At 71.6% G+C, this 55335-nt stretch carries 56 protein-coding genes (1 of these 56 only partly in view); 39 read left to right on the forward strand and 17 right to left on the reverse strand.

From position 1 onward, the window contains the following. The first annotated feature begins 121 nt into the window (after positions 1 to 121). The 5 genes from pcaH to pcaC all read left to right on the forward strand — a co-directional run bounded on the left by pcaH (position 122) and on the right by pcaC (position 4352). Positions 122 to 937 (forward strand): protocatechuate 3,4-dioxygenase subunit beta, encoded by an 816-nt coding sequence (gene pcaH / locus Q9S36_RS15685; RefSeq protein ID WP_311285902.1) that lies wholly within the window; start codon positions 122 to 124, stop codon positions 935 to 937. Then, complete coding sequence (pcaG, locus tag Q9S36_RS15690) at positions 934 to 1494, forward strand: protocatechuate 3,4-dioxygenase subunit alpha (RefSeq protein WP_311285903.1); 561 nt, start codon at positions 934 to 936, stop codon at positions 1492 to 1494. Before pcaH ends, pcaG begins: the two co-directional genes overlap by 4 nt. Before the next feature lie 205 nt (positions 1495 to 1699). Next, the gene (locus Q9S36_RS15695; protein ID WP_311285904.1) at positions 1700 to 3169 is read left to right on the forward strand and encodes a lyase family protein; all 1470 of its coding nucleotides are present in this window, start codon (positions 1700 to 1702) and stop codon (positions 3167 to 3169) included. Then, positions 3166 to 3939, forward strand: coding sequence for an alpha/beta fold hydrolase (locus Q9S36_RS15700; RefSeq protein WP_311285905.1), 774 nt, complete (start codon positions 3166 to 3168; stop codon positions 3937 to 3939). The genes Q9S36_RS15695 and Q9S36_RS15700 overlap by 4 nt, the downstream gene beginning before the upstream one ends. Before the next feature lie 2 nt (positions 3940 to 3941). After that, positions 3942 to 4352, forward strand: coding sequence for a 4-carboxymuconolactone decarboxylase (pcaC, locus tag Q9S36_RS15705; protein WP_396653783.1), 411 nt, complete (start codon positions 3942 to 3944; stop codon positions 4350 to 4352). A gap of 33 nt (positions 4353 to 4385) precedes the next feature. Here the strand turns inward: pcaC and Q9S36_RS15710 are convergent, their stop codons facing one another. Beyond that, positions 4386 to 5642 (reverse strand): family 1 glycosylhydrolase, encoded by a 1257-nt coding sequence (locus tag Q9S36_RS15710; RefSeq protein WP_311285906.1) that lies wholly within the window; start codon positions 5640 to 5642, stop codon positions 4386 to 4388. 244 nt (positions 5643 to 5886) lie between these two features. On the opposite strand from Q9S36_RS15710, the gene Q9S36_RS15715 reads away from it, so the two are divergent. Genes Q9S36_RS15715 through Q9S36_RS15730 form a run of 4 tightly spaced genes read left to right on the forward strand, consistent with a single transcriptional unit; the run spans position 5887 to position 11317 of the window. Next, positions 5887 to 7461, forward strand: coding sequence for an ABC transporter substrate-binding protein (locus tag Q9S36_RS15715; protein ID WP_311285907.1), 1575 nt, complete (start codon positions 5887 to 5889; stop codon positions 7459 to 7461). Positions 7462 to 7515: 54 nt separating this feature from the next. Next, on the forward strand, positions 7516 to 8457 hold the full coding sequence (locus Q9S36_RS15720) for an ABC transporter permease (RefSeq protein WP_311285908.1): 942 nt from the start codon (positions 7516 to 7518) through the stop codon (positions 8455 to 8457). Then, positions 8454 to 10457 carry a dipeptide/oligopeptide/nickel ABC transporter permease/ATP-binding protein gene (locus Q9S36_RS15725; RefSeq protein WP_311285909.1) on the forward strand — a complete coding sequence of 668 codons (2004 nt, stop codon included), beginning with the start codon at positions 8454 to 8456 and terminating at the stop codon, positions 10455 to 10457. The genes Q9S36_RS15720 and Q9S36_RS15725 overlap by 4 nt, the downstream gene beginning before the upstream one ends. Next, entirely contained in the window at positions 10454 to 11317 is an 864-nt protein-coding gene (locus tag Q9S36_RS15730; RefSeq protein ID WP_311285910.1) for an ATP-binding cassette domain-containing protein, read from the forward strand. The genes Q9S36_RS15725 and Q9S36_RS15730 overlap by 4 nt, the downstream gene beginning before the upstream one ends. A 37-nt stretch (positions 11318 to 11354) precedes the next feature. Here Q9S36_RS15730 and Q9S36_RS15735 read toward each other — a convergent pair whose 3' ends face one another. Beyond that, positions 11355 to 12266, reverse strand: a complete 912-nt coding sequence (locus Q9S36_RS15735) for a LysR family transcriptional regulator (RefSeq protein WP_311285911.1) — start codon at positions 12264 to 12266, stop codon at positions 11355 to 11357. A 154-nt stretch (positions 12267 to 12420) separates the two neighbouring features. On the opposite strand from Q9S36_RS15735, the gene Q9S36_RS15740 reads away from it, so the two are divergent. From Q9S36_RS15740 to Q9S36_RS15760, 5 genes are read left to right on the forward strand one after another with little or no spacing between them, the layout of a single operon-like run. Beyond that, complete coding sequence (locus Q9S36_RS15740; RefSeq protein WP_311285912.1) at positions 12421 to 12966, forward strand: quercetin 2,3-dioxygenase; 546 nt, start codon at positions 12421 to 12423, stop codon at positions 12964 to 12966. Between the two features lie 8 nt (positions 12967 to 12974). Further along, positions 12975 to 13763, forward strand: coding sequence for an alpha/beta hydrolase (locus Q9S36_RS15745; protein ID WP_311285913.1), 789 nt, complete (start codon positions 12975 to 12977; stop codon positions 13761 to 13763). A 21-nt stretch (positions 13764 to 13784) separates the two neighbouring features. Further along, positions 13785 to 14735 carry a glycoside hydrolase family 43 protein gene (locus tag Q9S36_RS15750; protein WP_311285914.1) on the forward strand — a complete coding sequence of 317 codons (951 nt, stop codon included), beginning with the start codon at positions 13785 to 13787 and terminating at the stop codon, positions 14733 to 14735. Next, positions 14732 to 16999: a family 78 glycoside hydrolase catalytic domain gene (locus Q9S36_RS15755; protein WP_311285915.1), complete on the forward strand. Its 2268-nt coding sequence runs from the start codon at positions 14732 to 14734 to the stop codon at positions 16997 to 16999. Before Q9S36_RS15750 ends, Q9S36_RS15755 begins: the two co-directional genes overlap by 4 nt. Further along, positions 16996 to 17883, forward strand: coding sequence for an alpha/beta hydrolase fold domain-containing protein (locus Q9S36_RS15760; protein WP_311285916.1), 888 nt, complete (start codon positions 16996 to 16998; stop codon positions 17881 to 17883). Before Q9S36_RS15755 ends, Q9S36_RS15760 begins: the two co-directional genes overlap by 4 nt. Positions 17884 to 17887: 4 nt before the next feature. Here the strand turns inward: Q9S36_RS15760 and Q9S36_RS15765 are convergent, their stop codons facing one another. Next, on the reverse strand, positions 17888 to 18703 hold the full coding sequence (locus tag Q9S36_RS15765; RefSeq protein ID WP_311285917.1) for an IclR family transcriptional regulator: 816 nt from the start codon (positions 18701 to 18703) through the stop codon (positions 17888 to 17890). A gap of 39 nt (positions 18704 to 18742) precedes the next feature. Then, positions 18743 to 19297 carry a carboxymuconolactone decarboxylase family protein gene (locus Q9S36_RS15770; RefSeq protein WP_311285918.1) on the reverse strand — a complete coding sequence of 185 codons (555 nt, stop codon included), beginning with the start codon at positions 19295 to 19297 and terminating at the stop codon, positions 18743 to 18745. A 116-nt stretch (positions 19298 to 19413) separates the two neighbouring features. Between Q9S36_RS15770 and Q9S36_RS15775 the strand changes: the two genes are divergently transcribed. The 10 genes from Q9S36_RS15775 (at position 19414) to Q9S36_RS15820 (ending at position 30143) form a co-directional block, all read left to right on the forward strand. Then, complete coding sequence (locus tag Q9S36_RS15775) at positions 19414 to 20217, forward strand: SDR family NAD(P)-dependent oxidoreductase (RefSeq protein WP_311285919.1); 804 nt, start codon at positions 19414 to 19416, stop codon at positions 20215 to 20217. A 27-nt stretch (positions 20218 to 20244) separates the two neighbouring features. Next, entirely contained in the window at positions 20245 to 21036 is a 792-nt protein-coding gene (locus tag Q9S36_RS15780) for an SDR family oxidoreductase (RefSeq protein ID WP_311285920.1), read from the forward strand. A gap of 26 nt (positions 21037 to 21062) precedes the next feature. Continuing rightward, entirely contained in the window at positions 21063 to 21938 is an 876-nt protein-coding gene (locus Q9S36_RS15785; RefSeq protein WP_311285921.1) for a fumarylacetoacetate hydrolase family protein, read from the forward strand. Further along, positions 21935 to 22807, forward strand: coding sequence for a fumarylacetoacetate hydrolase family protein (locus Q9S36_RS15790; RefSeq protein WP_311285922.1), 873 nt, complete (start codon positions 21935 to 21937; stop codon positions 22805 to 22807). Before Q9S36_RS15785 ends, Q9S36_RS15790 begins: the two co-directional genes overlap by 4 nt. 22 nt (positions 22808 to 22829) lie before the next feature. After that, a complete protein-coding gene (locus tag Q9S36_RS15795; RefSeq protein WP_311285923.1) occupies positions 22830 to 25544 on the forward strand; it encodes a family 78 glycoside hydrolase catalytic domain in 2715 nt (904 codons plus the stop codon). 176 nt (positions 25545 to 25720) lie between these two features. Continuing rightward, the gene (locus Q9S36_RS15800) at positions 25721 to 26464 is read left to right on the forward strand and encodes a 3-oxoacid CoA-transferase subunit A (RefSeq protein WP_311285924.1); all 744 of its coding nucleotides are present in this window, start codon (positions 25721 to 25723) and stop codon (positions 26462 to 26464) included. After that, on the forward strand, positions 26461 to 27099 hold the full coding sequence (locus tag Q9S36_RS15805) for a 3-oxoacid CoA-transferase subunit B (protein ID WP_311285925.1): 639 nt from the start codon (positions 26461 to 26463) through the stop codon (positions 27097 to 27099). Before Q9S36_RS15800 ends, Q9S36_RS15805 begins: the two co-directional genes overlap by 4 nt. A gap of 3 nt (positions 27100 to 27102) precedes the next feature. After that, complete coding sequence (locus tag Q9S36_RS15810; RefSeq protein ID WP_311285926.1) at positions 27103 to 28278, forward strand: thiolase family protein; 1176 nt, start codon at positions 27103 to 27105, stop codon at positions 28276 to 28278. A gap of 34 nt (positions 28279 to 28312) precedes the next feature. Then, the gene (locus tag Q9S36_RS15815; protein WP_311285927.1) at positions 28313 to 29083 is read left to right on the forward strand and encodes an IclR family transcriptional regulator C-terminal domain-containing protein; all 771 of its coding nucleotides are present in this window, start codon (positions 28313 to 28315) and stop codon (positions 29081 to 29083) included. Between the two features lie 58 nt (positions 29084 to 29141). Beyond that, positions 29142 to 30143, forward strand: coding sequence for a sugar phosphate isomerase/epimerase (locus Q9S36_RS15820; RefSeq protein ID WP_311285928.1), 1002 nt, complete (start codon positions 29142 to 29144; stop codon positions 30141 to 30143). Positions 30144 to 30170: 27 nt separating this feature from the next. On the opposite strand, the gene Q9S36_RS15825 is transcribed toward Q9S36_RS15820, so the two are convergent. Next, positions 30171 to 30416, reverse strand: coding sequence for a hypothetical protein (locus Q9S36_RS15825; protein ID WP_311285929.1), 246 nt, complete (start codon positions 30414 to 30416; stop codon positions 30171 to 30173). Positions 30417 to 30455: 39 nt separating this feature from the next. Between Q9S36_RS15825 and Q9S36_RS15830 the strand changes: the two genes are divergently transcribed. Next, a complete protein-coding gene (locus Q9S36_RS15830) occupies positions 30456 to 30899 on the forward strand; it encodes a MarR family transcriptional regulator (RefSeq protein ID WP_311285930.1) in 444 nt (147 codons plus the stop codon). A gap of 462 nt (positions 30900 to 31361) precedes the next feature. Here the strand turns inward: Q9S36_RS15830 and Q9S36_RS15835 are convergent, their stop codons facing one another. The 3 genes from Q9S36_RS15835 to Q9S36_RS15845 all read right to left on the reverse strand — a co-directional run bounded on the left by Q9S36_RS15835 (position 31362) and on the right by Q9S36_RS15845 (position 34243). Beyond that, positions 31362 to 32120, reverse strand: coding sequence for an SDR family NAD(P)-dependent oxidoreductase (locus tag Q9S36_RS15835; RefSeq protein ID WP_311285932.1), 759 nt, complete (start codon positions 32118 to 32120; stop codon positions 31362 to 31364). Between the two features lie 278 nt (positions 32121 to 32398). Then, entirely contained in the window at positions 32399 to 33799 is a 1401-nt protein-coding gene (locus Q9S36_RS15840) for an MFS transporter (protein ID WP_311286174.1), read from the reverse strand. A 111-nt stretch (positions 33800 to 33910) separates the two neighbouring features. Then, positions 33911 to 34243, reverse strand: a complete 333-nt coding sequence (locus Q9S36_RS15845; RefSeq protein ID WP_311285933.1) for a hypothetical protein — start codon at positions 34241 to 34243, stop codon at positions 33911 to 33913. Between the two features lie 40 nt (positions 34244 to 34283). Here Q9S36_RS15845 and Q9S36_RS15850 point away from each other — a divergent pair, with 40 nt between their 5' ends. Both Q9S36_RS15850 and Q9S36_RS15855 read left to right on the forward strand, forming a co-directional pair. Next, positions 34284 to 34967 carry an alpha/beta hydrolase gene (locus Q9S36_RS15850; RefSeq protein WP_311285934.1) on the forward strand — a complete coding sequence of 228 codons (684 nt, stop codon included), beginning with the start codon at positions 34284 to 34286 and terminating at the stop codon, positions 34965 to 34967. A gap of 27 nt (positions 34968 to 34994) precedes the next feature. Continuing rightward, positions 34995 to 35714 (forward strand): GNAT family N-acetyltransferase, encoded by a 720-nt coding sequence (locus Q9S36_RS15855; protein ID WP_311285935.1) that lies wholly within the window; start codon positions 34995 to 34997, stop codon positions 35712 to 35714. A 48-nt stretch (positions 35715 to 35762) separates the two neighbouring features. On the opposite strand, the gene Q9S36_RS15860 is transcribed toward Q9S36_RS15855, so the two are convergent. Next, positions 35763 to 36575, reverse strand: coding sequence for an SDR family oxidoreductase (locus Q9S36_RS15860; protein WP_311285936.1), 813 nt, complete (start codon positions 36573 to 36575; stop codon positions 35763 to 35765). Between the two features lie 120 nt (positions 36576 to 36695). On the opposite strand from Q9S36_RS15860, the gene Q9S36_RS15865 reads away from it, so the two are divergent. The 4 genes from Q9S36_RS15865 to Q9S36_RS15880 all read left to right on the forward strand — a co-directional run bounded on the left by Q9S36_RS15865 (position 36696) and on the right by Q9S36_RS15880 (position 40426). Beyond that, entirely contained in the window at positions 36696 to 36845 is a 150-nt protein-coding gene (locus tag Q9S36_RS15865; RefSeq protein ID WP_311285937.1) for a hypothetical protein, read from the forward strand. 33 nt (positions 36846 to 36878) lie between these two features. After that, positions 36879 to 38012 (forward strand): o-succinylbenzoate synthase, encoded by a 1134-nt coding sequence (gene menC / locus Q9S36_RS15870; RefSeq protein WP_311285938.1) that lies wholly within the window; start codon positions 36879 to 36881, stop codon positions 38010 to 38012. Positions 38013 to 38014: 2 nt separating this feature from the next. Further along, the gene (locus Q9S36_RS15875; protein ID WP_311285939.1) at positions 38015 to 38914 is read left to right on the forward strand and encodes a hypothetical protein; all 900 of its coding nucleotides are present in this window, start codon (positions 38015 to 38017) and stop codon (positions 38912 to 38914) included. 126 nt (positions 38915 to 39040) lie between these two features. Next, entirely contained in the window at positions 39041 to 40426 is a 1386-nt protein-coding gene (locus Q9S36_RS15880; RefSeq protein WP_311285940.1) for a glycine--tRNA ligase, read from the forward strand. 54 nt (positions 40427 to 40480) lie between these two features. Here the strand turns inward: Q9S36_RS15880 and Q9S36_RS15885 are convergent, their stop codons facing one another. Next, positions 40481 to 40912, reverse strand: coding sequence for a DUF1801 domain-containing protein (locus tag Q9S36_RS15885; RefSeq protein ID WP_251452450.1), 432 nt, complete (start codon positions 40910 to 40912; stop codon positions 40481 to 40483). Beyond that, positions 40912 to 41508, reverse strand: a complete 597-nt coding sequence (locus Q9S36_RS15890) for an HhH-GPD-type base excision DNA repair protein (RefSeq protein WP_311285941.1) — start codon at positions 41506 to 41508, stop codon at positions 40912 to 40914. Before Q9S36_RS15890 ends, Q9S36_RS15885 begins: the two co-directional genes overlap by 1 nt. A gap of 94 nt (positions 41509 to 41602) precedes the next feature. Here Q9S36_RS15890 and Q9S36_RS15895 point away from each other — a divergent pair, with 94 nt between their 5' ends. The 7 genes from Q9S36_RS15895 (at position 41603) to Q9S36_RS15925 (ending at position 47168) form a co-directional block, all read left to right on the forward strand. Next, on the forward strand, positions 41603 to 43156 hold the full coding sequence (locus Q9S36_RS15895; protein WP_311285942.1) for an FAD-dependent oxidoreductase: 1554 nt from the start codon (positions 41603 to 41605) through the stop codon (positions 43154 to 43156). A gap of 101 nt (positions 43157 to 43257) precedes the next feature. After that, positions 43258 to 43650 (forward strand): hypothetical protein, encoded by a 393-nt coding sequence (locus Q9S36_RS15900; protein ID WP_311285943.1) that lies wholly within the window; start codon positions 43258 to 43260, stop codon positions 43648 to 43650. A gap of 1 nt (position 43651) precedes the next feature. After that, complete coding sequence (locus Q9S36_RS15905) at positions 43652 to 44053, forward strand: phage holin family protein (protein ID WP_311285944.1); 402 nt, start codon at positions 43652 to 43654, stop codon at positions 44051 to 44053. Beyond that, the gene (locus Q9S36_RS15910; RefSeq protein WP_251452441.1) at positions 44043 to 44321 is read left to right on the forward strand and encodes a hypothetical protein; all 279 of its coding nucleotides are present in this window, start codon (positions 44043 to 44045) and stop codon (positions 44319 to 44321) included. Before Q9S36_RS15905 ends, Q9S36_RS15910 begins: the two co-directional genes overlap by 11 nt. A 203-nt stretch (positions 44322 to 44524) precedes the next feature. Then, on the forward strand, positions 44525 to 45328 hold the full coding sequence (locus Q9S36_RS15915) for a uroporphyrinogen-III synthase (protein WP_311285945.1): 804 nt from the start codon (positions 44525 to 44527) through the stop codon (positions 45326 to 45328). Then, positions 45325 to 46335, forward strand: coding sequence for a 2-phospho-L-lactate transferase (cofD, locus tag Q9S36_RS15920; RefSeq protein ID WP_311285946.1), 1011 nt, complete (start codon positions 45325 to 45327; stop codon positions 46333 to 46335). The genes Q9S36_RS15915 and cofD overlap by 4 nt, the downstream gene beginning before the upstream one ends. Positions 46336 to 46412: 77 nt before the next feature. After that, complete coding sequence (locus Q9S36_RS15925; RefSeq protein WP_311285947.1) at positions 46413 to 47168, forward strand: sulfite exporter TauE/SafE family protein; 756 nt, start codon at positions 46413 to 46415, stop codon at positions 47166 to 47168. Here the strand turns inward: Q9S36_RS15925 and cofC are convergent. The 4 genes from cofC to cofG are packed head-to-tail and all read right to left on the reverse strand — an operon-like array spanning position 47153 to position 52861. Next, entirely contained in the window at positions 47153 to 47803 is a 651-nt protein-coding gene (gene cofC, locus Q9S36_RS15930) for a 2-phospho-L-lactate guanylyltransferase (protein ID WP_311285948.1), read from the reverse strand. The two genes, Q9S36_RS15925 and cofC, sit on opposite strands and share 16 nt — an antisense overlap. Then, a complete protein-coding gene (gene fgd / locus Q9S36_RS15935) occupies positions 47800 to 48834 on the reverse strand; it encodes a glucose-6-phosphate dehydrogenase (coenzyme-F420) (protein WP_251452429.1) in 1035 nt (344 codons plus the stop codon). Before fgd ends, cofC begins: the two co-directional genes overlap by 4 nt. After that, positions 48831 to 50354 carry an NAD(P)/FAD-dependent oxidoreductase gene (locus Q9S36_RS15940; RefSeq protein WP_311285949.1) on the reverse strand — a complete coding sequence of 508 codons (1524 nt, stop codon included), beginning with the start codon at positions 50352 to 50354 and terminating at the stop codon, positions 48831 to 48833. Before Q9S36_RS15940 ends, fgd begins: the two co-directional genes overlap by 4 nt. After that, a complete protein-coding gene (gene cofG, locus Q9S36_RS15945) occupies positions 50351 to 52861 on the reverse strand; it encodes a 7,8-didemethyl-8-hydroxy-5-deazariboflavin synthase CofG (RefSeq protein WP_311285950.1) in 2511 nt (836 codons plus the stop codon). Before cofG ends, Q9S36_RS15940 begins: the two co-directional genes overlap by 4 nt. 103 nt (positions 52862 to 52964) lie before the next feature. On the opposite strand from cofG, the gene Q9S36_RS15950 reads away from it, so the two are divergent. Beyond that, positions 52965 to 53369 (forward strand): hypothetical protein, encoded by a 405-nt coding sequence (locus Q9S36_RS15950; protein WP_311285951.1) that lies wholly within the window; start codon positions 52965 to 52967, stop codon positions 53367 to 53369. A gap of 40 nt (positions 53370 to 53409) precedes the next feature. On the opposite strand, the gene Q9S36_RS15955 is transcribed toward Q9S36_RS15950, so the two are convergent. Both Q9S36_RS15955 and Q9S36_RS15960 read right to left on the reverse strand, forming a co-directional pair. After that, on the reverse strand, positions 53410 to 54225 hold the full coding sequence (locus Q9S36_RS15955) for an ABC transporter permease subunit (RefSeq protein ID WP_251452412.1): 816 nt from the start codon (positions 54223 to 54225) through the stop codon (positions 53410 to 53412). Next, on the reverse strand, positions 54222 to 55335 hold the 3' portion of the coding sequence (locus tag Q9S36_RS15960) for an ATP-binding cassette domain-containing protein (RefSeq protein WP_311285952.1). 401 nt of this gene lie beyond the right edge of the window; 1114 of the gene's 1515 nt are visible here — the last part of the coding sequence; its start codon lies beyond the right edge, outside the window; the stop codon is at positions 54222 to 54224. Before Q9S36_RS15960 ends, Q9S36_RS15955 begins: the two co-directional genes overlap by 4 nt.

Below are 55335 nucleotides of genomic sequence, written 5' to 3' on the forward strand. Positions count from 1 at the left end.
GGGGGGGCGCGGGGGGGGGGCCCCCCCCCCCCCCCCGGTGGGTTAAAAACCCCCCCGGGGGGGGGGCGGGGCCCCCCGCGGCCCCGGGAGGGTTCACGACACCGCGTCGAAGGAGACCGATATGGACATGCCGACTGCGGCGGCGCCCGAAACCCTGCTCGCCTCACCCGACCAGGTTTCGCAGGAGGAGATCACCGCCGAGATCGTCGCGGTGCACGCCGACGCCGAGCGCCGCCTCGCCGCCGGGGAGCCGGTGCCGGCGACGCTGTACGACTTCCCGCCGTACCGCTCCAGCATCCTTCGCCACCCCACGAAGAACCCCAAACTCGTCGACCCCGAGACGATCGAGCTGTTCTCGCCCGCGTTCGGGCAGCGGGACGTGGCCGCGATCGAGTCCGACCTCACCCTGCAGCACTCCGGTGAACCGCAGGGCGAGCGCATCACGGTCAGCGGCACCCTGCGCGACTCGTGGGGCCGCCCCCTTCGCAACCAGCTCATCGAGCTGTGGCAGGCCAACGCCGCCGGCCGCTACATCCACCAGCGTGACCAGCATCCGGCCCCGCTCGACCCCAACTTCACCGGCGCCGGTCGCGCGATCACCGACGACCACGGGCACTACTCGTTCACCACGATCAAGCCCGGCGCCTACCCGTGGAAGAACCACGTCAACGCGTGGCGCCCCGCCCACATCCACTTCTCGGTCTTCGGATCATCCTTCACCCAGCGACTCGTCACCCAGATGTACTTCCCCGGCGACCCGCTGTTCCCCCTCGATCCCATCTACAACACCATCCGCAGCCAGAAGGACCGCGATCGCCTCATCGGCGTCTACGACCACGACCTGACCGTGCCCGAGTTCTCTATGGGCTACCGGTTCGACATCGTGGTCGACGGACCCGACGCGACCTGGTTCGAGCAGGAGGACGACCACGCATGAGCGTTCCCCCCAAGACCCATGCACCCACCCCGGGCCAGACCGTCGGCCCGTTCTTCGCCTACGGGGTCGAGTATCCGAAGATGCACGAGGTCGCCTTCCCGCATTCGCCGGGCGCGATCATCCTCGAAGGTCGCGTCTTCGACGGCAACGGGCACCCGATCCCCGACGCGTTCATCGAGATCTGGACTCCGGACGCGGACGGCTCGGTACCGCGCGGACGCGGGTCGTTCCGCCGGGACGATCACACGTTCACCGGTTTCGGTCGCGCCTTCACGAACGACGAAGGGCACTGGGAGTTCTGGACGCGCAACCCCGGCGCGCACCCGGGGTCGGCTGCCTTCATCGCCGCCATCGTCTACGCGCGCGGACTGCCGAACAAGCTGCACACCCGCATCTACCTCCCCGACGACTCTGCGGCGCTCGCCGCCGACCCGTTCCTCTCGTCGCTGACGCCCGACGAACGCGATAGCCTCATCGCATCGCGCACCCCCGACGGCGGACTCCGCTTCGACATCCGACTGCAGGGCGAGAAGGAGACTGTGTTCCTTGCCTTCTGACGCCTCGTCCCGCTCCGCCGGCTCAGCGCCCGGTGGTGCCCGGATGCCGGACGCAGCGCCCGGTGCCGTCGCGAACGCAGCGCCCGGTGGCGCCCGAATGCCGGACCCGGCGCCCGGTGCCGTGGCGGCCGCTGCGCGAGGAAGCTCCGAGACGAGGCGAGACGTCGGCCTGCTGTCGCCGGTCGAGGTGGGACACGACGAGGCAGTGAGCGACACCGCCGTCCTCGACGCGCTCGTGACGGCGGAGGTCGCGCTGGTCCGCGCGTGGGCCGAGACCGGCGCCGCGCCCGCCGAGGCGGCCGTCGCGGTGACCGAGGCCTGCCGTGCGCACGGCATCGACCCCGCTGAGCTCGCCGCCGCCGCGGTCGCGGGCGGGAACCCCGTGATCCCGCTCGTCCCGAGGCTGCGCGCCCTCGTCGACACTCGCGCCCGCGCGTGGGTGCACCGGGGAGCGACGAGCCAGGACATCCTCGACTCCGCCCTCATGCTGGTCGCACGCGAGGCCGGCGCGCGCATCGCGGCATCGCTGAGCGAGGCCGAGAGTCATCTCGCCGCGCTCGCGCGCGCCCAGCGCGACACGGTGGCCGCCGCCCGCACCCTCGGGCAGCACGCCGTGCCGACGACAGTCGGACTCCGCGCGGCGACGTGGGTCGCCGGCATCCGTCGTGCGCGCCATCGCCTCGACGGCGCCGTCGCAGGTCTTCCCGCTCAGCTCGGCGGAGCCGCGGGAACGCTGGCCGCCTTCGTCCACACCGCCGACCACGAGCTCGGTGCCGCGGTGGCCGGACAGGTCGCGTCGCGGCTTCCGGGTCTGTTCGCCGCCGAACTCGGGCTCGCCGCGCCCGAGGCGCCGTGGCACACCACGAGATGGCCGGTCACCGAGCTGGGCGACGCGCTCGTGCAGGCGACCGACGCGCTCGGCGTGCTCGCTGCCGACGTCGCCACCCTCTCGCGCACCGAGATCGGCGAACTCGCCGAGGGGTCCGCCGGCGGGTCGTCGGCGATGCCGCAGAAGCAGAACCCCGCGGCATCCGTGCTCGTCCGCTCCGCCGCGATCCGCGCACCCCATCTGGGTGCCACCCTGCACACCGCCGCCGCGCTCGCCGTCGACGAAAGGCCCGACGGCGCCTGGCACGCCGAGTGGCCGGCGCTGCGGGAGCTGCTTCGACTCGCGCTCGGGGCGTCCGCCACCGCCGCGCGCATCGCGGCGGGCCTGCGTATCGACACGGATGCCGTCGCACGGAACCTCGCCGCCACCGGCGGGCTCATCGTCGCCGAGCGGCTGGCGGCCGTGCTCGCCCCGCGGATCGGCCTCGACCGGCTCGCAGCGATCCTGGGGGCAGCCGCCGACGGCGGGAGCCTCGCCGATCTGCTTCGCGCCGAGCCGGGGCTGGATGACCTCGACCTGGCCGACCTGCTCGATCCCACCTCGTACACGGGGCTCGCCGGCGTGCTCGTCGACCGCATCGTGCCGGACACCGGCCCTCCCGCGCCGGACGCCGACGCCCTCTCGCCCGACGCACCGCCCTCGCCCGACGCCGCGCCGCCCTCGTCCGACGCTGCGCTGCCCTCGCCGGACGCCGCGCTGCCCTCGCCGGACGCCGCGCTGCCCTCGCCCGACGCCGCGCCGCCCTCGCCCGACGCCGCGCCGCCCTCGCCGGAGCAGACGGCATGATCCGCCTCACCCTCACCGATCCGGTCGGACCCGACGGGGCGCCGCTCCTCGTCCTCGGGCCGTCCCTCGGCACGTCGACGATCCTGTGGCAGAACGCCACGCCGCTGCTCGCCGAGCGCTGCCGTGTGACCGCGTGGGACCTGCCCGGGCACGGCGCGTCAGCACCGGCATCCGAGCCCTTCGGTGTCGCCGACCTCGCCGACGCCGTCGCCCTCGCGGTGCGCGACCTCGGCGAGACATCCGTGCTCTACGCGGGTGTGTCGCTCGGCGGCGCCACCGGACTCGAGCTCGCGCTGCGGCACCCGGACCTCGTCCGCGCGGCGGTCATCGTGGCCTCCGGCGCGCAGCTGGGCGAGCCGTCGGCCTGGCATGACCGCGCGACGCTCGTGCGCGAGCAGTCGACGTCGGCGCTCATCGTGCCGTCGGCGACGCGGTGGTTCGCACCCGGGTCGATCGAGCGCGAGCCCGAGCTGTCGGGGCGACTGCTGCACGCTCTGCGCGACGCCGACGCCGAGAGCTACGCCCGCTGCTGCGAAGCGCTCGCGGACTACGACGTGCGTGGTCGGCTGGGCGAGATCCGGATGCCGCTCCTGGCGCTGTGGGGCGAGCACGACGCCGTCGCGCCGCAGGCCAAGGCCGACGAGATCGCCGCGGGCGTCGCGAACGGCCGCTCCGAGATGCTCGCGGGAGTCGCGCATCTCCCGCCGGCCGAGGACCCCGCCGCGACCGTCGCCGCGGTCCGGCGCTTTCTGGATGACCTGGAGGACTGACGATGCCGGAATCCACCGCCCGCCCACACGGCGAGGGCCTCACCGACGGGGAGCGCTACACGCAGGGGATGGGTGTCCGCCGCGAGGTGCTGGGCGACGCCCACGTCGACCGCGCCGGCGCCGGGACGACCGAGCTCACCGCCGACTTCCAGGACCTCATCACGCGCTACGCGTGGGGCGACATCTGGTCGCGTCCCGGGCTCGCCCGGCGCGAGCGCTCGGTCGCCGTGCTGACGGCGCTCATCGCCCTGGGCCACCATGAGGAGCTGGCGATGCACCTGCGCGCGGCCCTGCGCAACGGCCTCACCGTCGACGAGGTGCGCGAGGTCATCCTGCAGTCCGCGGTCTACTGCGGCGTGCCCGCGGCCAACACCGCCTTCCGCATCGCGAACGACGTCTACGGCGAGGCCTGACCCGCCCCCGCGCGAGCGGGGCGGTCGGGGCGGTCAAGCCCCGCGAGCGTGGAGGGGCCGCGTGCGCACGTACTCGGCGTACACCCCGGCGCTCGGCTTCGGCGTGCGTGCGAAGGTCTCGCGGTCGACCTCGTGCAGCCCGAGCTTCGGCCCGTAGCCGAAGATCCACTCGAAGTTGTCCATCAGCGTCCAGTGGCAGTACCCGATCACGGGGACCCCGGCGGCGATCGCCTCGGCGAGCGCGTCCAGGGACGGTTCGATGAAGGCGGCGCGGATGCTGTCATCCGGCGTGCTGACCCCGTGCTCGCTCACGAGGATCGGAACCCCGCTGACCTGGTGGGCGTACACGACGGCGCCGCGCAGCGAATCCGGGTCGACGGGCGTGCCCATGCCGTTGAGGACCGCGCCCGCGGGAGCGTCGACCAGGCCGTCGGGGCCGTAGGTGAGGCGCTCGTAGTTCTGGACGCCGACGAAGTCGTCGTCGGCGGCGAGGCGAAGCCAGTAGTCGTAGACCTCGGCGCGCTTGCGATCGCGGAGCTCCTCGCCGCCGTCGATCGCCACGTCATCGCACATCGCCAGCGACAGTCCGACGGGCAGCTCGGGGCGGCGTTGCTTGATCGCGGTCTTCCCTGCCACGTGCGCTGCGGTCATGCCCGCCCGCATGCCGGCGAAGTCCTCGCGCAGCATCACGTTGCCGGCCCGATACCGCTCGACCCCCGCCGCTGCGCTCGCAGCCTGCAGCGTGCGACGCTCCAGCTCCACGACGAACTCGGGCAGGTGGGCCCACGTGAGCATCTCGGGAAGGTCGGGCTCGTTGAAGGTGACCGCGAGTCGGATGCGGTCGCCGAAGCGATCCATGACCGCGCCGCAGTAGCGGGCGAACAACTCGGGGGCGGCGTCGTGCAGCCATGCGCCCTTCGCTGCGAACCAGTGGGGCGAGGTGAAGTGGTTGAAGGTCACGATCGGCGCGAGCCCGCGCGCGAGGCATCCGTCGATCACGGCTTCGTAGTGCGCGAGCGCCTCGTCCGAGAACTCGCCTTCCGACGGCTCGATGCGCGCCCACTCGACCGAGAAGCGGTAGGCGGTGAGGTTCATGCCGGCCACGAGGTCGAGGTCGGACTCCCACAGCTCCCAGCCGTTGGCGGCCCTCCCCGAGCGCTCCTGGAAGACGGTCGGCGTGACGTTCTCGAGGAACCAGGTGTCGCTGTCGACGTTGTCGCCCTCGTTCTGGTGCCCGGCGGTGGCCACACCCCACAGGAAGTCGGCGGGGAAATCGGGGGAAGCGGTCATGACGGTCCTCTCTGATCCTCGGCGTCGAGACCATTACATCCTGACGTACTTGTTCATTAAATGAAAGTCTGTTTCACTAGGGAAAGTCCGCACGGGCTTCTCCGTTAGGCGTTCGTTAACGATGGGCCCCGTGAATCCGAATGGCCAAACCGGCCGCTGCGGGTCACTCTGGACCGGAGGATCGCTCCCGACGACGATCCGCGACACCGCAGTCCGCACAGCACACCGATCACAGGAGATCAGGATGTCTCGTACAACCACAGCACGAAGCGCCGCCGCCGTGGCGGCGGTCGCCGCATCGGCGCTCGCTCTCAGCGCATGCACCGGATCCGCCGGCGAAGGCGGCAGCACCGGCGAGGCCGCCGACACCTCGGTCCTCGTCATCGGCGTCGACTCCGATCAGGCCGCTCTCGGCTACGACCCGCTGCGCTACGGCTCGGGCCAGCGCATGTTCTTCGAGGGTGTCTACGACTCCCTCTTCCTGCTCGACGCGGAAGGCCAGGTCGTCCCCGACCTCGTGACGAACTTCGAGTACAACGAGGATCAGACCGAACTCACCCTCGACCTCGACACCTCCGCAACGTTCGCCGACGGATCGACGGTCACCGCCGATCTGGTCAAGCAGAACCTCGACTTCCGCGGCGACCCCGACCTCTCGGCCTACAGCGGCTTCGCAGAGGGCGGCGAGCAGGAGATCTCCGAGGTGACGGTCGTCGACGAGGACACCGTGACCCTGGCGTTCGGCGCTCCCCAGCCCGGCTTCGAGGCGAATCTCGTCCTGCCCGCCGGCGCCATCGTCGGCCCCGCGGGTGTCGCCGACCGCGGCAGCCTGGATGCGACCGCCGACGGCTCCGGCCCGCTCGAGGTCGACGGCGAGGCCTCCATCAAGGGGAACTCGTACCTGCTGGTGAAGAAGGACGACCACCCCGACGCCGGCGACTACCCGTTCGAGTCGTACGAATTCCGGCCGATCCTCGACCCGCAGGCGCGGGTGAACGCCGCCATCTCGGGCGAGGTCGACCTCGCCTTCATCACCAGCGCGACGCAGCAGCAGGTCGAATCAGCCGGCATCGGACTCGTCGCGAACGGCGGGGTCGTTCAGAACCTCCTGCCGTTCGACAAGAACGGCTCGCTCGCGCCGCAGTGGGAGGACCCGCGGGTATGGAAGGCGCTGTCGATCGCGATCGACCGCGAGGCCTACGTCAACGCCGTCCACCCCGGCGACATCCCCACAGCCAACGCCCTCCCCTCCGACAGCCCCGGCTACGTCGAGGAGTTCGAGGACGAGTACGCGTACGACCCCGAGGCCGCCAAGGCGCTGCTGGAGGAGGCCGGTTACGGAGACGGCTTCTCGTTCGACTTCACGATCAGCCAGCAGAGTCAGCGCGATCTCGAGGCCATCCAGCCGTACTGGGCCGAGATCGGCGTCGACGTCACGCTGAAGAACGCGTCCTCGACCGAGGAGATCTTCGCGGCGGTGCAGACAACGCCCCTCGGCGGTCCGATCGCTCTCACCTGGACGAACCCTCCGGGCAACGTCTTCGGCGTGATGTTCGGCTTCGCCAACTTCCACAAGGCCGAGAACCCCGCGATCCAGGCTGCAGCGGGAGCGTACGGTCAGGCAGCCGGCTCGGGCGACACCGACGCGCAGGAGGCTGCGCTGATTGACCTCAACACCTCTATCGTCGAGTCGGGATGGCTGATCCCCCTGTTCGAGCAGCTGTCACCGTGGGCCTACAACGAGTCGGCCGTGCAGGAGCCGTCCTTCCCCGGAACGGACTCGTTCCCGATCCTCTCGACGCTCCAGCCGGCGTCCTGACCCGCCTCCGGTGCGGCGGCCTCCGGGTCGCCGCACCGGACACCAGGAGTGATGATGCTCACCTTCGCGCTCAAACGGATCGCCTTCGCGATCCTCACCCTCGTCGTCGCGACCGTGCTCGCCTTCGTCCTCGTCCACCTGTCGGGCTCGACCCCCGGCGGCGTCGCCCTCGGTATGGCGGGCACCCCGGAGCAGGTGGAGGCCTACAACATCGAGGTGGGGTGGTACGACCCGTGGGTCGTCCAGTACCTCGGCTGGGTCGGGCAGGTGCTCCAGGGCGACCTGGGCGTGTCGCTGATCGACGGTCGCGACATCGGGGACGATATCGCCAAGCGGCTGCCGGTGACCGCGGCGCTGGCGGTGTTGGGCACGCTCTTCAGCGCAGTGATCGGCATCACGATGGGTGTCGTCGCCGCTGTCCGCGGTGGCGCGGTGGATCGCGCGATCACCGCGCTCTCCGGCATCCTGCTCTCGCTCCCGGCCTTCTGGGTGGGTGTGCTGCTGGTCTTCATGTTCGCGGTGCAGATGCGACTGCTGCCGGCGACGGGCTTCGTGCCGCTGGCGACGAACCCCGAGGCGTGGGCGCGGTCGCTGGTGCTGCCGGTGCTGACCATCGCCATCACCTCGGCGGCGGGCCTGGCCCGGCAGACGCGGGCGTCGATGGGCGAGGCCCTCACGCAGGAGCACATGCGCACGCTGCGGGCGGTGGGCACGCCGACGTGGCGGATCGTGTACGTCCACGCCCTCCGCAGCGCGAGCCTGCCGATCCTGGCCAGCGTCGCGATCCAGTTCATCATCCTGTTCGGCGGCTCGGTCATCATCGAGGTGCTGTTCGCCCTGCCGGGCATCGGGCAGGCCATGCAGGCCGCGGTGGGCTCCGCCGACCTTCCCTTCGTGCAGGCGCTCGTGCTCGTGGCCACCCTCGTGGTGGTCGTGGTCAACCTGGCTCTGGAGTTCCTCAACCGCGCCCTCGATCCGAAACTGCGTGCATCATGACCGTCGACACCACTTCGATCCTGCGCCTGCGGCGTCCTCAGCGCCGCATCGGCGGGCGCGTGCTGCGCTCGCCGGCTGCCGTGCTGTCCATCGTCTGGCTGGTGGGGCTGATCCTCGCCTCGCTCACGTCGCCGTGGTGGCTTCCGTACGGTCCGCTCGAGCAGGATCTCTCGGCGGTGCTGCAGGGCCCGTCGTGGGCGCACCTGCTCGGCACCGACGAGCTCGGACGTGATCTGCTGTCGCGGATCGTCACCGCTGCGGCTCCGACCCTGCTGATCGCGGTGATCACTCCGATCGTCGCGGTGCTGGTGACGGTCCCGGTGACGCTGTGGGCGGCGCGGTATGCGCGAGCCGAGGGCGTGGTCAACCGGATCAGCGAGATCGTGCTGTCGCTGCCGGGCACGGTGATCATCCTGGCGTTCATCGCCGCGGTCGGCACGAACATGCCGCTGGTGATGGTCGCGTTCGGTCTGCTGCTGTTCGGAGCGCTGTACCGGGTGTTCTTCGGTCAGGCGAAGTCGCTGCATCAGCAGCTGTATGTCGAGGCGGCGGCGGTGGACGGGGTGAGGCCGATGACCGCGAGCCTGCGCCACGTCCTGCCGAACATGTCGACCACCGTCATCGTGCAGTTCGTGCTGCTCTTCGGCGCGGCCATCGGGCTGCAGGCGGGGCTGGCCTTCATCGGCCTCGGCCCGCAGCCGCCCGAGCCCACGTGGGGTGGGATGGTGCAGACCGCGTCGCAGTTCATCTTCCAGCAGCCGTGGATGATGATCCCCACCGGTGGGGTCCTGGCGCTGACCATCATCGCCGCGAATTCTCTCGCCGACATCCTCGCCGGCGGCACGGCGATGCCGCCGTCGCTGGTGTCGCTGCGACGCAAGAAGCTGCCCGCCGACGACACCCTGCCCGCCGACGACACCCTGCCCGCCGGCGCCGCGGCGCCCGCCGACCACGCGGCGCCCGCCTCTGCGTCCGTGGACGCCGACGCATCGCTGGTCGTGCAGGACCTGGTCATCGGGGTGGACGACGGCCCGGTGCTGGTCTCGGGCGTCACACTGCGAGTGGGCCGCGGAAAGGTGCTGGGCCTGGTGGGGGAGTCGGGCTGCGGCAAGAGCGTCACCTCGTATGCCATGCTCGGGCTGCTCGCCCCGGGCCTGTCGGTGCGGTCCGGGCGCATCCGGTGGAACGGCGCCGACCTGGTCCGGGCGGACGAGAAGGCGCTGCAGCGCGTGCGCGGGCACGAGATCGCGTTCATCTCGCAGGAGCCCACTCGCGCGCTGGACCCCATGTTCACCGTGGGCTGGCAGCTGAGCGCTTCGGTCAAGCGGCTGCGGGGTGTGGGCGGCGGCGAGGCCAAGCGCATCGCATTGCAGTTGCTCACCGATGTCGGCATCGTCGACCCGCCCCGCGTGCTGCGCAGCTACCCGCACCAGATCTCGGGTGGCATGGCGCAGCGCGTGGCGATCGCGCTGGCCCTGTCGGGCAAGCCGAAGCTGCTCATCGCCGATGAACCCACCACGGCGCTGGATGTCACGGTGCAGGCCGAGATCCTCGCACTGCTGCGGGGGCTCGTCGCCGAGCGCGACATGTCGGTGATCCTGGTCACCCACGACCTGGGTGTCGTCGCGGATCTGTGCGACGACGTGGCCGTGATGTACGCGGGCCAGATCGTCGAGTCCGGCGCGGTCCGCGACGTGCTGATGCGTCCCGAGCATCCGTACACGATGGCGCTGCTGGCCGCTGACCCCCACGCGATCATCGATCTGGAGGGCACCACCCGTCTGGCCTCCATCCCCGGGCAGGTGCCGTTGCCGGGCTCGTGGACGACGGGGTGCCGCTTCGCGGCCCGCTGCAGATTCGCCACGGACGAGTGTCGCACCGAGATCCCCCTGCTGCCGCGCGCGCAGGGCGAGGGCGGGGTGCGATGCGTCCGCCGAGACGAGGTGCGGGGACGGCAGGAGGAATGGCGCAGGCCCGTTCCCGTCGGAGGAGAGCTATGAACACCGCAACGCCCGCACGTGCGACCCCGGATGCCGCGACCGCACCGCTGCTGCAGGTCGAGAACCTGTCCATCCGCTACGGACGAAAAGGACCCCTCGCCGTCGAGGACGTCTCGTTCACGATCGGACGAGGCGAGACCCTCGGCCTGATCGGCGAGTCCGGATCGGGGAAGACGACCATCGGCCGCGCGATCCTCGGGCTGGTCCCGGTCACCAGCGGCCGCATCGTCTTCGAAGGCCGCGACATCACCCACCTCAGCGCCGCGCAGCGCCGCACGCTGCAGGGCGACCTGCGGGCGGTGTTCCAGGACCCGTTCTCGTCGCTGGACCCCCGGCGCCCGATCGGCGACGCGCTCACCGCCCCGCTGCGCGTTGCCGGCGTCCCCGCGCGGGAACGCTCCGCGCGCGTGCAGGCGGCGCTGGACTCGGTCGGCCTGGCGCCCGGCTCCGAGGAACGCTATCCACGCCAGTTCTCCGGCGGCCAACGTCAGCGCATCGCGATCGCCCGCGCCCTGGTCACCGACCCCCGCCTGGTCGTCTGCGACGAAGCCGTCAGCGCACTGGACCTGTCCACCCAGGCGCAGGTGCTGAACCTCCTGTCGGACCTGCGAGCAGGCGCCGACCTCGGCTACCTGTTCATCGCCCACGACATGGCCGTCGTGGAGTTCCTCGCCCAACGGGTCGTGGTCCTCAACCGCGGCCGCATCGTCGAGCAGGGCGACACCCTCGAAGTCATGCGGGACCCCCAGCATCACTACACGCGCGTCCTCATGGCCGCCTCCCCCGTTCCCGACCCCGACGAGCAGGCCCGCCGGCGCGAGGCATGGCGCGAGCTGAAAGCGTCTGCCCCCGCAGCCTGAGCCCCCGCGCCGCCGCGGCCGCCCCGGCGCCGCGACGTCAGTGGAATGTCGCGTCGACCAGAGGCGACAGTTCCATGGCGGTCTCGCGGAATGCCGTGACCATCGGGTTGGGGCTGTCGCTCAGGCTGCACAGCACGATGGTCGCCGGTTCGATATCGGTGATCGGGATGAACGACAGCTCCTCGCGGCGGTAGTGCTGGCTCGCCGACTGGCCGGCGATGTTCACGCCCGCCCCCGCGGCCACCAGTTCGAGGAGCCCCTCGACGCTGTCGGCCGTCGGGCCGCGCTGGGGCCGCGAACCGTCCGGACGCGGATCGACGAGCCACCAGTCGACGACGTCGGACGGGCCGTTGGCGACCGAGACGAACTTCTCGTCGCCGGTGTCGAGGATCGAGATGCCCGCGCGCCCGGCGAAGCGGTGGTCGGCGCGGACGACCAGCACCCGAGGTTCGCGCCACAGCGGCTCCGCGCGCACGCGGGGTGGCAGCCGCATCGGCCACGGGGCGAACACCACGTCCACCTGACCCGTCTCGAGCTCTTCGGCGACGTCGAAGAATCCGAGCCGACGCATCTCGATGCGCGCCTGCGGCACCGACTGCATCGTGGCCGCGATCGCCGCCGTCGTGAGCGTCCCCGCGCCGGCGGCCACGACGCCCACCCGCAGGACGGGCGCGTCACGGTCACGACGGATCGAGCGGCCCCAGCTCAGCAGCTGATCGTGGTCGTCCTGCACCCTGCGAGCCAGCGGGAGCAGCTCGCGGCCACGAGCGGTGAGCTCCACTTTGCGGGGGTTGCGATCGAAGAGCTTGACGTCGAGCTGATGCTCGAGGCGACTGATCTGCTGGCTCAGCGACGGTGGGGTGATGCTCAGACGCTCCGCCGCGCGACCGAAGTGCAGCTCTTCGGCGAGCACGCAGAAGTAACGGATCACATGGATGGGCACGTCCATGGCCAGATCTTAGCCTGAGGCTAACGCCGGGTAGGAAGCTCGAACTTCCTGTCCGCCCGTCCTCTCGCGAGAATCGACGAGTCTGGAGCGCAGAACCGGAATGATCCGAGCGCCCTCTGCCTAACGGCATCCGTGAACTTACAAGGAGGTAAGCATGACCACTTTCCCTGCCGCCGACCCCGACAAGGTGCCTTTCGCCGGCATCCTCCCGGCCGCACCCAAGCCCTACGTGCTCGGCAACGGTCAGGGTGAGAAGTCGATGGTCTTCGACCAGCTCTTCGAGATCCTCGCCTCGGGTGATGAGACCGACGACCAGTACGGCGCGTGGACCATGAAGGCCCCTCGTGGCGAGCGGATCCCGGCGCACATCCACCACCGCACGCACGAGTTCTTCTACGTGGTCGACGGCGAGATCACCGTGTGGATGGACGACCAGGCCGACTACCACAGCAAGACGACCCTCGTCACCGGCGACTTCGCGTTCGTGCCCATCGGCATCGTGCACGCCTTCAAGATCGAGAACACCACCACGGTCTTCGGGGCGGGCAGCGCCGGCTTCGAGCGCTTCTTCCACGCCATCGGGCAGAAGACCGACGCGACCGAGCCGCAGGGCGTGTTCGTGCCGGACTTCGCCGTCATGCGTGCCGCGGGTGAGAAGTACTGGACGCAGTTCATGCCCGAGTTCCAGTTCCGCGACTGAGCCCTGCCGTGCCCGCGATCGCCGAGATCGACTACGCGCAGCCGGCGGGGTTCCGTCCCCTCACGCTCGACCTGCGCACCCCGGATGCCGCGGCATCCGGGGCCGCCGGCGCGCCCCTGGTCGTGTTCCTGCACGGCGGGGGGTGGCTGCGCGGCAGCCGCAAGGTCTTCACGCCCGGTATCGACCACGCCCGCTCGTTCGACCGGATCGTCGCCGCCGGGATCGCCGTCGCCTCGTGCGACTACCGGCTGAGCGGCGAGGCGCGCTTCCCCGCGCAGCTGGACGACGTCGACGCCGCGATCGCCTGGTTGCAGGAGCACGGTGCCGAGCACGGGGTCGACGCCTCTCGGCTCGTGCTGTGGGGGGTGTCGGCGGGCGCCACGCTCGCGGCGCTCACAGGGCTGCGGCGCGGCGACGTGAGCGGGGTCGTGGACTGGTTCGGTCCGGCCGAGCTGTTCGCCATGGCCGCGCGCCACACCGCCGAGGCCCCGGCCGAGACGCGCGAGGCGCGCTGGCTCGGCGCCCCCGCGTCGGAGATGCCGGATGCCGCGCGCCGGGCGAGCCCCGCGCTGCAGGCGCACGCCGGCGCCCCGCCGTTCCAGATCTCGCACGGGACGCACGACGAGCACGTACCGCTCGCCCAGAGCGCCGCGCTCGCCGCCGCCCTGCAGGCCGTCGGCGGCGACGTCGACTTCCACGAGGTCCCCGGCGGCCGGCACTTCTGGCAAGGGCTGGACGACACCGACCCCATCTTCGATCGCGCGATCGCGTTCGTCCACCGCGTCACCGCGCGCTGACTGCGGCGAGGGAGAATTCCGATGCCCCTGCGAACCTCCGAGGTCCGGATGCGGGACCCCTTCATCCTGGAGGCGGAGCCCGGCCGGTTCGTCCTGTTCGGCACGACCGATCCGAACCTCTGGGGCGGCCCGGCCACCGGCTTCGACTGCTACACCAGCACCGACTTGGAGACCTGGGACGGGCCGATCCCCGCGTTCCGGCCGCCGGACGGCTTCTGGGGCGACACGCAGTTCTGGGCGCCCGAGGTGCATGTGCACCGGGGCCGTTACTTCCTGCTGGCCACGTTCGCGTCGACGACCACCCACGTGCGGGGGGTCGCGGTGCTCGTCTCCGACACCGCGACCGGCCCGTACGCACCGTGGAGCGAAGGCCCGATCACGCCTCCCGACCTCCCCTGCCTGGACGGAACGCTGTTCGTGGACGATGACGGGCAGCCCTGGCTCGTCTACAGCCGCGGCGCGGAGGGCGCCCTCGGCGGAGCGCCGGGGCTAGCCGACGGGGAGATGTACGCCAGGCGCCTGAGCGAGGACCTGCGGACGCCCGCCGGCGACCCGCGGCTGTTGTTCCGCGCGTCATCGGCGCCCTGGAGCAAGCCGCTGCGCTTCCCGGAGGGCATCGAGCCGCCGGCGGCGCTGAACCTCGCGAAGGACCCGCTCTTCACCGACGGCGCCTACCTGGTGCGGACGGCTTCGGGCCAGCTGCTCATGCTGTGGTCGAGCTTCGGCGACGAAGGCTACGCAATGGGCATCGCCCGATCCGAGAGCGGCCGCGTCCTCGGCCCGTGGATACAGGACGACGAACCCCTCTGGCCCCGCAACGGCGGCCACGGGATGCTTCTCGCCCCGTCGACCGGGGGCGCCCGCCTCGTCTTCCACTGGCCCAATGACAGCCCCGACGAGCGGGTGAAGCTCGTCGACGTCGACCTGACCGACGATGACCTCCGACTGCGTCGGATCGAAGGGACCCCATGACCCCCGCTCAGATGACACCCGCCCAGATGATCGCGCCGGCCCACCCGACCGACGCTGCGCCGCTGCTGCGCCGCGAGTTCGCCCTCGACCCGGGGCACGGTGCCGTCAGGAGGGCAGTTCTGCGTACGAGCGCTCTCGGTGTCGTCGAGTCGTGGGTGAACGGCGTCCCGACCTCGGACGAGCTGCTCGCGCCCGGATGGACGAGCTACGAATGGCGCGTGCGGGTCATCGAGCACGACGTGACGGATGCCGTCACCGAACGCACGGTCATCGCCCTGCGGCTCGGCAACGGGTGGTATCGCGGGTGGCTCGGGTTCACCGGCCAGCGCGCGGTGTACGGCGACGAGCGCGCCGGCTATGCCGAGCTGCAGGTGCAGTTCGCAGACGGCCACGTGCAGACCGTCGGAACCGATGTCTCGTGGCGGGCGTCGACGGGTGAGGTCCTCGCCGACGATCTCTACAACGGCGAGACCATCGATGCCCGGTTGCGCGATCCCGGCTGGCAGCATCCCGGGTTCGACGATTCCGGCTGGGATGCCGTCGCGACGGTCGAGGTCGACCCGCAGCGGCTCGTCCCCCGCACCTCGCCCGCGGTGCGACGGCTGGGCGAGCGTGCCGTCGAGCGCGTCTGGACCTCACCCGCGGGCAAGACGCTCGTCGACTTCGGCCAGAACCTCGTCGGTTTCGTGCGGGAGAAGGTCTCGGGTGTCGCCGGAATCGAGATCGTGCTGCGTCATGCCGAGGTGCTCGAACACGGTGAACTCGGCACGCGCCCCCTGCGGCGCGCCGAGGCGACCGACCGCTTCATCCTGTCGGGCGGCGACGACGTGTTCGAGCCGACGCTGACCTTCCACGGCTTCCGGTATGCAGAGGTCACCGGCTGGCCGGGCGACCTCGACCCGTCGGCGCTCACCGCCGTCGTCGTGGGCACCGATATCGAGCCCATCGGATCGTTCGCCTGCTCGAATCCCGAGCTCGATCGGCTGCATGAGAATGTCGTGTGGGGCATGAAGGGCAACTTCCTGAGCGTCCCCACAGACTGCCCCCAGCGCGACGAGCGCCTGGGCTGGACCGGCGATCTGGCCGTGTTCGCCCCGACCGCTGCGTTCCTCGGCGACGTCGAGTCGTTCCTGGCCGACTGGCTCGTCGACGTCGAGCTCGAGCGGCGGGCGACCCCGGAGCACTCCGTGCCCGTCGTCGTGCCGAATGTCATGAAGTATCTCGACACCGGCTTCCCCGAGCCCGGCGCGACCGCCGTGTGGGGCGACGCTGCGGTGTGGGTGCCGTGGGCGCTGTGGCAGGCCTACGGGAATGAGCGGACGCTGCGCGAGGCCTACCCGCTCATGACCGCGCACACCCGCAGCGTGGCCGCCGCGCTGGCTCCCGACGCCGTCTGGGACACCGGCTTCCAATTCGGTGACTGGCTCGACCCGGACGCTCCCGCCGACGACCCGGGCAAGTCCAAAGCCCCGGCCGAAGTCGTGGCCACGGCCAGTGCGTTCCGGACCGCGACGATGGTGGCGGAAGCCGCCGGGATCCTCGGTGAATCCGCCGACGCGGCGGAGTTCGGTTCGCTGCGGGACCGCATAGGCGAGGGGTTCCGCGCCCGGTACGTGCGGGACGGCCGCGTCGAGAGCGACAGTGCCACCGCGTACGCGCTCGCGATCGCCTTCGGACTCCTCGACGATGCCGACCGCCGGAGAGCAGGCGACCGCCTCGCCGAGCTCGTGCGTGCGGCAGGCCATCGCATCAGCACCGGGTTCGCCGGTACGCCGTTCGTGTGCGACGCGCTGACGACGACGGGCCACCTCGACGACGCGTACGCCCTGCTGCTGCAGCGCGAAGCGCCGTCGTGGCTGTACGCCGTCACGATGGGGGCGACCACCATCTGGGAGCGCTGGGACTCGATGCTGCCGGACGGCTCGATCAACCCCGGCGAGATGACCTCCTTCAATCACTACGCGTTCGGTGCTGTCGCGGACTGGATGCACCGCACGGTCGGCGGACTCGCGCCGCTCGAACCCGGCTACCGACGTATCCTGATCGCCCCGCAGCCCGGCGGCGGGATCACGTGGGCGGAGACGGCTCTGCAGACCCCCTACGGACGCACGGCGGTGCGGTGGGATCTCATGGATGCCGGAATGCGCGTCGAGGTCACCGTGCCCACGGGCGCCGAGGCCGTGCTGCGCCTTCCGGGGCGGAAGGAAGAGGTCCTCGGTGCGGGCGCCCACGTCCGCGCCTCGAGTGAAGGAGTGATGGCATGACAGAGACACACGACGTGGCGTTGCAGGGTGGCGGTCACGAATTCCGGGTGCGGGTCTATCCCGCTTCCGAGCCGAACGGCGCGATGCTCGTCTGGCTGCACGGCGGCGCGTTCATGTTCGGGACGCTCGAGATGCCCGAAGCCGATCAGGTCGGCCGGCGTCTCAGCGCCGCCGGCATCACGGTGGTCTCGGTCGACTACACGCTGGCGCCGCTCGACGCGCTCGAGGTCCTCGGACCGCCCGACCCCGACGCCGACATGCCGTCTCCGGAGCAGATCCGCGCCGAGGTGGAGGCCGCGGGCCCGCGGGCGCGATTCCCGGTGGCCGGCCTGCAGATCGTGGCCGCTTTCGACTGGGCGGTGGCGCACGCGGGGGCGTACGGAGCCGATCCCGAGCGCGTCTCGCTCGGCGGCGCGAGCGCCGGCGCGAACCTGTCTGCCGGTGCCGCCATGCGGCTGCGCGACCGCGGTACGACGGCGCCACGCGTGCTCGCGCTCGTCTATCCGTCGCTTCACGACGGCATCCTCGACCCGAACGACGAGACCGCCGAGCTCCTCGAGGGCGTTCCGCCGGCGCGCCTGTTCACGCCCGAGAGCCGGGCGGCGATAAACCGCAACTATCTGCCCGACGGTCACGACCCCGACGGTTACGCGTTCCCGGGCGGACACGACCTCGTCGGCCTGCCGGAGGTGCTGATCGTCAACGCCGAGCTCGACAGCCTACGGCCCTCGGGCGAGGCGTTCGCGGCCGAGCTGGCGGCGGCGAGCGTCGATGTCCGGGTCGTGCGCGAGCGCGGCGCGATGCACGGCTATCTCAACGAGATCGGCCACCCGGCTGCGGAGCACACCCTGCAGCTGCTCGAGCATGCCGTCCGGGCACGGTGACGACTCAGGTCGCGCGCAGCAGTCGCGAGATCTCGTCGGCCGTGGTTCGCAGCCGGGACAGCAGCGGGCCTCGGAGCGACGCGACGTCGTGACGCGACGAGGCGACCGCGATGTTGATCGCCGCTGCCGGCTTGGCCGCATCACGGCCGAAGACGGGCACCGACACCGATCGAAGTCCGGCCGCCACCTCCTGATCCTGCAGCGAATAGCCCTGCTCGCGAATCGACGCGAGCCGTTCACGCAGCTCTTTCAGCGATCGTGCGGCGTTGGGGCCGGCATCCGCCCCGAAATCGTGGGTCGCGAGCGTCGCCTTCAGCTCGGCCTCGCTGAGGTAGGCGAGCAGCAGCTTGCCCATCGAGGTGTAGGCGGCCGGCAGGGTGGAGCCGACCTGGATGTTCGCGGTCACCAGGTCGGAGTTGCGCAGCCGCGCGAGGTAGAGCACCTGGTCGCCGACGAGTACGCCGAGGTTGACGGTCTCGCCGGACTCCTCGGCGAGGTGCCGCAGCGGCTGCTCGCTCAGCTGGACCAGGCTCGATCCGCGCAGTGCGGCCGAGCCGAGCAGCAGCACGGAGACGCCGGGACGGATGCTGCCGTCGGGCAGGCGTTCGAGATAGCCGCCCTCTTCGAGGGTCGCCACCACCCGGAACGCGGTGGGCATCGGGATGCCGGTACGGTCGCAGATCTCGCGGAGCTTGAGTGTCGTGACCGTCTCGTCGAAGAGCCGCAGCACGTCGAGCCCCTTCGCGAGGGCTTCGATGCGATAGCGGCTGCCGGTCTTGGCTGCTTCTCCGCCCGCCTCAGCGGACTCGTCGGCTTTCATGGTGTGAAACCGTATCTCTTGCGACGGGGCGGGGCAATCTCACCCGACCCGGAACACCCGCAGCTGCAGCGCGAGGGTTCCGTAATAGCCGACGAGCGCCGTGAGCTCGTAGACCCCCTCGGGGCCGAGGGCTGCGGATGCCGCATCCCATTCGTCGTCGGACAGATCGCCGTCCAGGAGTGCCGACACGGTGACGCCGACGATGTGCTCGTCGTCGCCGAAGCCCGAGACGTCCCGGGCGCGGATCGCGCGGAGGTCGTCGTGGCCGAAACCCGCGGCGAGGGCGACCGGCTCATGCGACTCGCGCTCGAAGGCGCTGTCCCACCGGGCTGCCACGAGGAGGATCGCGAGCTCGCGCTGGCGGTCGGTGAGGGCGGTGCGGTAGCGGATCGCAGCGCCCAGCTCCTGCTGCGCGGCGCCGACGGCGGGGGAGCGGAGCATCAGATCGAACGGACCGCGCAGCGACCCGTCGGGAGCGCTGAGGGCGAAGTGCTGGGGCCCGCGAGATCGGGGCCCCGACGTGATCGCGGTGTACAGGGCGCTCTGCTCCGTCGTCAGTTCGGCGGGCGCGAGGGCTCGGACGCGCGGCGGCATGCTGACCTCACTTCTGCGACGCGAACCGCCGCGATTGACACGCCCCACTCTAGCGGTTATGTTCATTCAGCGAAAACAACTTTCGCTCTGTAAATCTTGAAAAGGCAGGAAGCCGAATGTCGACCACGTCCGAAGCGTTGACCACGCACGACCCGAGCTCCGCCGCGGACTGGCTGGGGCTGAGCGGCGCGCGCGTTCTCATCGCCGGCGCCGGCGGCATCGGGGGTGCCTGTGCTCGCGCCTACGCCGGAGCCGGAGCGCGGGTGGCCGTCGTCGACCGCGATCAGCGCACGCTCGACGCCCTCGGTGGCGAGCTCGCGGCCGCCGGGGCGTCGTACGAGGTGATCCAGGCGGACCTCACCGAGCACGGCGCAGGCGACCGCGTCGTCGCGGAGGTCGTCCAGCGTCTCGGGGGGCTCGACGTCATGCTGCACGCGGTCGGCATCAACGACCGTCGCCCGATCCTGGAGTTCACCGAGGACGAATGGGACCACATCCTTCGCGTGAACCTCTCGTCGGTCTTCGGCCTCGCCCAGGCGGCAGGACGACACATGGTCGCCGAGGGCTACGGCCGCGTGCTGGCTCTGTCGAGCGTCTCGGGACTGCTGGCCCACCACTCGCACGGCCCGTACGCCGCGTCGAAGGGCGGCATCAATCAGCTGCTGCGTGTCATGGCGCGGGAGTGGGCGTCGTCCGGTGTGACGGTCAACGCGCTCGCCCCCGGATACATCGAGACCCCGCTCACGGCGGTTGAACTGGCCAAGCCCGGCAAGCGCGCCGACCTCGAAAGCCTCGTGCCCGCCGGACGCCTGGGCACCCCCGATGAGCTGACCGGGCCCGCGCTGTTCCTGTCTTCGCGTCACGCCGGGTTCATCACCGGCCACGTGATGTACATCGACGGCGGCCGGACGCTGGTCTGAGACGACGAAGGACGATAGGAGAGACATATGACCGACTCCACACCGCAGATCTACCCGCGCTTCGCGGGCAAGACCGTGCTCGTCACGGGTGCCGGCACCGGCTTCGGCGCCGAGATCGCCGTGCGCGCCGCCCAGGAGGGCGGGCGCGTCGCCGTGCACTACCGCTCGTCGAAGGCGGGCGCCGAGAAGACCCTCGAACGCATTCGCGAAGCCGGCAGCGACGGCATCCTCGTGCAGGGCGACATCGGCTCGTGGGCCGAGATCAGGCGCATGGCCGACGAGGTCTTCGCCGCGTTCGGGGTGCTGGACGTGCTCGTCAACAACGTCGGCGACGTCTCGAGCGAGCAGATGTCGTGGCGCGATCTGACGCAGGAGGCGCTCGACGCGGTCGTCGACGTCGACGTCAAGGGCACGTTGCTGATGACGCACGAGTTCGGCGAGCGCATGCTCGAGCAGGGCCACGGCAACATCATCAACGTCGGCTCAACGGTGATCGTGCGCGGGTCGCCCCGCGCCCCGCAGTACGCCGCGGCGAAATACGCGATCCTCGGGATCACCAAGTCCTACGCCAAGGTGCTGGCCCCCGCGGTGCGCGTCAACACCTTCGCGCCCGGCTTCATGGAGACCGAGCGGCTGCTCGAACGCGAGGACTGGAAGAGCGGCCGGCGCGAAGTCCTCATCTCGCAGACGCCGATGGGCGTCATCCCGCCACCCGAGTTCGTCGCCGGGACGTGCCTGTGGCTCGCCACCGACGAGTCCGCCCACCTCACCGGCGGGTACCTGCTCGCCGACGGCGGCTTCAACATGGTCGGCGCCTGAGCGCCGACGCCGAACCAAGGAGAAACATGAAACTCATCACCTTCGACGGCGGCCGCGTGGGTCGTCTCGAGCTCGAAGAGGGCGTGGTCCTCGAACTGGACGTGCCCTCGACCCGCGAGTACTTCGAGCGCGGCGGCGACGTCCGCGAGACCGGCGAGCGGCTCGCCTACGCCGACGTGAAGCTCGAGGCGCCCATCCGTCCCAAGAAGTTCTTCCACACCGCCGGCAACTTCGCCGACCACCACAACGAGCTCACCGCCGTCGACTGGTCGCACCCGGTGCACAAGGGAATCGTGTTCTTCCAGAACGTCGACGCGATCATCGGACCGGACGACGACATCGTCTACCCCGAGGGCCTCACGAAGGAGCTCGACTACGAGCTCGAGCTCGGCATCATCATCGGCAAGCCGGGCAAGTTCTTCGGCCCCGACGAGGCGGACGACTACATCGCCGGGTTCACGGTGTTCAACGACATCACCGCGCGCGACATCCAGCGCAAAGAGATGGAATCGGGTGTCTTCTCCTTCTCGAAGGGCATCGATACGTTCTGCCCGATCGGCCCGTGGATCGTCACGCGAGACGAGGTTCCCGACATGCACGAGCTGCCGATGCAGCTGCGCGTCAACGGCGAGGTCCGCCAGCAGGGGAACACCAACCAGACCCGCATCCGGTTCCCGCACCTGGTGGCCTACCACTCGCCGCAGATCTACAGCGCGGGCGACATCATCACCACCGGCACGATCTCGGGCGTGGCCGCGGTGCAGCCGAACCCCTTCGACTTCTACCTCAAGCCCGGCGACGAGATCGAGGCCGAGATCACCGGCATCGGGACCCTCCGCAACACCGTGATCTCGTGGGAGGACCGCTACGGCGAGCCCGCCCCGCAGCGGGTCGACTGGTGAAGCTCGCCAATCTCGCCGGCCGCGCCGTCCTCGTCCTCGAGGCCGGCGCGGTCGACGTCCACGACGCCTCGGACGGCCGCTTCGGTCCCGACCCGCAGGCGCTGTTCGACGAGTGGGAGGGGTTCGCCGCGTGGGCCTCCTCCGTCCGTGAAGACCAGGCCCGGTCATCGGGTACCGGCGATGCCGCGCGCCAAGACCTCGACATCGCCAGGCTGGGAGCCCCGGTCCCGCGCCCGCGTCAGGTGTTCGCCATCGGCCTGAACTACGCCGAGCACGCGGCCGAGGCCGGGTACCCGCCGGATTCCATGCCGGTGACGTTCACGAAGTTCCCGACATCGATCGTCGGTCCGGATGCCGTGGTCGAACTGCCCGAGGGCAACGTCGACTGGGAGGTCGAGCTCGTCGTCGTCATCGGGCGCGAGGCCCACCGCGTCGACCGCGAACGGGCGTGGGATCACGTCGCCGGTCTCACCATCGGCCAGGACCTCTCGGAGCGGATCACCCAGCTGCAGGGCTCGGCCCCCCAGTTCAGCCTCGGCAAGTCATTCCCCGGCTTCGGTCCGACCGGGCCGTGGATGGTCACACCCGACGAGTTCGCCGACAAGGACGACCTGGCGATCGGCTGCTCGCTCTCGGGCGAGGGCATGCAGTCCTCGCGGACGTCGATGATGCTCTATGACGTGCCCGAGCTGATCATGCGCCTCTCGGCGGTCTGCCCCCTCCTGCCCGGCGACCTCATCTTCTCGGGCACCCCGTCGGGGATCGGCAACCGCCGCACCCCGCCGCGGTTCATCGGGCCGGACGACGTCCTCGTCAGCGAGATCGAAGGCATCGGCGCCCTCACCACTCGGTTCACCGCCGCACGGTGAGCCGACGACGGGAGACGGCCGGATGAGCACCTGCCGCGAGCTTCGGGTGGAGTACCTGCGTGCGCCGATCGGCGTCGGCACGCGGCATCCGCGCTTCTCGTGGATCGTCGACCACCGTCAGGAGGGGTACGAGCTGGAGGTGGCGACCGCGGGTCGCACCGTCTGGGCGACCGGCGTCGTCGAGAGCGCCGAGACCTCCCTCGTCGCCTACGACGGCGAAGAGCTCGCCTCGAACACCGCCTACACGTGGCGGGTGCGCAGTCGCGCGTCGGGCGGGTGGACGCCGTGGGCGTCCGCCGCGTTCGACACGGCCCTGCTCGACCCCGAGGACTGGACCGCCGAGTGGGTGGAGCCTGCGCAGCAGGACGCGGTCGTCGAGCGGTGGAGCCTCCTCGACTGGATCCGCGGTCTCGGACCCGACACGCCACCCGAGGAGCGGCTGCGCCCGCCCCAGCTGCTGCGCCAGCGGTTCACCGTGCGGGAAGGGCTCGTGCGCGCACGGCTCTACGCGACGGCACGGGGGGTGTACTCGGCATTCCTCAACGGACGACGCGCCGACGACCAGGTGCTCGCTCCCGGGTCGGACGCCTACGAGCACCGCATCTCGGTCCAGGCCTACGACGTGACCGACGCGCTCGTCGCCGGCGAGAACGTGCTCGGCATCGCGCTCGCCGACGGCTGGTGGGCCGGACGACTGGGCCTCACCGGGTCGAGCGCGCAGTTCGGCACGCGCACCGCGGCGATCTGGCAGCTGCATCTGGACTACGGCGACGGCGCTCGCGAGGCCGTCGCGTCGGGTGCGGATGCGCGCAGCGCGGTCGGGCCCTGGGTGTACGCCGATCTCTTCGTCGGCGAGCACTACGACAGCCGCCGCGTGCCGATCGGGTGGGATCTTCCCGGCTTCGACGATGCCGACTGGATGCCGGTCACCACACCCGGCCATGATCGCCGCGTCCTGCGCCCCTTCACCGGCGAGCCCGTCCGCCGGGTGCGCGAGCTGCCGGCGCTCACCGTCACCCCGACGCCGGAGGGTGCCATCGTCGACTTCGGACAGGTCATCGCCGGCCGCGTGCGCCTGCGGCTGCGCGCAGCATCCCCCGGTCAGCGCATCCGGATCGAGCACACCGAGACGCTGGCGGTCGACGGGACCTGGTTCGACAACATCGCGGGCATCAACAAGGAGCAGACCGACGTCTACGTGGCAACCGGCGAGGATGTCGTCGAGTGGGAGCCGGAGTTCACCTTCCACGGCTTCCGCTACGCGCGGGTCTCGGGGCTGAGCACACCCCTCGCCGACGCCGACATCGTCGCCGTCGTGATCGCGAGCGACCTCGAACAGACCGGTTCGTTCGCCGCGTCCGACGCGCGCCTGGACCGGCTGCATCAGAACGCGGTGTGGAGTCAGCGCGGAAATTTCCTGTCGGTGCCCACCGACTGCCCCCAGCGGGAGCGGGCGGGCTGGACCGGCGATCTTCAGGCATTCGTCGGCGCGGCGAGCAACAACGCCCAGGTGGTGCCCTTCCTCTCGCGGTGGCTGGACAACCTGCGCGCCGACCAGCTGCCGGACGGTCGCATCCCCATCTTCTCGCCGCGCTCGCCCTTCGACGCCGAGGCCGCGGCGACGGCGCAGGGTATCGGCGCGATCGTCGCGTCCGCCGGGTGGAGCGACGCCATCGCGACGGTGCCCTGGGTGCTGTACGAGCGATTCGGTGACCGGCGCGTGCTGGCGGACAACGAGGAGGCGCTTCGTCGCTGGATCGAGTACCAGCGGACGGCCGCGGCAGCCGAGCTGCCGTCCTCGCTGGAGGCCGAGGAGCTGACGCCCGAGCGGCGGCGCAGACAGGCGCTCCTCTACAACGCCGGTCTGCACTTCGGTGACTGGCTGACTCCCAGCACGATGGAGGGCAAGCCCGTCCACGAGGCGATCATGATCGCGCCGGCGCTCACCGGCGAACTCGTGGCGCCGATGTTCCAGGCGCAGACGCTGACGATCGCGGCGCGCATCGCGCGGGTACTCGACCGGGACGACGCCGACGACCTCGCCGCGCGCGCGGACCAGGTGCGGGCCGCCTTCGCGGCGGAGTACATCGACGATCGCGGCGACCTGCCGGTCCGGCTGCAGGGAGTGTACGTCCTCGCGCTGGCCTTCGACATGGTGCCTCCCGAGCGGCGGCCGGCGACGGCCGCGCGGCTGGTCGAGCTCGTCCGGGCGCGCGGCGATCGCCTCGACACCGGGTTCCTCTCGACACCCCACCTGCTGGACGTCCTGTGCGACCACGGCTATCCGGATGTGGCGCGGACGTTGCTCTGGCAGTCCGAGATGCCGTCGTGGCTGTACGAAGTCGATCGCGGTGCGACGACCTTCTGGGAGACGTGGGACGCGATCGCGCCCGACGGCTCGATCCGGCCCATGTCGATGAACCACTACGCTCCCGGCAGCGTCGACGACTGGCTGTACCGGCGCGTCGCCGGTATCCGGCCCACCTCGCCGGGCTACCGCACCGCTGTCATCGAACCCGATGTCGACATCGGCGTGGGTCGCGTGTCGGCGCACGTCACGACCCCCTACGGGCGGCTGGCCGTCACCTGGAGTCGGGCGGGGGACGCGATCTCGCTGGAGGTCGAGGTCCCCCATGGCGTCACAGCCGAGCTCCGCCTCGGCGGCGACACGGTCCCGCTCCCCGCCGGGACCAGCGTCCACGAGCGGCCGTCATCCGCTCCCGCCTCTCCCCGCTGAGTCCGAGGGGTCGCGTGCGCACGCGCCCCCCGCGTGCGTGAATCCCCCGCACGCGGGGGGCACGTGCGCACGCGTCACCGGATGCGGGGGGCACGTGCGCACGCGTCACTGGATGCGGGGGCTAGACTGTCCGCAGGACGGATGTACGTCCGCTCAGCGAACACATGGAGGTGCGCGTGATCGACAAGACGGTTCCGGATGCCGCGACCGCCGTCGCCGGCATCCGCGACGGGGCGACGGTACTCATCGGCGGCTTCGGGCGGGCCGGCCAGCCGGTGGAGCTCATCGACGCCCTGATCGACCAGGGCGCGGGCGATCTCACGATCGTCAGCAACAACGCCGGGAACGGCGACGTGGGGCTGGCGGCGCTCCTGTTTAAGCGGCGCGTGCGGCGGATCATCTGCTCCTTCCCCCGGCAGCACGACTCGTGGGTCTTCGACGGCCTCTACCGGGCGGGCGAGATCGAGCTCGAGATCGTTCCGCAGGGCAACCTCGCCGAGCGCATCCGCGCCGCCGGCGCCGGCATCGGCGCCTTCTTCAGCCCGACGGGCGTCGGCACGCAGCTGGCGGAGGGCAAGGAGGCCCGCACAATCGACGGGCGCGACTACGTGCTGGAGTACCCGATCCGCGCCGACGTTGCCCTCATCAGCGCGTTCCGCGCCGACCGATGGGGCAACCTCGTCTTCCGCGAGACGGCCCGCAACTTCGGGCCGGTGATGGCCACCGCCGCCACCACGACGATCGTCCAAGTGGACGAGATCGTGCCGCTCGGCGCCCTCGACCCCGAGGCAGTCGTCACGCCCGGTCTGTTCGTGGACCGAGTCGTCGCCGTGGGCGAACGGGCCTGGCTGCGCGACGGCGCCTTCGTCGGCGGCGTCGACATCGACGGCAACCCGCTGACCGAGGAGGGTTCGCGATGACCACCCGCATCACCCGTGACGAACTGGCCGCGCGCATCGCCGCAGACATCCCCGAGGGCGCGTACGTGAACCTCGGAATCGGGGCGCCCACCCTCGTGGCGAACTTCCTTCCTGCCGACCTCGAGATCATCCTGCACACCGAGAACGGGCTTCTCGGCATGGGCGAGGCGCCCGCCGTGGGCTCGGTCGACCCCGACCTCATCAACGCCGGCAAGCAGCCCGTGACGGCCCTGCCGGGCGCGGCTTACTTCCACCACGCCGACTCGTTCGCCATGATGCGCGGCGGGCACCTCGACATCTGCGTGCTCGGTGCGTTCCAGGTGAGCCGCACCGGCGACCTCGCGAACTGGTCGACGGGTGCTCCCGGCGCGATCCCCGCAGTCGGCGGCGCGATGGACCTGGCGATCGGCGCGAAGCAGGTGTTCGTCATGACCGACCTGCTGACGAAGTCCGGCGAGTCCAAGCTCGTCGACGTCTGCACCTACCCCCTCACCGGCGTCGGCTGCGTGACGCGGGTGTACACCGACCACGCGATCTTCGACATCAGCCCCAAGGGGTTCGTCGTGCGCGAGGCGTTCGGCGACAACACCACCGCGACACTCTCGGCCCTCACCGGCCTCGATCTGGAAGGCTGACCGATGCCATCGAGCTTCATCTACGACGCGGTGCGCACGCCGTTCGGGCGGGGAGGAGGTGCGCTGTCCGGCATCCGGCCCGACGACCTCGCCGCTCTGGTCATGAAGGCGACCATCGAACGCACCGGGCTGGATCCCGCGCGCATCGACGACGTGATCTTCGGCGACGCCAACCAGGCGGGCGAAGACAACCGCAACGTCGCCCGCTTCGGAGCGCTGCTGGCGGGGCTGCCCACGAGCGTCACCGGCGTGACGGTCAACCGGCTCTGCGCCTCGAGCGTCGAGGCTGTCATCCAGGGTTCGAGGGCGATCGAGGCGGGGGATGCCGGGATCATCCTCGCCGGCGGCGTCGAGTCGATGAGTCGCGCGCCCTATGTGATCGAGAAGTCGGCGAAACCCTTCCCCGCCGTCGGCAACCAGACCATGTGGAACACCGCCATCGGGTGGCGCATGACCAACAAGGCGCTGCCGAAGCACTGGACCATCTCGAACGGGGAGTCCGCCGAGAAGATCGCACGCGAATGGGGCATCGGCCGCGACGCCCAGGACGCGTTCGCGGTGCGCTCGCACCGTCTGGCCGCCGCTGCCTGGGCGGCAGGCGTCTACGACGCCGAGACGGTCGCCGTGCCGGGCGTCGACCTGACGCGCGATGAAGGCATCCGCGACGACACCTCGGTCGAGAAGCTCGCCGGGCTGAAGGCCCTCTTCGCCGCGGACGGCGCGGGATCGGTGACGGCCGGAAACTCCTCGTCCATCAACGACGGCGCGTCGGCGGTGCTGATCGCGGGGGAGGGAGTCCTCGAGGGCGAGCCGCTCGCGCGGATCGCGGGCCGTGCCGCGCACGGCGTCGATCCCGACGACTTCCCCATCGCGCCCATCGAGGCGGCGAACAAGGCCCTCGCTCGCGCGGGCCGCACCTGGGCCGACGTGGACGTCGTCGAGCTCAACGAGGCGTTCGCGTCGCAATCGCTGGGGTGCATCCAGGGGTGGCCCGACCTCGACCCCGAGAAGGTGAACAGCCACGGTGGCGCGATCGCCATCGGCCACCCACTCGGAGCGTCGGGCGGGCGCATCATCGGGCACGCGGCGCACGAACTGGCCCGCCGCGGCGGGGGCGTGGCCGTGGCCGCGATCTGCATCGGCGTCGGCCAGGGGCTCGCGGTCGTCCTGGAGAGATGACCCGGCTCGCCTACGCTCGGTTCGAGGAGGCCGCGTGCCCGAGAAGCAGTCCGACGACTTCGTCCAGTCCCTCGCCCGAGGGCTGGCCGTCATCCGTGCCTTCGACGCCGAGCACGCCTCGCTCACGCTGAGCGACGTCGCGCGCCGCGCCGGTCTCACGCGCGCGGCGGCCAGCCGATTCCTGCGCACGCTCGTGGCGCTCGGCTACGTCCGCAGCGACGAGCGGGAGTTCTCACTCACTCCGCGCGTGCTCGAGCTCGGGTTCAGCTATCTGTCGTCGCTGTCGCTGCCCGAGATCGTGCAGCCGCACCTGGAGCTGCTGTCGCGCGCCGTCGACGAGTCGGTCTCGGCCGCGGTGCTCGACGGCACCGACGTCGTCTACGTCGCCCGGGTGCCCACCCGGCGCATCATGAACGTGCGGATCACGATCGGGACTCGCTTCCCCGCCTACGCCACCAGCATGGGCCGGGTCCTGCTGGCAGGGATGCCGCGCCACGAACGGGATGCCGTGATCGCGGCGTCCGATCTGGCTCACCTGACGGATCGCACACTCACCGATCCGCACGCCCTCGCCCGTGAACTCGACCGTGTGGGTGAGCAGGGATGGGCACTCGTGGACGGCGAGCTCGAGCCGGGGCTGCGGTCGATCGCGGTGGGACTGCGCGGACGCGGGGGCGCGACGGTCGCGGCGATGAACGTGTCGACCGGTTCGAGCTCGGACGCCCCCGGCGCCGTGCGCGACCGCTTCCTGCCGGCCCTGCGCGAGACGGCCGCGGCCATCGAGGCCGAGCTGCGACTGCTGTAGCGTGCAGGGCGGACGCCCTCGCCATCTGGCTCTGAATCATCCTCCGAAGGAGAACGACATGGCACGACCGATCACCCTGTTCACCGGCCAGTGGGCCGACCTGCCCTTCGAAGAGGTCGCGCGCCTCGCGGGTGAATGGGGCTACGACGGCCTGGAGATCGCCTGCTGGGGTGATCACATCGACGTCTCGCGCTGGGACGACGAGGCGTACGTGCAATCGCGTCGCGACATCCTCGAGCGCAACGGCCTGAAGGTGTGGACGATCTCGAACCACCTCGCCGGCCAGGCGGTGTGCGACGACCCCATCGACGAGCGGCACCGCGACATCCTCAACGACCGGGTGTGGGGCGACGGCGACGCCGAGGGCGTGCGCCGGCGCGCGGCCGAAGAGCTGAAGATGACCGCGCGGTTCGCGGCCAAGCTCGGGGTGAAGACCGTCACCGGCTTCACCGGCTCGTCGATCTGGAAGGCCGTGGCGATGTTCCCGCCCGCCTCGGACGAGTGGATCGCCGCCGGCTATCAGGACTTCGCCGACCGGTTCCACCCGATTCTGGACGTGTTCGAAGAGGTCGGCGTGCGCTTCGCCCTCGAGGTGCACCCCTCCGAGATCGCCTACGACTACTGGACCACCAAGGCCACCCTCGAGGCGATCGGGCACCGCAAGAGCTTCGGGATCAACTTCGACCCCTCCCACTTCATGTGGCAGCAGCTCGACCCGGTGGCGTTCGTGCTCGACTTCGCCGACCACATCTTCCACGTGCACGTGAAGGAGTCGGTGACCAACCTCGACGGCCGCAACGGCGTGCTCGGGTCCCACCTGCCGTGGGCGAACCCGCGTCGTGGCTGGACCTTCGTCTCGACCGCTCACGGCGAGGTGCCGTGGGAGCCGCTGTTCCGCGCGCTCAACGCGATCGGCTACGACGGCCCGACCTCGGTCGAGTGGGAGGACGCCGGCATGGACCGTCTGCAGGGCGCGCCCGAGGCGATCGAGTTCGTGCGGACGCTCAACGCCATCACCCCGCCGGCTGCCGCGTTCGACGCCGCATTCTCGACCCGGTAGTCGCCCGGCTCGGCGGACTGACCCGGGTCAAGGGCACCGCATGAGGGGCTTGGGCCCCGAGCGGTCGAACTCGTGCGCCGACATCGTCTGACCGCAGAGCGGACACGGGCGCTCGGTGCGCACCGGCTCGGGTTCGGTGTCGTAGGGGCCGACGGCCGCAGGACCGGCCGCGCGCACCAGGCGCTCGTTGAGGAAGGCGTACCAGCCGCCCGCGCGGCGCACGCGCTCGCGCAGGGGGAGGCGGTCGCCGGCGTCGCGGTTCTTTCGTGTCACGATGATTAGTGTACTAACCAATAGCGCTACCATGTCCTCGTGACCGCCTCGGACGATCTGCTGCGCCTCGAGAACCAGCTGTGCTTCGCGCTCGTGACGGCGGCCCGCAATGTCGTGGCGATCTACCGCCCCGTGCTCGAGCCGCTCGGCCTGACGCACCCGCAGTACCTCGTGATGCTCGCGCTGTGGGAGCACGCCCCGCGCGCGCTCGGCGAGCTCGCCGATGAGCTCGCGATGGAGCCGGCGACACTCTCGCCGCTGGTGAAGCGCCTCGAGGCGCAGGGACGCGTGACGCGCCGTCGGCGCGCGACCGACGAGCGGGTGCTCGAGATCGACCTCACCGACGAGGGCCGCGCGCTCCGCCGCGAGGCGCTGACGGTGCCCGAGCAGATCATGGCCCGCGTGGGCATGGACGCCGGGCAGATCGCCGCTCTTCGCGACGGTCTCGCGCCCTTCGCCGGCCGCCGCCCCGACGCCGGGTAGCGGCTCAGCAGCGCCGCCGGGCCGGGCCCCCTGCCGCGCCACCTTGCGGCATCCGCTGCATCGATCGGTGGCGCGGACGACGCGACCTGCCGCGGTGGTGTGAATGCGGCGTCGGAAGGTGGCGCGGATGCCGCGACCTGCCGCGGTGGTGTGACTCGGGCGTCGGAGGGTGGCGCGGATGCCGCGACCTGCCGCGGCGGTGTGAATGCGGCGTCGGAGGGTGCCGCGGATGCCGCGACCTGCCGCGCCGGCGTGACGGGCGGCGTCGGAAGGTGCCGCGGATGCCGCGACCTGCCGCGGTGCGGTGACGCGGGCGTCGGAGGGTGCCGCGGATGCCGCGAGCTGCCGCGGCGGTGTGAATGCGGCGTCGTAAGGTGGCGCGGATGCCGCGACCTGCCGCGGTGCGGTGACGCGGGCGTCGGAGGGTGGCGCGGATGCCGCGACCTGCCGCGGTGGGCGCGGTCACCCGCGGGCGATGCGGTCGGACAGGTACTTCGCGCCGGCGGACGAGGTCGATCCGCCGTCGACGGGGAGCTCCGCTCCGGTGATGTAGCCCGCCGCGTCTGACAGCAGAAAGGCCACGGTGCGCGCGACGTCGTCGGGCTGCCCGAAGCGCTCGAGCGGTGTCAGGGCACGCTGCGCGTCGCGCATCGCGTCGGGGGCGCTCGCGGTCATGGCGGTCTCGATGTAGCCCGGGTGGACGATGTTGACCCGGATGCCGCGCGGTCCCAACTCGGTGGCCGCGGCGTGGGTCAGGCCGCGCAGTCCCCACTTCGACGCCGTGTAGGCGACGGGGTAGTGGCCGTTCAGCGCGGCCGACGAGCCGACGTTGACGATCGACGAGCCGGCGCCCATGAGCGGCGTGAGCGCTTGGATGCCGAGCATCGCACCCGTGAGGTTCACCGCGATCACGCGGTCCCAGTCCGAGAGCGCGACCTGTCCGACCCGGGCGCGATGGGTGATCCCCGCGTTGTTCACGAGCCCGCGCACCGGTCGGCCCGACAGCTGCTCGGCCAGCGATTGCCATGCCGATGCGTCGGCGACGTCGAGTCGGCGATAGGTCGCTTCCTGCGGCAGGTCGGCGGGGGCGGCATCCGCTCGATCGGTCGCCACGACGTCGGCTCCGGCCGCCGCGAGCAGGCGGACGAGCGCGAGGCCCTGCCCGCCGGCGGCGCCGGTGATCACGATGGTGGAACCGGCCAGGCCTGGCAGTGCGTCCATTCCCCGGACGCTAGTCGCCCCGGCGACCGCGCGGAATGCGGGATCGCTGATGCGCGGCATCGCCGATCCGGGGCCCGCGTTCTGCCCTGCCGTTCCTGCGCTCCTCGTCAGCAGCGGCTCTCGGGCGCCCCGCCGCGCCACCTCGCGGCATCCGCTGCATCGATCGGTGGCGCGGATGCCGCATCCTGCCGCGTCGGCGTGACGGGCGGCGTCCCAATCTAGCGCGGATGCCGCAACCTGCCGCGCCGGCGAGAACGACCGCCTGCAACCCGAACCCGCTACACGCGGAGCGACGGGTGCTGCTCGTGCGGGTCGCGGGCGCGGGGGATGAAGAGCGCGACCACCAGGGCGACGACGGCGGCTCCGCCGCCGAGCAGGAACGACAACTGGAAGGCGACCGGCGACGGCACCGCCACCCCGTCGAACGGAACCGTGTAGGTGGCCAGCACCGCGCCCACGACCGCGGCGGCGGTGCTCGTTCCCAGCGACCGGAACAGCGCGTTGAGGCCGTTCGACGCCCCGGTCTCGGACTGCGGCACCGATCGCATGATGAGCATGGGCATCGCGGCGTACCCGAACCCGATGCCGACGCCGATCACGAGGTTCGCCACGACCAGCTGCCACACCTCGGTCGAGAACAGCAGCGTGTAGCCGTAGGCGACGATCAGCGAGATCGCGCCGAGGATCAGGAGCAGCCGCGGCCCGACGGTCCGTGCCATCCGCCCCGAGAAGGGCGAGAGCACCATCATCACGAGCCCGGCGGGCATGACCACGAGGCTCGCAGCCAGCAGAGAGAGGCCGAAGCCGCCGGTCTCGACGGGCAGCTCGAGCATCTGCGGGTACACGACGTTCGACGAGAACAGCGAGAAGCCCATCGCGATCGACGCGATGTTGGTCAGCAGCACGGCCGGCCGCGCGGCGACACGCAGGTCGAGCAGCGGCTCGGGGATGCGAAGCTCGAACCAGCCCCACGCCAGCAGCACGGCGACGCCGCCGAGACCGCAGGCCAGCACGGGGGCCGACGTCCACCCCCATTCGTTTCCGCGCGAGATGGCGAGCAGGATGCCGATGAGACCGACCGCGAGACCCGCGGCGCCGATGAAGTCGAACCTTCCGGCCGTGCGCAGCACGCTCACCGGTACGATCCACAGCACGAGGACGAAGACGACGACCCCGAGTCCCGCCGACACCCAGAACAGCAGGTGCCAGTCGCTGCGCTCGGTGATGAGGGCGCTGATCGGCAGCCCGAGTGCGCCGCCCACGCCCAGCGTCGCGCTGATGAGGGCGATGGCCGAGTCCACGCGGTTCTCGTGCAGCACGTCGCGGAGGATCGAGATCCCGAGCGGGATGACACCCGTCACGGCCCCCTGCAGCGCCCTGCCCACGATCACTCCGATGATGCCGGGCGACAGGGCGGCGATGACCGACCCCAGCACCAGCAGGGCGAGCAGCACCAGCACGATGCGACGCTTGCCGTACATGTCGCCGAGACGGCCCGCGATGGGGGTGATGACGGCGGCGGCCAGCAGCGTCGAGGTCACCACCCACGCGGTGTCCTCGCGGCTGGCGTTCAGGAGCTCCGGCAGCTTCGACTGGATCGGCACGACCAGCGTGAACATGAACGACGACGCCAGACCGGCGGTGGCGAGGACCGCGACGATCGCCCACTGCGGTGACATCCGGGTGAGGCGTCTGCGCTGCTCTTCGTCTCGACCCATCAGAAAAGGCTATCCCGCACCGGCGACCCCGCGGCCGCGGGGGCGTCGACCCAAGCGAGCGGATGCCGCGACTCAGGCCACGGCGACCTCGGCGTCCGCCAGCACGCGCAGCGCGGTGGTTGCGGCATCCACCCAACGCACCACGCTGGCGGTGGCCTCGGGTGTGTCGGGGCAGCGGTACCGCAGGTGCAGCCCGCTGTCGTTGACGACGAACCACACCATCACGTCGTCGGACTCGATGAGGCTGGAGACGTACTGGATCTGCAGGCCGGGCGGCAGATCGACCGGCAGTCGCCGCGTGTCCAGCCACGACAGCGCGAACATCCCCGGTGCGACGGGCATGCCGCCGTAGGGGGCGAGGATCGGCGCCAGCGGGTGGGATCCCAGCGCGACGGCCTGCCTCACGGCCGCGGCGCAGGCGGCGGGGTCGGCGTCCCGGCATTCGATGACCGAGTTCGTGATGAACCAGCCGACGGCATCGTGCCAGCGCTGCTCGAACCGGCTGGCAGACGACCTCCTCACCGCGCTCGACGTCATCGCGCCGGGCGAGACGGTCCATGGCCTCGGTCCGTCGATGGGGACGGGCACGCTCCTGCACGCGGCGCTGCGCGACATGGCGCGCTTCGACAGCCTCACCCTCATGCTGCCGCCCACGGCATGGGGAACCCGCCGGGCGCAGGCCCAGACCTACCTCGCCGGAGCCGACCTCGTCGAACGCGAGGGCGTGGCGGCCTTCGTCGAACTCGGCAGCACCACGCCGGTGCCGCCGGCGCTGGCCGGTGCGCCGCAGACCGGCCCGGCGGTGGCGGCACACCTGCTGCCGACCGTGCTGCGCGGGGCGGCGACGGCAGACCTCCCGCCGAAGAAGGCGCTCGCCGACATCACCGTGCCGACCCTCATCCTGGCGTGGACGGGAGATCACACGCACCCGCTGCGCACCGCCACGAAGCTCGACCAGATCCTCCCTCACAGCCGACTCGTCGTCGCGCGCACCCCGTACGGCGTCATGGCGTGGCCGGGCCTGTTCGCCGAGCACGTCATCACCGCCGGCGTCGAGAGCCCCACGACGGGCGTCATCGAGATCCCCCCCGGCCGCCCCGCGGCAACGACCGGCGCCCCATCGGCATGAGTCCTCGACCGGCGTAGGGTGAGCCCCATGGCCGACCTCTCCGCCGTCACCCCGCCGGGAATCGAGATCCGTCCGCTCGACACCGTCGAGGAGGTGTTCCGAGCCTCGGCCGTGCTGTCCGAGGTGTGGGGCGGCGACAAGTCGGGCATTCCGCCGAACCTCCTGCGGGCCCTCGCGCACTCGGGCAACTACGCCGTGGGGCTGTACGCCCACGACCGGATGGTCGGCGCGTCGGTGGCGTTCTTCGCCGCGCCCGCGGCCCGCTCGATGCACAGCCACATCACGGGGGTGCTGCCCGGATTCCGCAGTCAGGGCCTCGGCCGCGTGCTCAAGCAGCACCAGCGGGAGTGGGCGCTCGCCCGCGACGTGGGCAACATCACGTGGACGTTCGATCCCCTCGTGGCGCGCAACGCCCACTTCAACCTGCGGGTCCTGGGCACGCGCGTGACCGAGTACCTCGTGAACCACTACGGACCCATGGACGACGGCGTCAACCGCGGCGACGAGTCCGACCGCATCATGGTCTCGTGGGCGGTCGCCGCCCGTCCCGTCCCCACTCCCGAGGACGACAGCGTCGTCGCGCACGTCGAGGTGCCCCGCGACATCGAGACACTGCGGCGGGAGAACCCTGCGGATGCCGCCGCCTGGCGTTCCCGCGTCCGCGACGCCGTCGCGCGGCACCTGGCGTCGGGTCTGATCATCGGCGGTTTCGACGACGATCGCGGCTACCTGTTCATCCGCCCCTGACGACGCCGCGGTGCACGGCCGGCCGGATCCGGCGCTGAGGCCGGCGGGTCAGTCGCCGGCGCGGCGCCAGTCGTCGCTCGTGAGGTGCGAGCCGGCCTGCGGCCCCATCTGCAGCATCCCCCCGTCGACGGTCCAGCTGGCTCCGGTGACGTAGCTCGAGGCGGGCGAGGCGAGGAACGCGATCACCGCGGCGACCTCCTCGGCCTTGCCCGGACGACCGAGCGGGATGCCGGGGCGGTGGGTGTCTTCGACGTCGCCCGAGTCCATGTCGTTGAGCGGAGTCGCGATCTCGCCGGGGCCGACGGCGTTGGCCGTGATGCCGTGCTCGCCGAGTTCCTGCGCCATCGTCTTGATGAGCCCGCCGAGACCGTGCTTGGCCGCGACGTACGCCGCGGACCCGACGCGGGGCGCGGTCTCGTGCACGCTCGTGACGGCGATCAGCCGGCCGCCGCGGCCCGCGGCGACCATGCGCGTGGCGGCGGCGTGCAGCCCCGCGAACGCTCCGTCGAGGTTCAGGCTCACGTCCTTGCGCCAGTCGTCGATCGTCAGGTCGAGGAACGGGCCGCCCGAACCGCCGCCGGCGTTGTTCACGAACACGTCGAGCCCGCCGAGGCGCTCGGCCAGGTCGTCGATCGTGGGCCCGACGCGCGCGAGGTCGGTCGCGTCGAAGCGCGTCACCTCGGCGCGGCGCCCTCGCTCGCGGACCGCCTGCGCGGTGCCCTCGGCGCCCTCTTCGTCGGAGTGCCAGGTGATGCCGACGTCGAGGCCGGCGTCGGCCAGCGCGAGAGCGGTCGCGCGGCCGATCCCCGAGTCCGATGCGGTGACGATGGCGCGGCGCGGGGCGAAGTCGTAGGTCTCCATGCCCCGACGTTACGTCGGCGCCGCCACGCCGCTCACGGGGTTGCGCATCGCGCATCCGATGGCTATCGGATGTATCTGCGGGACGGACCCGGCCTCTTCTGTCATGACCGAGGAGGAACCATGCGTGAGCACATCGAAGTCCTGATCGCCGCACTGACCGGGCCCCGGCGCGACCGTGTCTCGGTTCCGCGCCGCCGTCGTCCGCGGCTCGCCCGGACGACCTACGTCGCGGTGCCGCGGGAACCGGCCGCTCGTCGCCTGGCGCACTGAGACGACGGCGCGGCGCGGGCGTAGCCTGAGCGCATGCCCATCGCCCGGCCCGCGGCACCCATCGCCCTCCAGGGAGTCGAGCTGCGCGTGCTCCATCTGCCGCTCGTCTCGCCGTTCACCACGTCGTTCGGCACCGAGACCGTCCGCGAGGTGATCGTGGTGCGGGCCCTGACGGCCGACGGGGACGGGTGGGGCGAGATCGTCACGGGCGCCGCGCCGCTGTACTCCAGCGAGTACACGCAGGGGGCGTGGGACGTCGCGCTGAGATGGCTGACCCCCGCGCTGCTGGATGCCGGTCCTCTCGCTCCCGAGCGTGTGGCGGCCGTGCTCGAACCCTTCAAGGGCCACCGCATGGTCAAGGCCGGGCTCGAGCTGGCGGTCCTCGACGCGGCGCTGCGGGCGGAGTCCCGGTCGCTTGCCGAGTACCTCGGGGCGGTCCGCGACCGCGTCCCGAGCGGAGTGTCCGTCGGACTCCAGCGGGATCCCGCCGCGCTCGTCGAGACCGTGCGCGGGTACCTCGACGAGGGCTACGCGCGCATCAAGATCAAGATCAAGCCGGGGCGCGACGTGGGCGACACCGCGGCGGTGCGCGAGGCGTTCGGCGGGATCCCGCTGCAGGTCGACGCCAACTCCGCGTACACGCTCGCCGACATCGACACGCTGGCCGAACTGGACCGGTTCGACCTGCTGCTGATCGAGCAGCCGCTGCAGGAGGACGACATCGTCGATCACGCCGCCCTCGCGCAGCACCTGCGCACGCCGGTGTGCCTCGACGAGTCGATCACGTCGCGCAAGGCCGCCGTCGACGCCCTGGCGCTCGGGGCGACGAGCGTGATCAACGTGAAGGCGGGCCGGGTCGGCGGCTATCTCGAGGCCGTGGCCATCCATGACGTGTGCCGCGAGGCCGGCATCCCGGTGTGGTGCGGCGGCATGCTCGAGACGGGGATCGGGCGTGCCGCGAACGCGGCGCTCGCCGCGCTCCCCGGGTTCACCCTGCCGGGGGACATCTCGGCGTCGAGTCGCTTCTACACGCGCGACATCGTCACCGAGCCGGCCGTGCTCGAGGACGGCCACGTGCGCGTCCCCCTCGGCCACGGCATCGGGGTCGAGATCGACCCGGTCGCGCTCGACGACGTCACCGTCGCGCGCGAGGTGCTGCGGAGGTAGGCATGCGCCGCGCGCTCGCCGCCGCCGTCGCCCTGGCTCTCGCCGCCGGTGTCTCCGTCGGGTGCGGGGCATCGCCCGAGGCGCCACCCGCCGAGCCGCCGGGTGACATCGTCGAGGGAATCGACGTGTCGCTCGTGCAGCTGCGCGGCGACGTGGCGTCTCGTCAGGCGCAGGTGCAGATCGTGAACGGGTCGGACGAGTCCGTGACCATCGGCGACGTCATCGTCGTCGATCCGCGCTTCGACGGCGAGGCGGGGCGCGTGGTGGAGGGACGCGCGAGCGACGTCGTCGCGGGCGGCCGCGTCGACATCCGCGTGCAGCTGCCGGCGGTGGCGTGTGGGGCGTCCTCCGCGGGGGAGCCGACCGTCCACCTGGAGTTGACCGTCGGCGCGCACAGCGAGGTGGTCACTCTCACCGCCGACGACCCGCTCGGGTTCGTCGGACCGTTGCACGAGCGGGAGTGCCGCGCGAAGCGCCTGGCCGCGGCGGCCGCACTCTCGTTCAACGGCTTCGAGCCGTCGTCGCCGGGCGAGCCCGCGACGCTGCGCCTGCGGGTCGACCCCGCGGACGGGGGAGCCGCGGGTGGCGGAGCCGCCGAGGAGGTCGTCATCGCCGCCGTGCAGCCCACCAATCTGCTCTCGTTCGACGCCGACACCGCGGACGGGGTCTATCCGCTCGACCTGGTGGTCCGCGGGTCCGGGGAGGCCGTCGACGTCGACCTGCCGCTCGTGCCGTCCCGCTGCGACCCGCACGCCGTGCAGGAGGACAAGCGCGGCACCATCTTCGACGTGCGCGTGATCGTGGACGACGAGCCCGGCGAGATCGAGCTGTTCGTCGGCGACGCCCTGCGCGGCCGCATCCTGACCTGGGTCGCGCACTGGTGCGGCTTCGGCTCAGGCTGACCGGAGGCGGTGGGCGCCGTGGCCGGCGGGCGCGAGGGGCGGCATCCGCTCATCTAGAATCGACGGATGCCGGGACTCCCGGCTTTCTGCGATTCCGCACCCCCTCACCCGACCATTGGAGCCACCGTGGCCGAGCAGTCCCGCCTCGACAAAGTCATCGCCCTCGCCCGTCACCGCGGGTTCGTGTTCCAGGCCGGTGAGATCTACGGCGGTTCCCGCTCGGCGTGGGACTACGGCCCCCTCGGCACCGAGCTGAAGGAGAACATCCGCCGCCAGTGGTGGCAGACGTTCGTCCGCGGCCGCGGCGACATGGTGGGCCTGGACTCGTCGGTGATCCTCCCCAAGCGCGTGTGGGAGGCCTCGGGCCACGTCGCGACCTTCACCGATCCGCTGGTGGAATGCCTGCAGTGCCACAAGCGGTTCCGCGCCGACAACCTCATCGAGGACTTCGAAGCGCGGAAGGGCCGCCCGGCCGAGAACGGCCTGGCCGACGTGCCCTGCCCCAACTGCGGCACGAAGGGTCAGTACACCGAGCCCAAGGCGTTCTCGGGCCTGGTGAAGACCTATCTCGGCGTCGTCGACGACGAGTCGGGCCTGCACTACCTGCGTCCCGAGACCGCGCAGGGCATCTTCGTCAACTTCGCCAACGTGCTCACCGCGTCGCGCAAGAAGCCCCCCTTCGGCATCGGCCAGATCGGCAAGGCGTTCCGCAACGAGATCACGCCCGGCAACTTCATCTTCCGCACCCGCGAGTTCGAGCAGATGGAGATCGAGTACTTCACCCCGCCCGCCGAGGCGGACCACTGGTTCGGCGCGTGGGTCGAGGACTGCTGGAACTGGTTCACCGACCTCGGCATCGATCCGGCCAACATGCGCCGCTTCGACGTGCCCGAGGACGAGCGCGCCCACTACTCCGCCGGCACGATCGACGTGGAGTACCGGTTCGGCTTCCCGGGCAAGGAATGGGGCGAGCTGATGGGCATCGCCAACCGCACCGACTACGACCTCGGCAGCCACACCGAGGCCTCGGGCCAGAAGCTGTCGTACTTCGATCAGGCGTCGAACTCGACCTACATCCCGTACGTCATCGAGCCCTCGTTCGGTCTCACGCGCGCCATGATGGCGTTCCTCGTCGACGCTTACCGCGAGGAGGAGGCGCCCAACGCCAAGGGCGGCACGGACACCCGCACGGTGCTGGGGCTCGACCCGCGCCTGGCTCCGGTGAAGGCGGCGATCCTGCCGCTCTCGCGCAACGAGCGCCTGTCGCCGCTGGCGCGCGAGGTCGCCGACTCGCTGCGCGGCGACTGGAACATCGACTTCGACGACGCCGGCGCCATCGGCCGCCGTTACCGTCGCCAGGACGAGATCGGCACGCCCTTCTGCGTCACGGTCGATTTCGACTCGCTCGACGACCGCGCCGTCACCGTGCGCGATCGAGACACGATGGCCCAGGAGCGTGTGCCCCTCGAGAATCTGAAGGCGTATCTGTCGGAGCGCCTCCGCGGCGCCTGACCCGCGCCGCGGCGGAGACACGCCGTCCGGCGTGCGAGGAGAGGATGCCGCGGCTCAGCCGTCGGTGAGCGTGACCGTCACGCCCTCCCACCCCGTCCCGCTGCGCACCGCGCGCTCGGACTCGGCGATGATGCCGCGCAGGACCTCGAGGTCCACCGCTTCGAGGTCCTTCAGGTAGAGGCATCCGGCCCCGGTCGTGTGCGGCCCGAGCCGGGCGAGCTCCTGCGTGCGCTCGGCGAAGCCGGGGATGAGGTAGACGGTGGTGGCCTGCTTGCGGGGCGCGAACGCGGTGACCGGGATGTCGCCCTCGTTGCCGGTGGGATAGACGTAGTGGCACGACCCGAACCCGATGATCGTGCCCCACAGCTCCGGCTCGCGCCCGGTGATCTCGGACAGCAGGGCCAGCATCGTCTCGGCGTCGCGGCGACGCTTGGCCGGAGTGACGCCTGCCACGAAGGCCGCGACGCTTCCGCCGGTCTTCTGCATCAGACGCCTCCGCCCCCGGACGAGGACTTCGCCGCCTTGGCCTGGGCCTTCATCTCGCGCTTGTACTCGCGCACCTTCGTCAAGGACTCGGGCGAGGTGATGTCGGCGACCGAGCGGAACGATCCTTCCTCGCCGTACGAGCCCGCCGCCTCACGCCAGCCGGCCCCGGTGAAGCCGTACTGCTTGCCGAGGAGCGCCAGGAAGATCCTGGCCTTCTGCTCGCCGAACCCCGGCAGCGCTTTCAACCGCTTGAGCACCGTCGCGCCGTCGGGGTCGTCCCGCTTCCAGATGGCGGCCGCGTCGCCGCCCCACTCCTCGTCGACCGTCCGGCACAGGGCCTGAACGCGCCCGGCCATCGAGCCGGGGTAGCGGTGCACCGCGGGCGTCGCGGTGAACAGCTCCGCGAACGCGTCGGGATCGAACGTGGCCAGGGCCGCGGCGTCGAGGGTGCCGGCGCGCTCGGCGATCTTGAGAGGTCCGGCGAACGCGGTCTCCATCGCGACCTGCTGGTCGAGCAGCATCCCGATCAGCAGGGCCAGAGGATCGTCGGTGAGCAGGCGATCGGCGGCGTCGTCGCCGGTGATGTGCAGCGTCATGGCGCCCATCCTGCCACCGTCGGTCCGCGCGCGCCCGCCGTCGCGGGCTCCCGCTCGCACGGCGCGCGAACCGCGGCGGTGCGAGGATGGAGACGTGGTCGACGCACCCTCACCCCTCTCCGATCTGGTCGCGCATGCCCACCACCGTCGCGTCGTGGTGATCGGCGGCGGCCTCGCCGGGCTCGTCGCCGCCCTCGAATGCGCGAAGGTGGGGATCCGCGTCACTCTCCTGGAGCAGTCCGAGACGCTGGGCGGCGCGATCCAGCCGTACGAGGCCGACGGATTCCCCCTTCCGACAGGGCCCCTGGATCACTCCGCCACCGAGACGATGCGCTCGCTCGTCGACGACCTCGGCCTGGGCGCGCACGTGGTGGCCCCGCGCACCGACGAGACCTGGATCGCGGGCCTCCCCCAGGGCGCGGCGAAGCTGCCCGCCGCGACCGTGCGGGGCATCCCCGCCAATCCGTGGGCGGACGACGTACGGGCGATCATCGGCTGGGGCGGGGCCTGGCGCGCGTACCTCGACCGTCTGAGGCCCCCGCTGACCATCGGCGTGGAGCGCAACCTCGCCCGGCTGGTCCGCACCCGCATGGGCGACCGCGTGCTCGACCGCATGGTGACTCCGCTGAGCGTCGGCACCCTCGGCATCGGGCCGGAAGAGCTCGACGTCGACGCCCTCGCGCCCGGCCTGAACACCGCCCTCACCCGCACCGGATCCCTCGGCGGCGCGGTCGCCGAGCTGCTGGCGACGGACGCGACTCCGCAGGCGGCCGGGCTCGACGGCGGGATGCCGCGCCTCACGGCCGCGCTCGAGCGTCGCCTCGGCGACCTCGACGTCGAGGTGCGCCGCCGCACGCGCGCGGTCGCCCTCACCGCCGGCGACGGCGGCTGGCGTGTGTCCGTGGAGTCCGAGGCGCCTGCCGCGACCCCTGATGCGACTGCGCCCCCCGCAGCGGGAGCGCCGCCCGCGGACCCCGACTCCGGGGACCCCGGCCCCGCACGCCCGGACGAGGACCCCTCGGTCATCGACGCCGACGCGGTCATCGTGGCCGTCGGCGCACGCGAGGCGCGGACGCTGCTCGCCGCCCATGTCGCGGAGCTCGACACGGCGCCGCGCGCGACTCCCGGGGTCATCGAGACGGTGACGCTGGTGGTGTCGGCGTCGACCCTCGACACCCACCCCCGCGGCGCACGCGTCGTGCGGATCCCCGGGACCGGACCGGCGGCTGTGGTCAGTCATGAGACCGCGCGCTGGGCGTGGCTGGCAGACGCGGCCGGGCCGGGCCGGCACATCGTGCGCGTGCGCTTCGGCGGCGGCGACACCGAGCCCGCAACGACCGGGCTCACCGACGACCAGGCGCGAGCACTCGCGGCGTCCGAGGCGTCCGCGCTGCTGGGGGTGGACACCGCCGAGCTGCGGGTGCTCGCATCGACCCGGACGACGTCCGCCGCCGAGCGACCGTCGTCCGCTCTCGGCCACGCGGCCGAGACGGCGGCGATCCGCACCGCGATCGCCGGCTCCGACGGTCTGGCCGCGGTCGGGGCGTGGCTCTCCGGGAGCGATCCGGCCGACGTCGTGCGCGACGCCACGAGCGAGGCCGACCGGGTGCGGCGGGCGACGCTGTGGACCGGGCCGCCCGCGGAATGATCGGCATCCGCCCCCGAATGTCAAGGGTGGATACCCGGATCGGCATGCACGGCTAACCTGGGACCACCAACAGGCGCACCACCGAGCGGGAGGAGCACCCCATGAGGGGCAAAGCAGGACTTGTGATCGGAATCGCCGTGGGATACGTCCTCGGCTCGCGTGCCGGCAAAGAGCGGTACGAGCAGATCAAGACCCAGTGGATGAAGGTCTGGAACACCGAACCCGTGCAGGATCAGGTGGCCAAGGTCAGCGAGTTCGCGAAGTCCAGCGCGATGGCACTGCCCAGCACGCTGTGGGACTCGGCCGTCAAGGTCTCGAAGGCCGCCGCAGGCAAGGGAACCCCCGGTCAGCGCGTCGACGCCGCCGTCAAGGCGAGCAAGGCGGCGGCAGACGACCTCGATCGCGCCGCCGACGAGACCACCGCGGCCGCCGCCAAGGCCGCAGACAAGGCGAAGAAGGCCGCTGACGAGGCCCGCGAGCGCAGCGAGGCCTGACATGACGACGCCTCGTGGCTTCCGCGATCGCGCCGATGACGGTCTGCTGACCCTCATCGGCGAGATCCCCGAACTCGTCCGCAATCTCGTCACGGCCGAGATCGACTCGGCGAAGGTCTGGCTGGCGCGTACCGCGAAGGACGGCGGCTGGGGGGCGATCTGGATGATCGCCGCCCTGTTCGTGCTGTTCTGGTCGATCCCGGCGCTCGGCGCCTTCGTCATCGCGGGGCTGTCGTCGTGGTGGCCCGTCTGGCTGTCCGCCCTCGTCGTCTTCTTCGTGATGCTGCTGGTCACCGTGATTCTCGCGCTGTTCGGGATCATGCGGTTCAAACGTCTCGCCAAGCGCACCAACCCCGCGCAGGCGATCGCACACGATGTGAAGGAGGTGCGCGGTGAGTATTGACACGCGCGTGACCATGCCCCGCACCGCCGTCCCGATCGGCATCACCGACCCGGTCGAGAAGGCGCGCGCCGAGCTCAAAGCCGCTCTGGCAGCCATCGAGGAGAAGGCGAACCTGCCGAAGCGGGCCGGCATCGCCCTGGATCGCGGCATCGTCAAGGCCCGCGCCTTCGCTGATCGCAGCCCCCAGGGCGCCGCGGCCGCGGCCGTCGTCGTGGCGGCCGGAATCGGCGCGGCGGTGTGGGGAATCGTCCGCCTCGCCGCGCGCTGACCGGCACCGACGGGCCCCCCGCCGCGGTCGCAGGCTTCCCCGGTGACGGAGGGGGCCTGGACGAACGGCAGATCAGCGGGGGTATGCTCGGTTTCACAGGCAGTGCAACGGTGCGGATGCTGCTGAGCGCGCGACCCGGAATCCCGCGCTTCGGCTGCTCGAACGTCAGGGGTGGCCGAAATGCACCACGAGAGTCACACCCCATGAACAACACATCACCCGCACACGCCGCACCCAAGCCCCTCAAGGGGTGGCGGGTGCTGGTGCCGCGCGGGGGACCGTGGGGCGACGGCGTCGCCGCGTCGCTGCGACGGCAGGGCGCCACCCCGGTGATCGCCCCGCTGATCAACTTCGCCCCGTCGACCGACCAGGCGACGCTCGAGCGGGCCATCGCCGATCTCGGTGCCGGTGCGTTCGACTGGCTCACGGTGACCAGCGCGACCACGGTCGATGTCCTCTATGCGTATCGTGCCGTGATCCCCGCCGGCACCAAGGTGGCAGCCGTGGGAGAGACCACCGCAGCGGCCCTGCAGGCGGTCGGCTACCGCGTCGATCTCGTCCCCGAGCGCGACAACTCCGCCGGCGGCATGGCCGAGCAGCTCATCGCCCTGGAGCCCGAGCCCCGCAGCATCCTCACCCTCCGCAGTGAGATCGCGAAGCCCGTCCTCACCAACCGGCTGACCGAGGCGGGGCACCGCGTCCGCAGTGTCGTGGCCTATCGCACCGTCGGCGTTCCGGTCACCGAGCGCATCGCCGAGGACGTCCGCTCGGGTCGCATCAACGCGATCCTCGTCACGAGCGGCTCGGTCGCCGAGCAGGTGCGCGCGCAGTTCGACCACATCCCCGAGACGACGCTGGTCGCCGCCATCGGACCGCGCACCGCGAAAGACGCCGCCAAGACGGGCCTCGGCGTCGACGTGGTCGCGCCGCAGCAGACGGTCGACGCCCTCATCGACGCCGTCGCGCGCTTCGCGCTTCCCCACGCCACGGACGAATTCGCCCTGTGACCGCGGCGGGCACCGCCGGCATCGGGCCGCGGATCGTCGTGCTGGCCGGCGGGGTCGGCGGTTCGCGCTTCGTGGGCGGCGTCCGCGGGGCGCTGCGGGCGAGGGGCGTGGACGACACCGCGGCGATGCTCACGGTGGTCGTCAACACCGGCGACGACCTGTGGCTGTCGGGCGTGCGACTGCAGCCCGACGTGGACTCCATCCTCTACGCGCTCGCGGGCGTCAACGACACCCAGCGCGGCTGGGGACGCGTGGGCGACACCGAGCGGGTCAACCACGAGCTGCAGGAGTGGGGCGCGGGGTGGCCGTGGTTCACTCTCGGCGACCTCGATCTCGGCACGCATCTCGCCCGCACCGGGTGGCTCCGCGAAGGCGCGACGCCCACCGAGGTGGTCGCGCGACTCGCAGAACGGTGGCCGCTCGGCGCACGGCTGCTGCCGATGACCGACGCGGAGGTCGACACCCGCGTCACGGTCCGCGACGGCCAGGCGACGCGCGATCTGCACTTCCAGGAGTGGTGGACGCGCCACCGCGCGCAGCTCCAGCCCGTCCGCTTCGACAACCCCGGGGTCGAGGGCGCCGCGCCCGCGCCCGGCGTCGTCGAGGCGCTCGCCGAGGCCGATGTCGTGCTGATCGCACCGTCGAACCCCGTCGTGTCGATCGGTCCCATCCTCGCCGTCCCCGGCATCCGAGACGCCCTGCGCGCTGCCGCGGCGCCCGTGGTCGGTGTCTCGCCCATCATCGGCGGCCGCGTCGTCCGCGGAATGGCGGACGTCTGCCTCACCGCGATCGGCGTCGAGACCTCTGCGGCGGCCGTCGCGGCGCACTACCGACCGCGCGCGGACGGCGGGCTGCTGGACGCGTGGCTGCTGGCTGAGGAAGACGCCGCGTCGGCTGCCGAGGTGGCGGCCTCCGGCATCCGCTCGGTCGTCGCCCCGCTGTGGATGACGGATGCCGACGCGGCCGCGGCGCTCGCCGAGCGCGCTCTTGCGACCGCCGGCGTCTGAGGGAGCCGCGGTGTTATGGGCCGACGTGTGATGGGCCGACGTGTGATGGGCCGACGTGTGAGGGGAGCCGGCGTGTGATGGAATCCGGCCTGCTCCCCGACCTGGGGCCTCTCGCGTGGGTCCTGCTCGCGGTCGCGGCGGTGATCGTCGGTCTCGGCAAGACGGCCGTCCCGGGCGCCACGACGATCGCGGTGGCGATCTTCGCCGCCGTTCTTCCGGCTCGTCAGTCGACCGGCACCCTCCTGCTGCTGCTCATCGTCGCCGACGTCTTCGCTGTGCTCGCCTACCGACGGCACGCCGACTGGCGGGCGCTGCTGCGGCTGGCGCCCGCGGTGATCGTCGGACTGGGCCTCGGGGTGGTGTTCCTCGCCTTCGCCGACGACGCCGGGGTCAAGCGGGTGATCGGCGTCATCCTGCTGGTGGTCATCGCCATCACGCTGCTGCGGAGACGGATGGCGCCCGCCGTGGCCGACGCCGCGCCGCACCCGGTGGCGGCGGCGACCTACGGCTCGCTGGGCGGCTTCACGACCATGGTCGCCAACGCCGCGGGGCCGGTGATGTCGATGTACTTCCTCGCCGCGCGGTTCTCGGTGAAGCAGTTCCTGGGAACCGCGGCGTGGTTCTTCGCGCTCGTCAACCTCTCCAAGGTGCCGTTCTCCATCGGCCTGGGGCTCATCACCGTGCCCGGCGTGCTGCTCGATCTCGTGCTCGTGCCCCTCGTGATCGCCGGCGCCCTCGGCGGCCGGTGGATCGCCGACCGCATCGACCAGGCGCTGTTCGAGCGCCTGGTCATCATCTTCACGATCGTCGGCGCGGTCTACCTGCTGATCTGACCGTCGCCCGCATCCGTGACCGGCGGCGCCGCGAGGGCGGCCGTGCGGCGCCCGAGCCCGTGCGCCGCCGCCTCGCCCAGCTGCTCGGCGGTGTCGACATCGCGACGGAGGGTCGACCCGTCGGACACATCGAGGCCGACGCAGCCCAGTGCGATGTGCCGCGCATGGGAGTCCGGTCCGAACTCCGTCCGCCACGGCACCCCCTCGCGCGCGGTGACGAGGGTCGATCCGGAGCCCTCGGCATCGGCCACCACCCCGCGATCGACCCGGCCCGCCCGCGCGAGCGCGTCCGCCAGGTCGTCCGGCCGCAGCGACGGCAGGTCCCCCAGCAGCGCGGCGCGCGGCATCCGCTCGCCGGCAGCGTCCGCCCCGAGGGCGATCGCGGCGTTCAGACCGCGCGGCTCCTCTTCGGGAACGAAGCGGAGCCCCGGGATGTCATGCGCGCCGACGATGACGGCGGGGTCGTCGGTCACGACGAAGACCTGGGCGACCTCGGCGCACGCCGCCGCCGCCTCGATGGTGTCGAGCGCGATCGCGCGGGCCAGCGTGGCCCGGTCGATCCCCGGAACGTCCAGGCGGGACTTGCCGACCGCCGGGGACTTCACCGGAACGACGACGGCCCACCCTCCGGTCACGCGCCGAACCGCTCCCGCAGCCGCGGCAGGATCTCGGTGCCGTACCGGCGCAGGAAGGTCTCCTGGTCGTGGCCGGGGTCGTGGAAGACGAGGTGGCGGAAGCCGAGCTCGACGTACCACGCGATGCGCTCGACGTGCTCGTCGGGATCGTCCGACACGATGAACCGCGATGCGGCGCGCTCGATCGGCAGCTCCTCGCCGAGGCGCTGCATCTCGAGCGGATCGTCGACGCCCATCTTCTCGTCGGGGCTGAGGGCGAGCGGCGCCCAGAACCGCGTCTTCTCCTTCGCCGCTTCGATGGTCTCGTCCAGCGACACCTTGATCTCCATGAGGGTGTCGATGTCGGCGGGCGAGCGTCCGGCCTTCTCGAGCCCCTCGTGCAGGGCCGGCAGCAGCGTGTCGGTGTACAGCTCGCGCTTCTTGCCGCTGGTGGTGATGAAGCCGTCGGCGATCCTGCCCGCCAGCCGCGTCGCTGCGGGGCCGGCGGCGCCGATGTAGATCGGGACGGGCTGGTCGAGCTTGTCGTAGATGGTGATGTTGCGGGCGGTGTAGTACGTGCCGTCGAAGTTGACGCGGTCCTCGCTCCACAGGCGGCGGATGAGCCCGATCGCCTCTTTCAGGCGCTGGAACCGCTCCGGCGGGTCGGGCCACGCGATCCCGAGGTTGGCCTCGTTGAGCGCCTCACCCGTGCCGACGCCGAGGATGACCCGGCCCGGGTACATCACGCCCAGCGTCGCGAAGTCCTGCGCGACGACGGTGGGGTTGTAGCGGAAGGTGGGCGTCAGCACCGACGTCCCGATCGCGACGCGCGAGGTGCGCGCGCCGAGCGCGCCGAGCCACGGCACGGATGCCGGCGCGTGCCCGCCCTCGTGCAGCCACGGCTGAAGGTGGTCCGACACGAAGACCGAGTCGAAACCGACCTCCTCGGCCAGGATCGCGAAGTCGAGCAGCTCGGTGGGCCCGAACTGCTCGGCCGAAGCCTTGTACCCGAACCGGAGGGGCAGGCCCTGGTGCGTCGGGGAATCGGTCATGATGCTCCCTTCTCGGCGCTCGCGGGAGCGAGCGCGAACTCGGATCCGTCGGCACGCGCCAGGCGTGCGCGGAAGGCGTCGACGGTGCCCGGCCACAGCAGGGTGAGCCTGCCCGACCGTTCGTCGACGTACCAGTTGCGGCAGCCGCCGGTCATCCACGGGGTGGATGCCGCGGCGTGCGCGATCTCGTCGGTGTAGGCGGCCTCGGCCGCCGGGTCGAGGTGCAGCGGAGCGCCCGAGCGGTCACGGTGCACGAGGCATCGGACGGCGTAGGCGGCCTGCTCCTCGATCATCAGCACGGACGAATTGTGGCCCAGAGCGGCGTTCGGGCCGTCGAGGACGAACAGGTTCGGGAAACCGGCCACGACGGTCGATCCGAACGAGGTCATCCCGTGCGACCAGTGCTCGGCCAGAGTCGTTCCCGCCTCGCCCACCACCAGGTCCGCGTACGGCTGGCGGGTCGTGGCGAATCCCGTCGCCAGCACGAGGGCGTCCACGTCGTGGCGACCGCCGGCCGCAGAGACGAGCGTGGAGCCCTCGACCGTGTCCAGCGCCGCGGCCTCCAGCGTCACGCCCGGGGAGGCCAGCGCCGGGTAGAACTCGTCCGAGAGCAGCACCCGCTTGCAGCCGAACGCGTAGTCCGGAGTCAGGGCGGCGCGAAGCGCGGGATCGGCAACCTGCGCGTGCAGGTGAGCCAGGGCTGTGGCGCGCGCCGCGGCGGCGGCTGCGGCATCCCCCGATCGCGAGGCGAAGCGGGCCTCGCCCTCGGCGTACAGGTCGGCGCGGAGGCGCGCGAGCTCTCCGGGCTGGGTGGCGAAGCGCTCCCGTTCGGTCTCGGTGTACGCGCGCTCGCCGCGCGGCACGATCCATGCGGGCGTGCGCTGGAACAGCGTCACGTGGCGCGCGGTGCGGGCGAGCTCCGGCACCAGCTGCACGGCACTCGCGCCGGTGCCGACGACGGCGACGCGGGCGCCCTTCAGGTCGGTGCCGTGGTCCCATCTCGAGGAGTGGAAGATGGGACCCGGGAAGGACTCCAGACCCGAGATGTCGGGAATCGACGGCTCCGTGAGACGCCCGCACGCCAGGACGAGGACGTCGGCGGTGAGGGCTCCGCGCGACGTCTCGAGCCGCCACAGATCGGCGTCGGCGTCCCATCGCGCGCACGTGAGAGCCGTCGACAGCCGAAGGCGGTCGTGCACGCCCTCCCGCTCGGCGACGGTCTCGAGGTAGCGGCGGATCTCGTCGCCGCGGGCGAAGAGACCGGACCACTCCGGGTTGGGGTGGCTGGCGAAGCCGTAGAGGTGCGCCGGCACGTCGCACGCCACCCCCGGGTACGTGTTGTCCCGCCAGGTGCCGCCGATCGACGGGGCGCGCTCGAGGATGACGACGTCATCCCGGCCCGCGCGCCGCAGGGCGATCGCCATGCCGAGGCCGGCGAAACCTGCCCCGACGATGACGATCTCGCTGTGGACGGCGCCGGCGGCGGGCCGGTGTCCCGCCGATCCGCGAGGTGAGGTCACGACCTTCCCCCGGCATCGCGGTAGTCGGTGGTGCGCAGGCGGAAGGGCCGGAAGAGTCGCGCGGTGAGCGCTGCGGCATCCGTCGCCGGAAGCTCCTGACCGAACTCGATGCCGGCCTCAGGCTTCACGCGGCCGTCCAGCAGCGCGCCGCCCAGGTCGTCGCCGCCCGCCTGCAGGAGCGTCGCGGCGGCGGTGCGGCCGACGCGCGTCCAGGGGATCTGGATGTGCGGGATGCTGCCCGACAGCATGAGGCGCGACACCGCCACCATCGCTCGGTGCTCGTCGATGTCGCGGCGATCCGCCACGAGCGGCACGCCACCCGCCGGACCGGGCAGGGGGATGGGGACGAACTCGGTGAACCCGCCGGTGGCGTCCTGGATCTCGCGGAGTCGACGCAGGTGCGCGACGCGCTCCACGGCGGTCTCGACGTGGCCGTAGAACAGGACGGACGTCGAGCGGAAGCCCGCCCGGTGTGCGGCGGTGATCGCATCGACCCAGCGGTCGATCTCGAGGTCGCCGGGTGCGACGAGGGCGCGGACGCGCTCGCTGAGCACCTTCACGCCGGTGCCGGGAACCGTGTCGACGCCGGCGTCGCGCAGGGCCGCGAGCGCCGCCTCGAGCGAGCCCGCGAACCCGCGGTCGGCGAGGTCGACGACGTCCTGCGGTCGGTAGGCGTGCAGGTGGAGGCGGGGGGTCGCGGCAGTGATCGCGCGGGCGATCTCGAGGTACGCCGAGGCCTCGACCGTCTCGGGAAGGCGACCCTGCACGCACAGTTCGGTGGCGCCCAGGTCGGCGGCGTCGCGCGCGATCGCGGCGGCATCTTCGAGGGTGAAGGCGTCGGGCCCGGTCGCGACGTCCGCGGTGGTGAACCCGGTCGAGGTGAGGTTGCGGTTGACGACGAGCGTCACCGCCTCGCCCACCGTGTAGCGGCGGACGTCGTCGGCGGTCGCGACCAGCGCCTCGAGCTCGTCGCCGGTGGCACGGAGCAGCCCCACCCACTCGGTGTCGTCGAGGTCGCGGGGGTCGGCTGCCGCGCGTTCGAGGGTCGAGCGCGTGCCCGACGGATCATAACTCCTGCGCGCCGCGCCGCTCGGGCCGCCCGCACCCGCGGAATTCCGCGGTGCGGGGTCGGCGGGCGTGGTGTCGCTGCAGGAGTTGTGATCCTCCGGGTCGCCCGCCCGCGGTGATCCGGCCACCGCCTCGTCGCCGTTCCGCGCGCCGTCGCCGTCAGAACCCGCAGGCTGAGACCACTCGCGCGCCAGGCCCGTCTCGGGGTCGGCGAGCGCGGCGACCGGTCCCCGCATGGCGGGGTCGAGCCAGGTCTCGGCGGCGTGCACGAACTCGGGGTGAGCAGTCAGGCGCTCGCGCAGCTCGAAGCCCAGCTCGGCGGTGCGCCGGGCCAGGTCGTCCAGATGCGGCCACGGGCGCTCGGGATTGACGTGGTCGGCGGTCAGCGGTGAAACCCCACCCCAGTCGTCGGCGCCGGCGCGCACGAGCAGGGCGAACTCCGCCGGGTCCGACAGGTTCGGCGGCACCTGGATGCGCATGTCGGGGCCCATCGCGAGGCGGGCCACCGCCACGGCGACGGCGTACTCGCGGGTGTCGGCGTCGGGCGCCGACTGCATCGCGGTCTGCGGCTTGGCGCGGAAGTTCTGCACGATCACCTCTTGCACGTGACCCTGCCTGCGACCCTGCCCCTCCACCGCGTGGCGTTCGTGGGCGTCGCGGATCGCGATGAGCGACTCCGCCCGGTCCCGGATCGTCTCGCCGATCCCCACCAGGATGCCGGTGGTGAAGGGCACACGTGCGCGCCCGGCGTCGTCGAGGACGGCGAGCCGGACGGCCGGGTCCTTGTCGGGCGAGCCGTAGTGCACCCGCCCGGGCACCTCGAACAGCTCGCGCGAGGTGGTCTCGAGCATCATGCCCATCGACGGGGCCGTCGGGCGGAGCATCGCGAGCTCATCGGCGGTCATCACGCCGGGGTTCAGGTGCGCGAGCATTCCGGTCTCGGCGGTGATCAGGCGTGCGACGTGGGCGACGTAGTCCAGCGTCGAGGCGAACCCGTGCTCGTCGAGCCACGCGCGAGCCTCGGGCCAGCGGTCCTCGGGCCGGTCGCCGAGGGTGAGCAGGGCCTCTTTGCAGCCCATCGCCTGGCCCTGGCGCACGACGGCGAGCACCTGCTCGGGCGACATGAAGGCGGGCTTGCGCTTCTTGAGCAGCTGTCCGGGTGTGTCGACGAAGACGCAGTAGTGGCAGCGGTCGCGGCAGAGCGTCGTCAGCGGTACGAAGACCTTGCGCGAGTAGGTGATCACCCCGGGTCGACCGGATGCCGCGAGGCCCGCATCCCGAACGGCCGACGCCGCATCGAGGATCGACTCCATGTCATCGCCCGACGCACCCAGCAGGGCCGTCGCGTCGTCGACGTCGAGTCGCTCGCCGGCGTGCGCGCGTCGGAGCGCCTCTGCGAGCGCCGCCTGCTGCACATCGGCGGTTTCGAGCAGGGTCATCCGACCAGTCTTGCACCGCGATCGGGGTGCGTCGTCGTCGATCGTTGCGCTCCTGTGAGCAAACCTCCCGACACCGGACCGGCCGCGCTGGCAGACTAGGGGCATGGTCACGCTGCTTCTGGACTCGTCTCGGCTCGAAGTCGTGCTGTCCGGCGCCGAGAAGGCCATGGCATTCCGGAAGCGGAATATCGAGATCGAGCGCGACACGATCGACCGCGTGCAGCTCGTCGACGACGCCTGGACCTGGTTGCGCGGCATCCCCCAGCCCGGAACCCACCTGCGCGGGATCGTCGCGATGGGAACGTGGCGTTCCGCCGCCGCCGACGACTTCGTCATCGCGCGACGTCATCGCAAGGGCGTCGTGATCGATCTGGTCGGGCACCCCGAGTTCCAGCGGGTGCTGCTGACGACCCGCCACGGACTCGAACTCGTCAAGGCGCTGCGCCTGGACGTGCAGGGCGAGCCCACCGACGTCATCGACATCGTCGCCGACGCACCGTCTTCGTAGAGCCGGCGCACCCGCCGGCGTCTTCGCCCGCGATGCGCGCTCAGCTGACGTCGCGTCGCCAGCTCACGACGTTTCCGAGCACCACGAGCACCAGGGCGTAGCCCAGCAGCACCAGGCCGCCGACCCACCACTCGAGTTCGCCGGCCGAGGCCCCCGGCATGCTGGTGAACACGCTCGCGCCCACGAGTGCGTCGCTGGCTGCTCCCGGCAGGTACTGCACGACGGGGCCCAGATCTTCGACGAAGGATGCCGCGGCCCGGCCGACGGGCTCGAGGAACTGCGTGAACACCAGCACTCCGACGATCGCGCCGACCTGGTTGCGCACGAGAGCGCCCACGCCGATGCCGATGAGCACCCACAGGACCGAGGCCACCAGCATCCTGCCCAGCAGCGCCCACGTCTCGGCGTCGCCGAGTGCGGTGTCCAGGCCGAAGCCCGCGAGGATCCCGGCGGACACGCCGACCGCGGCGACGATGCCGACGATGCCGAACACGACGCCCATGACGATGCCGACGACGATCTTCGCCGAGAGCACGAGGCCGCGCCGCGGGGTGGCCAGGAAGGTCGAGGTCAGCGTCTTGTGCCGGAACTCGCTGGTCACCATGAGCGTGCCGATGAGGAGCGGGAAAACGTAGCCGACCGAGCTCGCCGTGCTGTAGAGGACCGGTGCGAGGCCGTCCTCAGGCAGGGTCGGGGCGCCTCCGGGCAGCGAGCCCGACGAGGATGCGGCGAAGACGAACGCGAGGACGCCGGCGGTGAAGGCGATGTAGACGGCGAGGACGATCGCGAGCACCCACCACATCGCGGTGGTGAACTGCTTCGTGGTCTCGGAGCGCGTCGCGGTGGTGAGGCTCATCGCGCGTGGCTCTCCTCGTGGTCGGGGTGATGGTCGCTGTCGCTGACGGGTTGCTCCGACCGGTCGCCGGGGGCGTCGCCGTGGTCATCCGCGGACGGCGGGACGATGTCGATCACGCCGGTGGCGGCGACCACGAACGCGGCGGTCGTGGGTGCGGGCTCGGAGGGCTCGTCGTCGGTCGCCTCGGACTCCGCCTGGTCGGTGGTCTCGGAAGGTGCCTCGTCGATGGGTGCGGACGGTGCTTCGTCGGCGGGTGCGGGGTCGGTGTCGAATGCGTCCGGCCCGGGCTCGTGCTCGGCCTCGGGCTCGTCCGACGTCGAAACCGGCTCCGCGGTGGCCGCGGGGGCGGCCTCGGGTGCGTCCTGTTCCGACATCGCGCCGGTGTCGTCTGGAGTCCCGGTGTCGTCTGAGGTCCCGGTGTCGTCTGAGGTCCCGGTGTCGCCGGGAGTCTCCGGGTCGACCCGCGGTTCGGCGCTGGCGGCATCCGGTTCGGCCTGCGGAACGCCACCGGACTCGCGCTCATCGTCCCCCGGCGTCGCCGGTGCCGCGGCTCCGGTGCTGGGGCCGAGCGCGGCGGGCCCGGTGGGCCTGGCCATGCCGCCCGCGCTCGGGTGCACGCGCACGCCGTTGACGAGGTCGAGGAAGACCTCTTCCAGTGCGGGGCCGCGTCGCTGCAGCGACGAGAGGGCGACGCCGGCGCCGGCGGCCACCTCTCCCACGTCGGCGGGCGAGGAGTAGCGCACGGTCAGCCCGGAGCGCAGCACTTCGAACGGCACCTCCGCCGCGCGCAGCGCCGCGACGAGAGCGCCCCGGTCGGGCGCGTCGACCACGGTCGCGGTCTCGGTGGGGTCGGCGAGCTCGTCGAGACCCCCTTGGAAGACCAGACGGCCGCGCGAGATGATCAGCAGGTCGTCGACGGTCTGCTGGATCTCGGTCAGCAGGTGGGAGGACACGAACACCGTGCGGCCCTCGCGCGCCAGGCCGCGGAGGAAGCCGCGCATCCAGCGGATGCCCTCGGGGTCCAGGCCGTTGGACGGCTCGTCGAGCACGAGCACTCCGGGATCGCCCAGCAGCGCGTACGCGAGCCCCAGGCGCTGGCGCATGCCGAGG

The organism is Microbacterium sp. ARD31 (assembly GCF_031844425.1).

Excerpts from the sequence above, each read along its gene's own strand:
- Q9S36_RS15900 (WP_311285943.1), top strand. The coding sequence starts at position 43,258 with ATGAGGGGCAAAGCAGGACTTGTGATCGGAATCGCCGTGGGATACGTC.
- Q9S36_RS15950 (WP_311285951.1), top strand. The coding sequence starts at position 52,965 with ATGGTCACGCTGCTTCTGGACTCGTCTCGGCTCGAAGTCGTGCTGTCC.
- pcaC (WP_396653783.1), top strand. The coding sequence starts at position 3,942 with ATGCCGGAATCCACCGCCCGCCCACACGGCGAGGGCCTCACCGACGGG.
- Q9S36_RS15905 (WP_311285944.1), top strand. The coding sequence starts at position 43,652 with ATGACGACGCCTCGTGGCTTCCGCGATCGCGCCGATGACGGTCTGCTG.
- Q9S36_RS15770 (WP_311285918.1), bottom strand. The coding sequence starts at position 19,297 with ATGCCGCCGCGCGTCCGAGCCCTCGCGCCCGCCGAACTGACGACGGAG.
- Q9S36_RS15875 (WP_311285939.1), top strand. The coding sequence starts at position 38,015 with ATGCGCCGCGCGCTCGCCGCCGCCGTCGCCCTGGCTCTCGCCGCCGGT.
- Q9S36_RS15820 (WP_311285928.1), top strand. The coding sequence starts at position 29,142 with ATGGCACGACCGATCACCCTGTTCACCGGCCAGTGGGCCGACCTGCCC.
- Q9S36_RS15775 (WP_311285919.1), top strand. The coding sequence starts at position 19,414 with ATGTCGACCACGTCCGAAGCGTTGACCACGCACGACCCGAGCTCCGCC.
- Q9S36_RS15865 (WP_311285937.1), top strand. The coding sequence starts at position 36,696 with ATGCGTGAGCACATCGAAGTCCTGATCGCCGCACTGACCGGGCCCCGG.
- Q9S36_RS15710 (WP_311285906.1), bottom strand. The coding sequence starts at position 5,642 with ATGACCGCTTCCCCCGATTTCCCCGCCGACTTCCTGTGGGGTGTGGCC.
- Q9S36_RS15855 (WP_311285935.1), top strand. The coding sequence starts at position 34,995 with ATGGCCGACCTCTCCGCCGTCACCCCGCCGGGAATCGAGATCCGTCCG.
- Q9S36_RS15850 (WP_311285934.1), top strand. The coding sequence starts at position 34,284 with ATGACCGAGTTCGTGATGAACCAGCCGACGGCATCGTGCCAGCGCTGC.
- pcaG (WP_311285903.1), top strand. The coding sequence starts at position 934 with ATGAGCGTTCCCCCCAAGACCCATGCACCCACCCCGGGCCAGACCGTC.
- cofG (WP_311285950.1), bottom strand. The coding sequence starts at position 52,861 with ATGACCCTGCTCGAAACCGCCGATGTGCAGCAGGCGGCGCTCGCAGAG.
- Q9S36_RS15795 (WP_311285923.1), top strand. The coding sequence starts at position 22,830 with ATGAGCACCTGCCGCGAGCTTCGGGTGGAGTACCTGCGTGCGCCGATC.
- Q9S36_RS15890 (WP_311285941.1), bottom strand. The coding sequence starts at position 41,508 with ATGACGCTGCACATCACCGGCGACGACGCCGCCGATCGCCTGCTCACC.
- Q9S36_RS15715 (WP_311285907.1), top strand. The coding sequence starts at position 5,887 with ATGTCTCGTACAACCACAGCACGAAGCGCCGCCGCCGTGGCGGCGGTC.
- Q9S36_RS15780 (WP_311285920.1), top strand. The coding sequence starts at position 20,245 with ATGACCGACTCCACACCGCAGATCTACCCGCGCTTCGCGGGCAAGACC.
- Q9S36_RS15785 (WP_311285921.1), top strand. The coding sequence starts at position 21,063 with ATGAAACTCATCACCTTCGACGGCGGCCGCGTGGGTCGTCTCGAGCTC.
- pcaH (WP_311285902.1), top strand. The coding sequence starts at position 122 with ATGGACATGCCGACTGCGGCGGCGCCCGAAACCCTGCTCGCCTCACCC.
- Q9S36_RS15720 (WP_311285908.1), top strand. The coding sequence starts at position 7,516 with ATGCTCACCTTCGCGCTCAAACGGATCGCCTTCGCGATCCTCACCCTC.
- Q9S36_RS15955 (WP_251452412.1), bottom strand. The coding sequence starts at position 54,225 with ATGAGCCTCACCACCGCGACGCGCTCCGAGACCACGAAGCAGTTCACC.
- Q9S36_RS15730 (WP_311285910.1), top strand. The coding sequence starts at position 10,454 with ATGAACACCGCAACGCCCGCACGTGCGACCCCGGATGCCGCGACCGCA.
- Q9S36_RS15755 (WP_311285915.1), top strand. The coding sequence starts at position 14,732 with ATGACCCCCGCTCAGATGACACCCGCCCAGATGATCGCGCCGGCCCAC.
- Q9S36_RS15925 (WP_311285947.1), top strand. The coding sequence starts at position 46,413 with ATGGAATCCGGCCTGCTCCCCGACCTGGGGCCTCTCGCGTGGGTCCTG.
- fgd (WP_251452429.1), bottom strand. The coding sequence starts at position 48,834 with ATGACCGATTCCCCGACGCACCAGGGCCTGCCCCTCCGGTTCGGGTAC.
- Q9S36_RS15885 (WP_251452450.1), bottom strand. The coding sequence starts at position 40,912 with ATGCAGAAGACCGGCGGAAGCGTCGCGGCCTTCGTGGCAGGCGTCACT.
- menC (WP_311285938.1), top strand. The coding sequence starts at position 36,879 with ATGCCCATCGCCCGGCCCGCGGCACCCATCGCCCTCCAGGGAGTCGAG.
- Q9S36_RS15810 (WP_311285926.1), top strand. The coding sequence starts at position 27,103 with ATGCCATCGAGCTTCATCTACGACGCGGTGCGCACGCCGTTCGGGCGG.
- Q9S36_RS15735 (WP_311285911.1), bottom strand. The coding sequence starts at position 12,266 with ATGGACGTGCCCATCCATGTGATCCGTTACTTCTGCGTGCTCGCCGAA.
- Q9S36_RS15700 (WP_311285905.1), top strand. The coding sequence starts at position 3,166 with ATGATCCGCCTCACCCTCACCGATCCGGTCGGACCCGACGGGGCGCCG.
- Q9S36_RS15835 (WP_311285932.1), bottom strand. The coding sequence starts at position 32,120 with ATGGACGCACTGCCAGGCCTGGCCGGTTCCACCATCGTGATCACCGGC.
- Q9S36_RS15840 (WP_311286174.1), bottom strand. The coding sequence starts at position 33,799 with ATGTCACCGCAGTGGGCGATCGTCGCGGTCCTCGCCACCGCCGGTCTG.
- Q9S36_RS15860 (WP_311285936.1), bottom strand. The coding sequence starts at position 36,575 with ATGGAGACCTACGACTTCGCCCCGCGCCGCGCCATCGTCACCGCATCG.
- Q9S36_RS15765 (WP_311285917.1), bottom strand. The coding sequence starts at position 18,703 with ATGAAAGCCGACGAGTCCGCTGAGGCGGGCGGAGAAGCAGCCAAGACC.
- Q9S36_RS15740 (WP_311285912.1), top strand. The coding sequence starts at position 12,421 with ATGACCACTTTCCCTGCCGCCGACCCCGACAAGGTGCCTTTCGCCGGC.
- Q9S36_RS15725 (WP_311285909.1), top strand. The coding sequence starts at position 8,454 with ATGACCGTCGACACCACTTCGATCCTGCGCCTGCGGCGTCCTCAGCGC.
- Q9S36_RS15760 (WP_311285916.1), top strand. The coding sequence starts at position 16,996 with ATGACAGAGACACACGACGTGGCGTTGCAGGGTGGCGGTCACGAATTC.
- Q9S36_RS15915 (WP_311285945.1), top strand. The coding sequence starts at position 44,525 with ATGAACAACACATCACCCGCACACGCCGCACCCAAGCCCCTCAAGGGG.
- Q9S36_RS15805 (WP_311285925.1), top strand. The coding sequence starts at position 26,461 with ATGACCACCCGCATCACCCGTGACGAACTGGCCGCGCGCATCGCCGCA.
- Q9S36_RS15750 (WP_311285914.1), top strand. The coding sequence starts at position 13,785 with ATGCCCCTGCGAACCTCCGAGGTCCGGATGCGGGACCCCTTCATCCTG.